The following is a 56124-nucleotide window of genomic DNA, read 5'->3' on the forward strand; positions in this document are numbered from 1 at the left end:
GCCCCGCGGCCCCCCCCCCCCCCCCCGCCCCCCCCCCCCCCCCCCCCCCCCCCCCCCCCCCCCCCCGCCCCCCCCCCCCCCCCCACGACAAGGGGTCCGGCGACAAGGGCCCGGGCGACTGGCGCGGCAAGCGGGGGCACGGCCCCTGGGGCCACAACGACCGCACCCCCTCCCCTCACCCGTCGGGCAGCGGCGCGACGACCTGAGCCCGTCAGGTCCAGTGCCGCTGGGGTCTGGTGCCGCTAGGGTGTGCGGCCGATCACCACATGGGCGTACAACTCGTCGGAGACGGCGAGTTCGGTGCGCAGACCGGCCCGGGTGAAGGCGTCGACGGCCGTCGGCGCCTGACGTGCGCTCGTCTCGGCCAGCAGCACTCCGCTCGGTGCCAGCCACCGCGGCGCCCCGGCGGCGACCCGGCGCAGCACGTCGAGCCCGTCGGCGCCTCCGTCGAGGGCGGTGAGCGGCTCGTGGTCGCGGGCCTCCGAGGGAAGCAGGGAAACCTCGTCGCTCGGGACGTACGGCACGTTGGCGGCCAGGATGTCGATACGTCCCCGCAGCCGGTCGGGAAGCGCCTCGAACAGGTCACCCGTGTACACATGACCACCCTGACCGGCGACGTTGCGCCCCGCGCAGCGTACGGCGGCCGGGTCGATGTCGGCGGCGTGCAGCTCGACCGCGCCGAGGGCGGCGGCGAGGGCCGCGCCGACCGCGCCGGAGCCGCAGCACAGGTCCACGACGACGCGGGCGTGCGGCGCGCGGGCGAGGGCCTGGTCGACGAGGAACTCGGTGCGTCGGCGGGGCACGAAGACACCGGCTTCCACGTGGACACGCAACCCGTGGAACTCGGCCCACCCGAGGACGTGTTCAAGGGGCAGGCCGGCCACCCGGCGCTCCACCATGGCGGCGAGTTCGTCCGGTGTGCGGGCGGTGGTGAGGATCAACTCGGTCTCGTCCTCGGCGAAGACGCAGCCCGCGGCACGCAGCGCGGCCACGACGGAGTCACGGGAGGGGGCGGGAGAAAGTGGAGGCATGGTGAAGCAGAGAGCCTTTCGGGAGCCGAAGGGCGCTCTCGCGGTCGCCTACGGGCGGCGGTCCACGCCACCTCGAGGTGAGAGCACCCGACCTGACACAGCGGTAATGGGTCCCACCTCCTCGACTCCGCACGGCTGGGTACGTCCACAGCCGGGCGCTCACCTTACCGTGGAGCGGGCACCGGGACCGCCCAAGTTGTATTATGCAACCATGAGGGGACGGGAGATCAGGTGACCGCAGCCGAGGCCGTGGAGACCATCCAGCGCGAGATGACGAGCTTCGCCCGCCGCGCCCGGGCCACGGCGGGCCGAATGCACCCCGAGCTGTCCCTCGTCTCGTACACCCTGCTCGCCCACCTCGAGGAGAGCGACGGCTGCCGCGCCACCGACCTGGCCGCGCACTACGGCCTCGACAAGTCCACCGTCAGCCGCCAGGTGACCGCCCTCGAACGCGCCGCCCTCGTCGAACGACGCGTCGCCCCGGACGACCACCGCGTCCAACTCCTGCACCTCACCGCCCCCGGCCGCCACATCCTCGCCCAGGTCACCGAGAGCCGCCGCATCGCTTTCCGCGAGCGACTGGCGGACTGGCCCGAGGAGGACCTGGAGCGGTTCGCGGCGTATCTGGTGCGCTACAACGGCTCAGGGGCCCCCTGACATGCACGTACGGTGGGAGTCATGCACGTCACCCGAGGCTTCACCGGCCGCCCCCGCGTCACCGACGCCGGACTGCCGCCCGGTCAGTACGACTCCGGCGACGACTGGCCCGTCCTGTCCGCGGAGGTCACGCCCGACCTCGCACCCGCGCAGTGGACGTTCCGGGTCGACGGGCTCGTGGAGCGGCCGTGCAGCTGGGACTGGGACGAGGCGCACAGGCTGCCCGCGTCGGAGTACGAGGGCGACATCCACTGTGTGACGGGCTGGTCGAAGTTCGGGGTGCGGTTCGGGGGCGTGTCCCTGGACACCTTCCTGGACGCCGTGCGGCCGCACGCGTCCGCGACGCACGCCGTGGCGTACTCGCACACCGGGTACACCACCAGTCTCCCTCTGGCGGACCTGACCGGTGGGCGGGCCTGGATCGCCTTCGCGTACGAGGGCAAGCCGCTCGACCCCGAGCACGGTGGCCCGGCGAGGCTGCTGGTGCCGCACCTGTACTTCTGGAAGAGCGCCAAGTGGATCGCGGGCATCCGGCTCCTCGACCACGACGAGCCGGGCTTCTGGGAGCAGAACGGCTACCACGCCCGCGGCAATCCCTGGGAGGAGCAGCGGTACTCCGGTGACTGAGACCTTCGCTTCCCCGGCCCACTCCTCCCCGGCCTTCGCCCCTCCCACGCGGTTCGCCGTGCCCGGGCGGATCGCCGTGGGCAACCAGACCGCCGCCGGGTGGCAGACGGCCACGCTCACCGAGGTCCGCCGCGAGACCCCGCGTGCGACCACCTTCCGGTTCGCCGTACCCGCCTGGGCCGGGCACCTGCCCGGGCAGCACCTGATGCTGCGGCTGACCGCCGAGGACGGATACGTGGCCCAGCGGCACTACTCCCTCGCGTCCGCACCCGACGACTCCGGGCACATCGAGCTCACCCTGGACCACGTCGACGGCGGCGAGGTCTCCGGCTGGTTCCACACGGTGGCCCGGCCCGGCGACCGCATCGAGGTGCGCGGCCCGCTGAGCGGCTTCTTCGCCTGGCCGGGCGACCGGCCCGCCCTGCTGATCGGCGCGGGCTCCGGCGTCGTACCGCTGATGTCGATGGTGCGGCACCACCGGGCGCGGGGGCTGTCCGTGCCGTTGCGGCTGCTGGTGTCCGCGCGCGGCCCCGAGGACCTGATCTACGCGGACGAGTACGGCGCCGAGACCACGCCCGTGTTCACGCGGAGCGCGCCGGAGGGGGTGCCGGTCGGGCGGCTCACCGCGGCTCATGTGGCACCGCTCGTGGCCGAGGAGCCGCCCGGCGGGTGGGAGGCCTATGTATGCGGCTCGAACGCCTTCGCCGAGCACGCCTCGCGGTTGCTGGTGGAGGCCGGCCAGCCGGTGGAGCGGATCAGGATCGAGCGGTTCGGCTGAGGCCCGCCCGGGAGGCACGCGGCGAACCACCCGACTCTTCCCGTTTGTGTCCGTTGGGTGAAGGATGTCCTGTAAACGGGGTACGACATCCATGTGGGCACTCGTACGCGTGACGGCGAGGAGGTCGACATGCGAACCCGGGTGCACGGCTCGCGCCGGCGTCCCAATCCCCTGCGACGCCGGTCCGATGTCGTGGAGAGGTGGACGGTGCTGGTCGTGGCCGTCCTGCTGCTGGTGGGTGCGCCGCTGGCGGGGACGGTGGCCGGCTGGTGGGCTCACGACGAGACACGGACGGTCGCCGCGCAGCAGCGCGCGGACCGGCACCGTGTCCGTGCCGAGGTCGTCGGCAGGACGCCGGACACACTTCCGTCGGTCGAGGGCGGCCGGGAGCAGTCGTACCAGGTGACCGTGCGCTGGACGGAGCCCGGCGAACGGCCGCGGACGACCAAGGCGACCGTGCCGGCGGGCACGCGGACCGGTGACACGGTCGACGTGTGGTTCGACGCGCGGGGCCGCAGCGTCGCTCCGCCGCCTGACGAGTCCGCGGTCTGGCAGCACACCCTGGCCATGGGCGCGTGCGCCGCGGGTGGCACGGCCGGCGTGATCCTGCTCGGACACATGGTCGTACGCCGGGTGGCGATGCGGCACCGCATGGACGAGTGGGAACGCGAGTGGGCCCGCACGGAGCCGGAGTGGACGCGCCGCCGGGCGTAAGGCCCCGCGGGCACAGGCGGACGGAAACGGCCCGGGCGCGGGAGCCCGCCACAGAGACCCGACCACCGACGACGCCCCCAGCCGCCGGGGATCTCCCGCTCCCCCGCCCAGGACGACTGGTTCGACGCCCTTGACCAGCAGATCCGCGGCCGACGGCGGGAGTCATCGTGGGCGTGCCGACCTGCGAAGGTCTGGTCAGTCGTCCGACCACCCACGTACGGTGTGATCACCCGCACGCTCTCTTCACAAAGGCGGTTGTTGATGGCCCTGTTCGATCTCCCCCTCGACGAGCTCCGCGAGTACCGCAGCACGTCCGCCGCACCCGCGGATTTCGACGCGTTCTGGTCCAAGACCCTCCAGGAGGCGCGTGAGCACGATCTGGACGCCCGCTTCGAGGCGGTCGACACCGGTCTGAGCACGGTGCAGGTGTACGACGTGACGTTCGCCGGGTTCGGCGGTCACCCGGTGAAGGGCTGGCTCAAGCTGCCCGCGGGGGCCGAGGAGCCGTTGCCGTTGGTCGTGGAGTTCATCGGTTACGGAGGCGGACGCGGCCTGCCGCACGAGAACCTGCTGTGGGCGTCGACGGGCCGGGCCCACTTCGTGATGGACACCCGGGGCCAGGGCAGCGGCTGGGGCGGTGGGGGCGCCACGGCGGATCCGGTGGGCGCCGGGGTCTCGTACCCGGGCTTCATGACCCGTGGCATCGAGGCGCCCGAGCAGTACTACTACCGTCGGGTGTTCACGGACGCGGTGCGTGCGGTCGAGGCGGCCCGCTCGCACCCGCTGACCGACTCGACGCGTACCGCGGTGATCGGCGCCAGTCAGGGCGGCGGCATCACCCTCGCCGTGGGCAGCCTGGTCCCGGACCTGGTCGCAGTCGCGCCGGACGTACCGTTCCTGTGCGACTTCCCGCGCTCGGCGACGATGACGGACCGTCACCCCTACCGGGAGATCGGCCTGTTCCTCAAGACGCACCGCGGCCGCAAGGAGGACGCCCTGCGCACGCTCTCCTACTTCGACGGCGTCCACTTCGCCGCCCGCGGCCGGGCGCCCGCCCTCTTCTCGGCGGCCCTGGAGGACCAGACCTGCCCGCCCTCGACCGTGTTCGCCGCCTTCAACGCCTGGGCGCACGAGGACAAGGCGATCGAGGTGTACGAGTTCAACGACCACGAGGGCGGCGGCCCCTTCCACGAAGAGGCCAAGGTGCGCTGGTTGCGGTCATACGCCTGAGACGCCCCGGCGCAGCGCCGGAAGGCGGTCGGCTCGCTGTTCTCTCCGGCATCCTTCCCTGCTGTCCGACCAGTCGGTATGTTCGAGGTCGCCCGGGTCGCGCTGTCGCGGCCCGGTTCCCGGCGGACGACGGAGGGCGCATGTCCGAACTGCACGAGCCACAGGTCCACGGTCACTGCGACGCCCGCTTCGCCGCGGTGCGCACGGCGTTCGAGGAGAACTTCCGCGACCGGGGCGAGCTGGGCGCCGCCCTGGCCGTCACGGTGGACGGCGTGACCGTGGTCGACCTGTGGGGCGGCTGGGCGGACTCCGCACGCACCCGGTCGTGGGAGCGGGACACGCTGGTCAACGTGTGGTCGACGTCGAAGGGCCCGGTGGCGCTGTGCGCGCATCTCCTCGCCGACCGGGGTCTGCTCGACTTCGACGCGCCGGTGGCCGCGTACTGGCCGGAGTTCGCCGCGGCCGGCAAGGAGAAGGTCCTCGTACGGCATCTCCTGTCGCACCGCTCCGGCCTGTCCGGCATGCGTGAGCAGCACTCGCTCGACGAGCTCTACGACTGGGAGCTGACGACCGCCCGGCTCGCGGCGACGGAGCCCTGGTGGGAGCCGGGGACCCAGTCCGGGTACCACGCGCTGACCTACGGCTTCCTGGTCGGGGAGGTCGTGCGGCGGGTGACCGGACTGTTGCCGGGGGCCTTCCTGGAGCAGGAGGTGACCGGGCCGCTCGGGATCGGCTTCACCGTCGGCCTGCCGGAGAAGGAGGCGGGCAGGGCCGCCGAGATGGTGCATCCGCCGACCGCGTCGAGCAGCGAACAGGCTGCGATCTTCAGCCAGTTGACGCCGGCGGCGATCGCCGCGCTGGCCAATCCGCTGGTCGGCGCGAGCCAGGCCAACACGCCCGAGTGGCGGGCCGCGGAGATCCCCGCGGCGAACGGCCACGGCACCGCGCGGGCCGTCGCGGCGCTGTACGGGATCTTCGCGGGCCGTGGATCGTACGGCGGCCATCGCGTCCTGTCGGCGGAGGCGGCCGAGCGGGTGCGCGAGGGGCAGGGCGGCTGCCGTGACCTGGTGCTGGGCGCCGGGTTCGCGCACGAGACGGAGATCGGACTCGGGCTGTGGCTGAGCGGGCCGAACGGCTCGTACGGGCCCAACCCGCGGGCTTTCGGTCACGACGGCTTCGGCGGTTTGTGCGGCCTGGCCGACCCCGAGGCGGGGGTGTCGCTGGGCTATGTGATGAACCGGATGGGGCCTCATATCGCCGACGACCCGCGGAAGATGGCTCTGGTGGAGGCCCTGTACAGCGAGCTGTGAGGGGGCGTGCTGCCGCTGCCGGGCCGCCTCCCTGCGGGCGGCGGCCTGGCGTTCGTCAGACGCCTCGTCCGATCCCGGTCAGTCCGCCCGCGCCACGACCATCCGGACGCGTGGGCTTCCCTCACTCCTGGTCCCGAACTCGGGCAGGGCCCGCAGGTCCACCCGGAACCCGGCGCGCTCCAACTCCCGCCGCACGTCGCCCAGGCGGAAGGCGCGGTAGTACATGACGAACGGTGGGCGCCACAGCGCGTTGCGCACCCGCATCACCGCGTCGAAGCCGAGCAGCATCCAGAACGCCGGGGACGTGGGGCGGGGCGGGGCGAGCACGGGGAAGGCGAAGGTGCCGCCGGGTCGCAGCACGGAGTGGACCTGGCCGAAGAGGCCCGGAAGTTCGCGCGGCAGGAAGTGTCCGAACGCCCCGAAGCTCACGACCAGGTCGAAGGCGTGCCGGAACGGCAGGGCACGGGCGTCCGCGCGCACCCACGCCGCGCGCGGCCCCGCCGTCTCGGCTCGCCGCCTGGCGACGTCGAGCATCCCGGCACTGAAGTCGACCCCGGTGACGCTGCGCCGGCACAGCCGCCCCAGCACGTCCGTCCCGGCGCCCGTACCGCAGCACAGGTCGAGCCCGTCGTCGTAGGGTCCGGTCCGCTTAAGCGCCGACGCGACGGCGGAGAGCACCGAGTCGGGCGTACGGAAGGGCGTGTGGTCGAACTTCGGGGCGAGCAGGTCGTAGCCGTGCTGCACGGACGACAGTGCCTGGACGGCGAGTTCGCGCAGGGTGGGGCCTTCGGGGCTGAACATCGGCGTCACCCCAGCGCCACGCGCTGCTTCAGCACGGCGAGAACGCGCTCGCACCAGCGCACGTTCTCCTCCTCGAAGGAGATGCCGGCCATGAGCGTCAGGTACGGGCCGATGCGGTCGGCCTCGCTCAGGTACTCCTCCTCGGTGCGGCCGTCGAGGAGGCGTTCGCGCACCCGGCGGTAGCGGTCGAGTTTGCCGCGTGCCCAGGTCATGCGCTCCTCGATCAGCGCGTGGGTCGTCCGTGGGTCGCCGCCGTCCATCGCCTGGATCTTGATGAGGAGTTCGTCGCGGATGGCGGTGGGCCGGCGTGGCGGCCGCTCGGTGAAGGCCCGCAGGTCCTCCTGGCCGACCTCGGTGAGCGTGAACATCCGCTTGTTGGGCCGGCGCTCCTGCTGCACGACCCGGGCCTCGATCAGTCCGTCCTGCGCGAGACGCTCCAGTTCGCGGTAGAGCTGCTGGGGCGTCGCGGGCCAGAAGTTGGCCAGGGACACGTCGAAGAGCTTCGACAGTTCGTATCCCGAGGCCTCACCCTCCAGGAGGGCGGCGAGGACGGCGTACTTGAGGGACATGTGGACACCGTAACAGAAGGTGATTATTCTCTTCGGCACCTACTCAACTAATTGACTATGAGGTGATCCGATGCGCGCGTTCCGTGAGGCGGTCGAGGCGGGAGATCTCGCCGCGCTGGAGGCACTGCTGGCCGAGGACGTCGTCTTCGCCAGCCCGGTCGTCTTCAAGCCGTACCCCGGCAAGGCGATCACCGCGGCGATCCTGCGGGCGGTCTCGGGAGTCTTCGAGGACTTCCGCTACGAGCGGGAGCTCACCGGCGCCGATGGCCGCGACCACGCGCTGGTGTTCACCGCGCGGGTCGGCGACCGCGAGCTGAGCGGCTGCGACTTCATCCACGTCGACGAGGACGGCCTGATCGACGAACTGACGGTCATGGTGCGCCCGTTGTCGGGTGCGCAGGCCCTGGCGGCGGCCATGGGCGCGCAGTTCGACCGTATCGCGAAGGAGGCGGAGGCCCGGTCCGCCGCCGCCTCCTGACGCAGGTATTACGCGTTCAGGGCCGCAGCCGGCGGTGGGCGCCGTGCCCGAGGGACAGGTTCCGTACGGCTTCCGGGCGGGCGGGCCGGGTGACGTCGAAGCGGTCGGCGTCGGGGCCGTGGGCGGCGGGCGAGGTCGCCCAACAGCGACTCCGTCAACTTCTCGATAGGCAACCGCAGTTGCTCGACGCGACGAAACGTGAACGCTTGACTGACGAGGGACCGCAGCCTTCGCTGGTCGTCGCCGTCGGCGGTGGTCATGCCCCTCACCGTCGCAAACGCCGTCAGCGGCCACCCCTTCCCGGTCCGCCCCTCACGCAGCGCCGTGAAGCCATCCCCTCGCCCCCAGCCCGGCAGCACGACTGTCCCCGGCGGGGGCGGGGAATAGGAGGCGGAGGGGCGATGTTGACCGCATCAGAACGGCCCGTGTCATGGAACAGCGGCAGGTGCTATGCTGCTGTCAGCACTCGTGCACGCCCCGTCGTGGGCGCCGGTGCCGGTTTCTTCTCAGTTCGCTGACCCACACGCCGATTCCGGTCTGTGCGACCAGCTCCCCCGCACACCTCGTGAGCAGCGCTTTTCCGCCGTACCCGAGGTGATGCTCTCCGCCGCCCGGAGGCCTGTTGCACGCGCCTTCCCCCTCGCGGCTCCTCCCCCCTTCCCACGCATGCCTCATGCCACCCGTCCTGGAAAGGACCACCACCCTTCATGACCACCACACTCGAACACCCTCCTGTACAGCGGCAGACCCAGTCGCAGCCCCAGTTCCAGCCGGTGACCGGTGTCCTCGACATCGACGGCAACGGGAAGGGGCACCTGCGCGCCGCGGACTGCCTGCCCACGCCTTCAGACCCGCAGGTCTCCTCCGCACTGATCCGCCGGCACGGCCTGCGCAAGGGCGACCTGGTCGACGGCGTACGCGGTGGGCGGAACTCCGTGACCGAGATCGAGCTCGTCGACGGCCGTACGCCCGAAGAGCTGCGCGACCGCCGTCACTTCCGCGACCTCACGCCGCTGCACCCCCGCGAGCGGATCCGCCTAGAACACCCCGCGTCCGGGCTGACCGGACGTGTCGCCGACCTGATCGCACCCGTCGGCAAGGGCCAGCGCGGCCTCGTCGTGGCGCCGCCCAAGACCGGCAAGACCGTGCTGCTCCAGCAGCTCGCCGCGGCCGTCGCCGGCAACCACCCCGAGTGCCATCTGATGGTGGTGCTGCTCGACGAGCGTCCCGAGGAGGTCACCGACATGCGGCGCTCCGTGCGCGGTGAGGTCTACGCCTCGACCTTCGACCGGGCGCCCAAGCAGCACATCGCGCTCGCCGAACTCGTGATCGAGCGGGCCAAGCGGCTCGTCGAGGCCGGCGAGGACGTCGTCATCCTGCTCGACTCCCTCACCCGGCTGTGCCGGGCCCACAACAACGCCGCGACCTCGAGCGGGCGGACCCTCAGCGGTGGTGTCGACGCGGCCGCGCTGCACGGCCCCAAGCGGTTCTTCGGCGCCGCCCGCCTCGCCGAGGAGGGCGGCTCCCTCACCATCCTGGCCACCGCCCTCGTCGAAACCGGCTCCCGCGCCGACGACTTCTACTTCGAGGAGCTCAAAAGCACCGGCAACATGGAGCTCCGGCTGGACCGCGAACTCGCCTCGCGCCGCGTGTTCCCGGCCGTCGACATCACCCCCTCCGGCACGCGCCGCGAGGAACTCCTCCTGTCTCCGGCCGAGTTGACCGCCGTACGCGGACTGCGCCGGGCGCTCCAGACCCGCGACGGGCACGCCAACCTGGAGACGCTCCTGGAGCGGATGCGGGAGACCCCGGACAACGCGACGTTCCTGCGCCGGATCCAGCCCACCCTGCCGGCGGCCTAGGGCCCGTCTTCAAAGGGTGCTGATGAACGGATCAGATGCTGCCACTTGGGGCTCGATCGACGTCCATTGAGTCCGTGGGCTGCCGATGGCAGGGTGTGCCCATGGCGGGCATCCGGCCTCGTCCGAGGAGAGAGGGCCCCTGTATGACGTACGGCTGCATGGCATCTATGAAGACCCGACCTGGTTTCCGCGACGAAGTCGTCTCCATTCTTCTGAGCGCCGTCGACGGGCTTCGGGAGGCAGGATGCGACATCTACGTCGTCGGTCTGTCCGACGAAGATGACACGACGATCTGGGTGACCGAGGTCTGGAAGACCAAGGGACATCACGATGCTTCGCTGGAACTGCCCCAGGCGAAGGCTGCCATCAATAAGGCCATGCCGATGCTGACGGGGGAGTTCACCAAGCAGGAAGTCTCGGTCGCGGGTGGCCTTGGGCTCTGACGACCACCCGTCAAAGAGATCTTGCCCAGAGTAGGAACGAGGCGAGTGCGACCGCTGCTTCGTAGGAGGTGGCGGTCTTGTCGTACCTGGTGGCGATGCCGCGGAAGCCCTTGAGCTTGTTGAAGCATCGTTCGACGGTGTCACGAGAACTGTAGGCCTTGTCCGCGATCACACGGTCGGGCCGGCCACGTGGTCGGCCCGACCGGTGCGAGGAACGCGAATCCGCTCCAGCAGAGTTCGTGCACAGATGCTGTCGTGACGCTGGCCCGGCGTGATGAGGACGGCAAGAGGGCGCCCCTTGCCGTCGCAGGCGACGTGGACTTTGGTTGTCAGCCCACCTCGGGACCGGCCGAGGGCGTGATCGTCCGGTTCGTCCTGCCGGCGCTTCCCCCTTTTCGCCCCGTGGCGGCTGCGTGCTGGTGGGCCCGGACGATGGTGGAGTCGATCTGGACGAGCCAGTCGATGCCAGCGGCGGCGTCCGCCCGGGCCTGGATCTGCTGCAGGGCTCGGGTGAACACGCCGTCGAGGGCATAGCGGCGGAAGCGGGTGTAGACGGTCTGCCATGGCCCGTAGCGTTCCGGCAGGTCACGCCACGAGATACCGGTACGTATCTTGTAGACCATCCCGTTGATGACCCGTCGGTCTTCCACACGAGGCCGTCCCGTGACGGCCCGCGGTATCAGCGGGTCAAGTAACTCCCATTCGTGGTCGGTTAGTTCATGGCGCCGTATCACGCCACCATGATCCATCACTTAACGATCTTTGAAGACGGACCCTGGTACCGGGTCGATAGTCTCGGTGATCGTGAACAGACGACGACAGAAGAAACTGACGAAGCGTCTCGTCTTCGCCGCGATGCTCGGTGAGAGCGCCGAGGTCCGCGCGCTGCTGCGGGCCGGAGCCGATCCGCGCACGCCCGACGCCGAGGGCACCACCCCTCTGTACGCGGCTGCCGTGCACGGTGCCGCCGACATCGTCCGCCGCCTGCTGGCGGCCGGTGCACCGCCCGACGCCGAGAGCGGCCACGGCTCGGAGGGCACTGCGCTGTGCGGGGCCGCCTGCTGGGGCCACGCGGAGGCGGTGCGCGCGCTCCTCGAGCACGGCGCCGACCCGAACCTCCGCGAGGACCACGGCACGGGATTGGGCCCGCTGGACTGGGCGGAGAAGGGGCCGTACCCGGAGACGACGGCCCTGCTGCTGGCTGCGGGTGCCCGGCGGCGCGAACACACCGCGTGACCTCGACGCCGCGCGCCCCCTGCCCAGTGCGGCATCCGGGTGCTCGCGCGCGGCCTTCGGCGCGGTCGGCGCGGTGCCGGGGAGGTCCGTTTCTACGTTGATCATATGACTATCGGATTCTCATCCCGGGTGGCCGCGTCGACCTGCGCGGTCTGCACGGCGGGTGTCCTCGCCCTCACACCCGTCGCGGCGGCCGCGCCGAGCGAGGCCGGCCCCGGTACCCCGGACCGGCCGGAGACGGCGGTCCCGCGCCCCTCCCTGCTCCACCGCCACGGCACGCAGGTCCGCCCGCACACGGGGGCGCCCCGGGCCCCGGAGGTCTCCGCGCTGTCGTGGCTCGTGGCCGACGCCCACAGCGGCACCGTGCTCGCCGCGCACGACGCGCACCGCAGACTGCCGCCCGCCAGCACGCTGAAGACGCTGTTCGCCCTCACCGTGCTGCCGGTGATCCCCGCAGGCGTCCGGCACATGGTCAGCGCGAAGGAGTTGGCGGGCATCGGGCCGGGCAGCAGCCTCGTCGGCGTCGCCGAGGGACGTGCCTACCAGGTCGACGACCTGTGGCACGGGGTGTTCCTGAACTCCGGCAACGACGCCGTGCACGTCCTGGCCGCGCTCAACGGCGGCTGGCGTGCGACGGCCGCCCGGATGCAGTCCAAGGCCCGCTCCCTGGGTGCCCGCGACACCCACGTCCTCTCCCCCGACGGCTATGACACCCCGGGCCAGGTCTCATCGGCGTACGACCTCGCGGTGTTCGGGCGGGCAGGGCTGCGCAACGCGGACTTCGCGCGGTACTGCGGCACGGTCGAGGCCAGGTTCCCGGCGCGTCGCGGCGGGACGTACCCCATCCTCAACACCAACCGGCTGCTGACCGGCGCCGACGGAGTGCAGCGGTACCCGGGGCTGATCGGCATCAAGAACGGCTACACCAGCCACGCGGGCAACACGCTCGTCGCCGCGGCGCGGCGGGGCGCGCGCACCCTCGTGGTGACGGTGATGAACCCTCAGGCAGGCGGCGGGTTCACCGTGTACGAGGAGGCACGCGAACTGCTCGACTGGGGGTTCGCCGCCGCGGGGCGGGTCGAACCGGTGGGGTCGCTGGACGCACTGCGGGCCAGGCCGCGCCAGGGGCCCGTCACACTGCCCGTCGCGGCAGCGGTCGCGCCGGACAGCGGGCCCGGCTGGCCGCAGGCGGCCGCGATCGCGGGCGCCGCCGCCCTGGGCGCGGCCGCAGTGGCACTCGCACTGCGGCTCGCGGGGATCCGCACGGAGGAGAGTTGACCCACCGGCAGCCACAGGAGCAGACCGAGGGTGATCCAGGTGTAGGCGCTGCCGCCGAGGAAGCCGTCGACGCCGGACGCGTCGTCGAACCAGAGCCACACCACGCTGCTGCACAGCACCGCGTACAGCGCGCCCGCGACGCGCGGGTGCCCGGTGCGCAGCAGCACGGCGAAGCTCGGCAGCAGCCACACGAGGTGGTGCACCCAGGTGATCGGGCTGACCAGGCAGGCCGTCAGCCCGGTGAGGGCGAAGGCGGCCTGCCAGTTCCCCGCCACCACCGCCCGGCGCGCCCGCCACACCCACACGCCGAGCACCAACAGGACCGTCACCACCCAGACTTCGCGGCTCTGCTCACCGAGGCGGGCCAGGACGCCCTGCAGCGACTGGTTCGAGACGTAGTCGAGGCGGCCCACCCGGGTCGTGTCCCACAGCGCCTGGGTCCAGTAGAAGCGGGAGGCGTCCGCGGCCACCCACGCCGCGAGCCCGGTCGCCGCGGCGGCGACGACCGTCGCGACGCCCGCGGCGCGCCATCTGCGCGCCAACAGCAGCAGGCCGATGAACACGGCGGGCGTCAGCTTGATCGCGGCCGCCAGGCCGATGCCCACTCCGGCCCAGCGGCCCCGCCCGGTGGCCAACAGCCAACCGTCGACGAGAACGAGGGCCAGCAGCAGGACGTTGACCTGGCCGAAGCTGAAGGTGTCGCGGAGCGGTTCGAACAGAGCCAGGACGCACAGGGCCAGAGCGCAGCCGTACCAGCCGTGCCGCCGCCACGCCCGTCCGGTCAGCAGGCGCACCACCACGGCCAGCGCGGCCAGGTTGAGCAGCAGGGCGACCGCGATCGCCGTACGCAGCCCGACCAGCGCCATCGGCAGCATCGCGACGGCCGCGAACGGCGGGTAGGTGAAGCCGTACGTCGTGCCGGGCACCCGGTAGTCGTAGATCCGGCCGCCGTGGTGGACCCAGGTGTCGACCGTGCCGTAGTAGACGCGCAGGTCGAACCAGTCACGCAGCAGCGGCACGGTCGCGGTGAAGACGGCGACCACCGTGGCCAGGGCCAGGACGAGGAGGAGACGGCCGCGGCCGGTGCGGGGCCCTGTCATGCCGTACGTCCTCCCAGGACCGGGGCCTGCGCCGTCTGGTGGGCCTGCCACAGGACGACCACGGCGAGCACTCCGCCGGAGACGGCCAGCACCAGTTGGCCGGTGTCGGCCGGGCCTCCGCTCGGCAGGACGGCGAGGGCCAGCACACCGGTCAGGGCGGCCGTGCGATGCCGTGTCGAGGTGCTCGGGGCCGCGGCGGCGATGAGGAACAGGCCCCACAGCGCGTACCAGGGGCGGATCGCCGGTCCGAAGGCGGCCACCGCCGCCAGGCTCAGGCCCAGCGCGTACACGGGGCGCCGCCGGCCGCGCCACCATATGGCGAGGACGAGGGCCGCGGTGACCCCGAGCCCGAGGACGTGCCACGCCGGGACGGCGAGCGGTGCCAGGTCGCTGCCGAGCCGCTCCAGGAGAGCGCGGGTGGCACGGCCCAGGAGACTGGTGAGCGCCCAGTTGTGCGGGGAGACCGGGGTGTCCAGGGCGCCTATCCAGCCGTACCCCGTGCCCGCGACAGCCGTGGCGGCCACCGTGGTCGCGGCGGATGCGGCCGCCGTCGACAGGGCGGCCCGCGCCGGCCGGTGGCCCGCGCGCAGCCGCAGCATCACGACGGCGACGAGGCCGAGCGCGGCGGGCGCCTTGACCAGTGCGGCGAGCGTGACGAGGACGGCGCCCAGGATCGGCCACCGTCCGAGCGCGGCGACGAGGCCCGCGCCGAGCAGGCCGAGCATGATGGCGTCGTTGTGGGCGCCCGCCACCAGGTGCAGCAGCACCAGCGGGTTGAGGGCACCCAGCCACAGGGCGGCGGCCGGGTCGGCGCCGCTGTGCCGGGCGAGGCGGGGCAGGGCGGCCGCCATCAGGGCCACGCCGAGCAGGGCCACGAGTCGCATGCCGAGGAGTCCGGCCGGGAGTTCGCCGTGGGTGAGGCCGGTCAGCGCGGAGGCGACGGCGAGGAACACCGGGCCGTAGGGGGCCGCGGTGTGCTGCCACAGCGGGGCGACCTCCTCGGCGAGCGGACCGCCGAGCCGGGCGGGCCCGTGCGCGTAGACGTCGATGTGCGCGTCCACCATGGCGCCCTGGGCCAGGTAGCTGTAGACGTCCCTGCTGAACAGCGGCGGCGCGATCAGCAGCGGGGCCGCCCAGATCGCGAGGACCAGCAGCAGGGTGCGTGGGCTCGGCGGGTCGGCGCTGCGCACGAGACGGCCGAGCAGCAGCCAGGCCGCGATCAGCAGGACGACGCCGAAGTACACGCCGACCAGGCCGAGGGCGGCGTGGGGCGAGGACGGGGCCAGCAGTTCCCGCACGGGCAGGGCACCGGCCGTCTCACCGCCCAGCGCGAGGAAGGCGGTACCGGCCAGGCCCAGCACCTGGCAGCGGCGGAGATCGACGGGAAAAGCCATGGCCAACACTCCGTCAGCCTGTCGACACCGGGTGACCGGAAAGCGACGCTCCCCTCACGGGGGCGCGACGCCTGTGCAACCGGCGAGTGATCCCAGGTTGAGTATCCGTACTCAGGACACCGCTTCCCGTCCGGGGAACGCTGGCCCCATGACGACGTCAGCACATGAACCTCTCGACCGGCGACGAGACCACCTGCATCCCGTGGCGGACGTGGCCCTCGCCCTCGTGCTGCTCGTCGTCGACACCGGGGCGGCGCTCTGGGCGTACCTCGCCGGCATGGACGCGGCCGGCTACTCCTTCTTCGACACAGGCGCCGACAACTCCGACGTCGACATGACCAAGCCGGCTCTGTTCGTCGGTGTGGTGGGTGTCGTCGTGCTGGGGACTGCGCTACTGGCCTGGAAGGGGCGGGCGTACATCACCGCGGTCCTTCAGGGCCTCGCCGCTTGCGTGCTGCTGCTGGTCGCCGCGACCGGCCTGGCCGAACAGGACAAGAACCATCCGCCGGCTCCACAGCCCGGCTACAGCGGACCGCAGACGCAGTGCCTGTCGGGCGGAGACAACAGCGAGTGCCACGGCTCGTGAGCCACGCGCTCGAAACCCCGGCTCAGAACACCGACACTCCGGTCAGCGTCGTGAAGCGGTCCAGCGCCGCCACCCCCGCCACCGAGTTGCCCCGCTCGTCCAGACCGGGGCTCCACACGCACAGGGTGCACCGCCCCGGTACGACGGCGATGACGCCGCCGCCGACGCCGCTCTTGCCGGGCAGCCCGACCCGGTAGGCGAACTCGCCCGCCGCGTCGTACGTCCCGCACGTCAGCATCACCGCGTTGACCTGCTTGGCCTGGCTGCGGCTGAGCAGCCGGGTGCCGTCGGCACGGACGCCGTGCCGGGCCAGGAAGGTGGTGGCCAGGGCGAGGTCGGCGCAGGAGGCGGTGACCGAGCACTGGCGGAAGTACTGGTCGAGCAGTTCGGGCACCGGATTGCCGATGTTGCCGTAGGACGCCATGAAGTACGCCAGCGCCGCGTTTCGGTCGCCGTGGCCGGCCTCGGACGCGGCGACCTCCGCGTCGAAGGACAGCTCCGGGTTGCCGCTCTCGGCCCGCAGGAACCGCAGCAGTTCGCCGGCCGCGTCGCCGGTACGGGTGTGCAGGCGGTCGGTGACGACCAGCGCGCCCGCGTTGATGAACGGGTTGCGCGGGATGCCGTTCTCGTACTCCAGCTGGACCAGGGAGTTGAAGGGGTTGCCGGAGGGCTCGCGGCCCACGTGCTCCCAGAGTTCGTCGCCCTCGCGGGCCAGGTCCAGGGCGAGGGTGAAGACCTTGGTGATCGACTGCGTGGAGAACGGCTCCCGCCAGTCCCCCACGCCGTACACCGTGCCGTCCAGTTCGGCGACGGCCATGCCGAAGCTGCGCGGGTCGCGGGAGGCGAGCGCCGGGATGTAGTCGGCGGGCCGGCCGCGCGCCGGGGTGCCCGCGATCTCCGAGGCGATGCGGTCGAGAACGGGCTGGAACTGCGAGGACATGATCGTCATGATGCCGCACACCTGACTCCGGGGTACCCCCGGGTGCCGGGCGCGCTCCACCCGCGCCATGCCGTCCAATCAGGCATGTCTTGGGCCGAACCGCGCGTGCTGGCCCGTCGGTCGCGGGCCCACACGTCAGGGTGAAGGTCCGCGGTCTCCGTGCACCGGGGCCCGTCCGGTCATCGAGCAGACAGGAGCGATGTTGCGCCAGCGGAACGAACGCACCACAGCCACCGAGTCGGTGCGGCGAGACGACAGGAGCAGGGCCGAGGCGTTCGCAGGTCTGCCGCGGCGAACCGCCGCGGTGGGCATGTGCGTTGCGGCGGTGCTGCTGGCCGGATGCAGCATGCCCACCCCGCACGTCCCCCTGCGGGAGAACGCACAGGGCGGACGGGACTTCTATCTCAGTCCGCAGGGTGACGACAGTGACAACGGCCGGACCCCGCAGACCGCCTGGCGCACGCTGCGGCGTGCCGACGCCCTGCGGTTCAAGCCGGGCGACCGGCTGCGGCTGCGGGGCGGCGCGCAGTTCCGGGGCACGCTGAGCATCGGCCAGGGGGACGCCGGGAACGCCCGAAAGCCCGTCGTCATCGAGTCCTACGGGAAGGGCCGGGCGGTGATCCGCGCGAGCGGCACGCGCGCGATCGAGGTGCACAACACGAGCGGCATCGCCATCCGCGATCTGATCATCGTCGGCGACTCCGCGGCCTACCGGTTGCGGGACGGCATCGCATTCGTCAGCGATCTGCCCGGCAACCGGAAACTGCCGTACGTCCGGGTCTCGGGTGTCGAGGTGAAGGGCTTCCGCAACGGCATCCGGCTGCACGGCGGCGCCGAGGCGTCCGGCTTCCGGGACGTGGTGATCAGCGACAGCGCGCTGCACACCAACCAGGACGCGGGGCTCGTGGCGGACGGCCCCGCCTTCGACGCGGACGCGCCCGCCTACGCGCACGAGAACATGACGGTGTCGAAGGTGACGACGTACGAGAACATCGGTGACCCCCGGGCATCCGACCGCAACACCGGCAGCGGCATCGTCCTGGGCAGCGTCCGGAGCGGCCTGGTGGAGCGGTCCGTGGCCCACGACAACGGGGAGTTCTCCTCGCCGGGTGCCATGGAGGGGCCCGAGGGCATCTGGACGTACGACTCGACCCGGATGACGTTCGAGAAGAACGTCTCGTACGGCAACCACACCGGCTCCCAGGTGGACGGCGGCGGGTTCGGCCTGGACAACAACGTGTCCCACTCGGTGATGCAGTACAACCTGGCCTACGGCAACGACGGGGCGGGCTTCCTCGCCTACTCCGCCGTCGCGAACGCGGCCCACACGGGCAACACGATCCGGTACAACATCAGCCACAACGACAGCCGCAAGCTCCAGGACTACGGCGGCATCGTCGCGTTCGGGGCGCGGGTCACCGACCTCGCGATCTACCACAACACGGTGCTGACCACGGCCAACGGTCCCGTCCGCGCGCCCGCGCTGCGGCTCCAGCAGAGCCTCGGCTCCGTGACCGTACGCAACAACGTGTTCGAGACGGACGGCCCGCCAGTGGTGGCGTCGCAGAACGCGTTCGCCGCGTCGGCCGTGCTGCTGCAGGGCAATGACTACCACAGTGGGCAGGAATGGAGCCTGGAGTGGGGCGACCGCTGGTACACCGACCTGGCCGCCTGGCGCCAGGATACGGGGCAGGAGACGCTGGGCCCGCGGGCCACCGGCACCGATGTCGACCCCTGCCTCGCCCAGGTCCCGCTGCCCGCGGCCGGTCCGAACCTGTACGGCACCGGTCCGACGCGCGGCGCACTGGCCTCCCGGTGCACGCGCACGCTGACCGGTGCCGCGGTGAACCTGCGGACCCTGGGCGTGAATCCGGGGCCGGTGGACTACTTCGGGGCGCCGCTGAGCGGGTCACCCGGTGTGGGGGCCGTGCAGGTGGGTCCGGCGGCCTGAGGAATCGTCACCCGCAAGGCGTCGCCCTGGCCGGGCGGCGGCACGTGCGCGGGACGTCCCAGGGCGCGGACGTGCCAGCCGGCCGCCCGCCAGGCCGCCGGGTCCAGGGCGTTGCGCGCGTCGAGCAGGCGCGGTGCCCGGACCACCTCCGACAGCTTCACCGGGTCGAGGTCGCGGTACTCGCGCCACTCGGTCAGGTGCAGCACCGCGTCGGCGTCCCGGCACGCCTCCATGACGTCCATGCAGTACCTCGGCCCGGACAGCGCGGCCCGCGCGTTGTCGAGGCCCTCGGGGTCGTGGACGAAGACGTCGGCGCCCTCGGCGACGATCTCCGCGGTGACGGCGAGCGCCGGTGAGTCGCGCACGTCGTCGCTGCCGGGCTTGAAGGTGGCGCCGAGCACCGCGACCCGCCGCCCTGCGAACGTGCCGCCCAGCAGGTGACGGGCGAGGTCGACGGTCCGCCGGCGCTGGCGGCAGTTGATCCGGTCGACCTGGCGCAGGAAGGACACCGCCTCCCCGACCTGGAGTTCCTCGGCCCGGGCGAGGAACGCGCGGATGTCCTTGGGCAGACAGCCGCCGCCGAACCCGAGGCCGGCGGAGAGGAACCGGCGCCCGATGCGCACGTCGTGGCCGAGGGCGTCGGCGAGGGTGACCACGTCGGCGCCGGCGGCGTCACAGATCTCCGCCATGGCGTTGATGAAGGAGATCTTGGTGGCCAGGAAGGAGTTGGCGGCGACCTTCACCAGTTCCGCGGTGGCGGGGTCGGTGCTGACGTAGGCGACACCGGCGCTCAGCATCGAATCGTAGACAGCGCGCAGCCGTTGGTCGGCGTGGGGTGAGGTGACGCCCACGACGAGCCGGTCGGGGCGCAGGGTGTCCTGGACGGCGTAGCCCTCGCGCAGGAACTCCGGGTTCCAGGCGACCTCGGCGTCGACGCCGGGGCGCAGTCGCGCCGCGACCCTGCGGCTCAGCGCGCGGGTGGTACCCACCGGCACGGTCGATTTGCCGACGATGAGGCTGTCGCGGGTGAGCAGCGGTGCCAGGCCGTCGACGACCGCCTCGACGTGACGCAGGTCGGCGGCGAGGGAGTCGGGGCGCTGCGGAGTGCCGACGCACACGAAGTGCAGGTCGGCGAAGTCGGCCGCATCCTGGAGTGAGGTGGTGAAACCAAGCCGCCCCTTGCGGGTGTGCCTGGTGAGGAGTTCCGGCAGGCCGGGTTCGAAGAACGGGGCCCGGCCTTCGGCGAGTGCCTCGATCTTCCTGGTGTCGGTGTCGACACCGAGGACGTCGTGTCCGATGTCCGCCATGCACGCGGCGTGTACGGCTCCGAGGTAGCCCGTACCGATGACGGTCAACCGCATCGAGGTTCTCCTGTCTTGGGGCGCCGACGTCGACGGGATCAGCGGGCGTAGCCGTGGGGGTTGAGTTCCTGGAACCGCCAGGCGTCACGGCACATGGCGGCGAGGTCGCGCGTGGTGGTCCAGTCCCAGGCCGCGGCCACGGCGCTCGCGTCGGCGACGAGTTCGGCGACGTCGCCGGGTCTGCGGTCGACGACCTGGTAGGGGATGTCCCGGCCGCTCGCCTCGCCGAAGGCGGCGACCAGTTCGAGCACCGAGGTGCCGGTGCCCGTGCCGAGGTTGAACACCCGCATGCCGGCGCGGTCGTCGAGGTGCTCGACGGCCACCCGGTGTCCCTCGGCGACGTCCATGACGTGGATGTAGTCCCGGACTCCGGTGCCGTCGGGCGTGGGGTAGTCGTCGCCGAAGACGCTGAGCTTCTCGCGTCGGCCGACGGCGACCTGGGCGACGTACGGCATGACGTTTCCGGGGACTTGCTGAGGGTCCTCGCCGAGCAGGCCGCCGGGGTGGGCTCCGACCGGGTTGAAGTAGCGCAGTGCGAGCACCTTCATGTCCGTGAGGTGGGCGCAGACGTCCTGCAGGATCCGCTCGCACATCAGCTTGGTGTGGGCGTAGGGGTTGGTGGGCGCGACGGGGCTCAGCTCGGTCAGGGGAACGGTCCGCGCGTCGCCGTAGACGGAGCAGGACGAGGAGAAGACCAGCCGGTGGACGCCGTGGTCGCGCATCGCGGACAGCACGGCGCAGGTGCCGCCGACGTTGGTGTCGTAGTACTCGGCCGGCAGCGCCACCGACTCGCCGACCGCCTTGTGGGCCGCGAAGTGGATGACCGCGTCCACCTGGTGGGAGGCGAACACCTGGGCGAGGGCCTGGCGGTCTCGCACGTCGACCTCGTAGGCGGCGGTCAGGGGTCGTCCCGCGGTCTTGGCGATGCGGTCCAGGGCGCGCGGGGAGCTGTTGACGTGGTTGTCGACGACGACGACTTCGTGACCGTGGGCGAGCAGTTCGACGCAGGTGTGGCTGCCGATGAAACCGGCGCCGCCGGTCACCAGGACCGTTTTGGGCATCGGGACCTCGTTTTGTCGGAGAAGGGTGGCGGGTACGTGGCGTCAGCCCGTGAGGAACCCGCGCAGGTACGTGGGGAACAGCAGCAGCGCCCAGGCCAGCGGTACGAGGGCGACGAGGCCCGCGGTCAGCGGCAGGGCGGCGGTGCGCAGCGCGCGGTGCACGCCGGCGCCCGCCGACCTCGCGGTCTCCCAGATGTGCAGGACACCGACGGCGAGGGTGACCAGCGCGTAGGCGAGGGAGCCGAGCAGGCACAGGAACACATAGCCGACGGCGGGGCCGGTGAGCTCGCCGACCACGGCCGCGCCGGACAGGACGACGGTGATCAGGAGGTACGGGAGCATCAGGCGCAGCGGCAGCGGCTCCATGCCGTTTCGGACCTTGGGCGTCACCTTGAAGACGACCTTCCTCGGCCGCACGCGTTGCACCAGCGCGGCCCAGGCTCCCCAGGCCACGTAGGGCCAGCGGGTCAGCCCGAACAGCCAGCCCTCCCAGCTCAGCAGCGGGGCGTCGACGGGCCGCAGCAGTCCGCGTCGGCGCAGCAGCAGGGTGAGCAGGACCAGGAAGAACGACATGGCCCAGAAGTGCAGCAGGAAGGCGCCGTAGTTGACGTTGATCCACGGGTGTCCGGTGACCGCGGCGATCGGTGGCAGCAGCAGGCCGGCGGTGGTGGTCAGCGCGAGCAGCGGGTAGTACGCGAGGGCGAACGCGAAGCGGACCCGCAGCCGGCCGGGCATGCGGCGCAGATGCTTGGGGAGCATGCCAAGGAGCATGAACACCAGGCTCCGCGACCACTGGAACTCCTGCGTCACCATGGCGGCGAAGGTGAGGGGGCCGTCGCCGTGCGCCTCCGCGTCGATGGCGAACGCCCCGTGCCAGCCCGCCGAGTTCAGCAGGAACGTCGTCGAGAAGTCCTCGGCGAGTTCGGGGCCGAGCCCGCCGATGTCCTGGAGGGCGCGGGTCCGTACGGCGTAGTGGGAGCCGATGCACAGCGGTGCCAGACCGTCGGAGTGGCCCAGCTGCATCGGTCCGTGGAAGGTGGCCTCGCGGTGCAGCCGTCCGCGGGCCGACCACGACGTGCGGGCGTTGGCGTCGCACACGCTGGGGGCGGCGACATAGCCGACGGCCGGATCGGCGAACGGCCGGACCACTTCCGTCAGGTAGCGGGGGTGGGGGACGTGGTCGACGTCGAGCTGGGCGACGACGTCGTAGTCGCTGTAGCCCCAGTGGTCGTAGAAGTGCGCGAGGTTGCCCTCCTTGCACCGGGTTCGACGGGGCCAGGCGTCACGGTGGTACGAGGGGATGCCGCGTCGGCAGGAGACTCTGACGGCGTTGGTCTCGCACCAGTCCAGGATCTCCGGGGTGGGGTCCTCGTCGCACAGCCACACGTCGTAGGGGTGCGGGAAGTCCTGGCGCAGCATCGCGACGAGGGTCGTGCGGGCGACGGCCCAGGGCTCGGACGGGGCCCGGGTCACCACCAAAGCGGTGCGCAGTCCGGGCACCTCGACGGCGGGGTCGAAGGTGCGCAGCCGCACCATCACGACGACGAAGTACAGCGGCAGCACGGACAGGTACAGCAGGAGCGCGCTGTTCACCGCGAAGCCCGCCCAGCCGATCCGGTGCTCCGGGCGCAGCCACCACTCCCAGAAGACGACGAGGGCGGCCCACCAGCACACCGCGAGCAGGGACACCATCGTCCGGTCAAGGCGTCCGAGGCGGGGAATCCAGGACGCGGGGCGGAGCGTGAGAGCTCTGCGCGGCTTGCCGAAGACCGGTCCGTCGGCCGGCATGTCGACGACGTTGCCCGCCGAGAGGGCCCACAGGTGGGTCCTCAGCATCGCGTCGTCGGTGGCCGGCAGCCGCCGGCGGCCGTAGAGGGCGGTGCCGCGCGCGCGGCCGTGGTACGTCTGGGTCACGACGCGGCCGGGGTCGCGCCGACCGGGCAGGGCTCGGCGGTGACGACGCCGTCCTGTTGTCCGCCCCGGATCGCCGAGAGCGCGGCGGCGATGTCGAGGGGACGGGCGGCGAACCACTCCACGGTGCGGCGCAGACCGTCCTCGATGTCGACCTCGGGGCTCCATCCCAGACGTTCCGAGGCCCGGGTGATCACCGGTCGGCGGCGGGTGGGATCGTCGACGGGCAGCGAGTGGAACTGGACCTCGGCCTGCGATCCCGTCAGGTTCAGGACATATTCGGCGAGTTGCAGAACGGTCAGTTCGACGGGATTTCCGAGATTCACCGGTCCGGGTTCGTCGTGGTCGAGCATGGCGACGACTCCGCGCACCAGGTCGTCGACGTAGCAGAAACTGCGGGTCTGCTTTCCGTCGCCGTAGACGGTCAGTGGTTCTCCGGCGAGTGCCTGGACGACGAAGCTGGAGACGACCCGGCCGTCGTGCGGACGCATACGCGGACCATACGTGTTGAAGATCCGCATGATTCCGGTGTTCGTTCCGCGGTTCGTCCGGTAGGCCTGGGTCAGCGCCTCGGAGAACCTTTTCGCCTCGTCGTAGACGGAGCGCGGGCCGACGGGATTCACATGGCCCCAGTACGTCTCGTCCTGAGGGTGCACTTCGGGGTCTCCGTACACCTCGCTCGTGGAGGCGAGGACGAAGCGGGCGTCGTGGCGCGTGGCGAGGCGCAGCGCGTTCTCCGTGCCGCGACTGCCCACGGCGAGCGTCTCCAGCGGACGGGCGAGGTAGTCGGGGGGCGAGGCGGGGCTGGCCAGGTGGGCCACCGCGTCGACGGTGCCCCTTACCTCGACCGACCGGCTGACGTCACCGCGGACAAGTTCGAAGGCCGGATCTCCGAGAAAGGGGGCGATGTTGGCGGGATCGCCGGTCGAGAAGTCGTCGAGGCACACGACTTCGTCGCCGCGCCGCAGAAGTGCTTCGCACAGATGCGAGCCGAGAAAGCCGCCGCCACCTGTCACGGCCACACGCATGAATTCTCCTGGATTCACCGAAGGATTCCATCGCTCCGCCCGGCGCAGGGTGTAGAGGAGTCGTTCACCAGGACAGGAGACGGCCTTTTTTCGAAGACCGTGAATTCAGCATATGAGCGTTGATAGCACTTTCTGGAGAATGGCGAGACGGGCTGCGCCGATCAGCCGGTACCACCCGGGGAATGCCGCGTACCACCATCCCGCCGTTGCTCGGCTGCGACGGCCTCGTCGCTTCCATGACGCTTCATCCCTGGGGGTGACGGCACCCCGCGTGTCGGCCCGGCGCCGCGCCGGATCACCGCGTCACGCGGGGTGCCGTTCCCTCAGATCGCCCGCACGGGACCGCTGCCCGCGAGCACCTCCGGGCGCAGCAGGTCCGCGAGGCGCTCGGCCGGCAGCAGGCCCTTCTCCAGGACGAGTTCCGCGACGCCCCGGCCGGTGGCGAGGGCCTCCTTGGCGATGTCGGTGGCGGCCGTGTACCCGATGTGCGGGTTGAGGGCGGTCACCAGGCCGATGGAGTTCTCCACGCTCGCGCGCAGCGCCTCGGTGTTGGCGGTGATCCCGTCCACGCAGCGCTCGGCGAGGGTCAGGCACGCGGCGCGCAGATGGGTGACCGACTCCGACAGGGAGTGCAGGATGATCGGCTCGAAGGCGTTGAGCTGGAGCTGTCCCGCCTCGGCGGCCATGGTGATGGTGACGTCGTTGCCGATGACCTCGAAGGCGACCTGGTTGACGACCTCGGGGATCACCGGGTTGACCTTGCCGGGCATGATGGACGAACCGGCCTGCACGGGCGGCAGGTTGATCTCACCGAGTCCCGCGCGCGGCCCGGAGGACAGCAGACGCAGGTCGTTGCAGCTCTTGGAGAGCTTGACGGCGATCCGCTTGAGGACGCCCGACATCTGCACGAACGCGCCGCAGTCCTGCGTGGCCTCGACCAGGTTCGCGGCGGTCACGAGAGGCAGCCCGGTGATCGCAGCGAGGTGACGGCGGGCCGACTCCGCGTATCCGGCCGGAGCGTTGAGGCCCGTGCCGATCGCCGTGGCACCCAGGTTGATCTCATGGATCAACTCGACGGCCTCGTCAAGACGGCTGCGGTCCTCGTCGATCATGACGGCATACGCGGAGAACTCCTGACCGAGCGTCATCGGCACCGCGTCCTGCAACTGTGTGCGGCCCATCTTGAGCACATCGCGGAACTCGACGGCCTTGCGGGCGAAGGCGTCCTGCAGGACCGACATCGCCTTGAGCAGTCCGTGCACCGCGAACACCGTCGCGATCTTGACCGCGGTCGGGTAGACGTCGTTGGTGGACTGGCCGAGGTTGACGTCCTCGTTGGGGTGCAGGAACTGGTACTGGCCCTTGTCGTGGCCCAGCAGTTCCAGCGCCCGGTTGGCGACGACCTCGTTGGCGTTCATGTTGGTCGAGGTGCCGGCGCCGCCCTGGACGACGTCGACGACGAACTGGTCGTGCAACTTGCCGTCGCGTATCTCACGGCAGGCCTCGACGATCGCGGCGGCCTTGCGGGGCTCCAGCAGACCGAGCTCCTCGTTGGCGAGGGCGGCGGCCTCCTTGACGGCGGCGAGGGCGTCGATCAGGTGCGGGTACGCGGAGATCGGGGTGCCCGTGATGGGGAAGTTCTCCGTGGCGCGCAGGGTGTGGACGCCCCAGTAGGCCTCGGCGGGGACGTCGCGGTCCCCGAGCAGGTCGTGTTCGCTTCGGGTGGCGGCGGCGGTCATGGGTGAGCGAGTCCTCTTCTTTGAGGTTCTACGAGACGTTCTTTGTGGGTCTACGAGACGTTCTTTGTGGGTTTACGAGATGGTGGGTCAGGCGTAGGTGACGGCGCTGACCGGGTCGAGCGCGCGTACCGGCCGGACGCTGCCGACCGGTTCGCCGCCGCCGAGCAGCGGCTCCCCCGCGAACTCGCCGAGCAGGTTCGGGTCGACCCCGGCCCGGGCGAGGGCGGCGGCGGTGACGGGTATGCGGGCCCGGTTCGCCCCGTCGGCGATCTTCACGGCGACGGCCCGGCCGTCGGGCAGCGCGGCGACCTCCACACCCTCGAAGCCGTCCTTGGCGAGGAGCCCGGGCACTGCCCGCATCAGCGCGGCGACGTCGCGGCCGGAGCCGGACGCCATCTCGGCGTGCTCGCGCATCGCGTCCGCGACCCGCGCCTCGGGGGTGCCGGGCGGGGCGGTGGTGATGCGGGCGGCGGCCCGGGCGAGGCCGTGCAGGGAGACGGAGAACAAGGGCGCGCCGCAGCCGTCGACGGTCACGCGGGCGATGTGCTGTCCGGTGAGATCCTCGACGATCTCCGCGATGGCCCGCTGGAGCGGGTGGGCGGGGTCGAGATAGTCCTCCAGGGACCAGCCGTTGAGCTTGCAGGTGTACAGCATCGCCGCGTGCTTGCCGGAGCAGTTCTGGGCGAGCCGCGAGGGCAGGCGGCCCTCGCGGACCCAGGCGTCCCTGACGACCGGGTCGTACGGCAGGTCGGGGACGTTGCGCAGGTCGTCCTCGGTGACGTCGGCGAGTTCGAGGATGCGTCGGGTGCCGGCGAGGTGGCGTTCCTCACCGGAGTGGCTGGCGGCAGCGAGTGACAGCAGTTCCCCGTCGAGCGGCAGCCCCGCCCGCACCATGGCGACGGCCTGGACAGGCTTGAGCGCCGAGCGCGGGTAGGAGGCGACCTCGACATCGCCCAGTTGGAACCGGATCTCGCCGTCGGCGCCGAGGACGACGACGGAACCGTAGTGGATGCCCTCGATCACCCCACCGCGTACGAGGTGGGCGACGGGAGCGTGGAGGGGTTCACGGACGGCGGGTGCGTCGGCGAGGGAACTGCTGTACATCACTGCCTGTTCACTGGTGGTGGGCGTCGGCCGGCGCCGGGGTCAGGCGCCGGCCTTGGTCGAGGTGCGCGCCACGCGGGCACGGACGGCGTACCAGCCCGCGACCAGCGCTGCGACGATCAGCGGCAGGCACAGCACGGTGGTGCGTCCGGCGCCGCCGTCGGCGTACATGAGGACCAGGACGGTGGCGAGGAACGCCAGCGTCACGAGTTCGGTCCAGGGGGATCCCGGCAGTCGGTAGCCGGGGCGGGTCAGCTCGCCCTTCTGGGTCTTCTGCCAGAAGAGCAGGTGACAGATCATGATCATGCCCCAGGTGGCAAGGATACCGATCGCCGCGAAGTTGAGCACGATCTCGAAGGCGTCGGCGGGCACGACGAAGTTGAGGCCGACACCGAGAACGCAGATGCCGCTGGTCAGCAGGATGCCGCCGTACGGGACCTGACTGCGGCTCATGACCGAGGTGAACTTCGGGGCGGAGCCGGACATCGCCATGGAGCGCAGGATGCGGCCGGTGGAGTACAGGCCGGAGTTGAGCGAGGACATGGCCGCGGTGAGCACGACGAGGTTCATCACGCCGCCCGCGGCGGGGATGCCGACGTTGGACAGGACGGTGACGAAGGGGCTCTCGCCGGACGTGTACTTGTTCCAGGGCAGCAGCATCGACAGCAGGACGACCGAACCGACGTAGAACAGTCCCACGCGCCACATGATCGAGTTGATCGCCTTCGGCATGATCTTCTCGGGGTTCTCGGTCTCGCCGGCGGCGACGCCGACGAGTTCGACGGAGGCGTAGGCGAAGACGACGCCCTGGATGATCAGCAGCATGGGCAGCAGGCCGTTGGGAAAGACGCCGCCGTTGTCGGTGATCAGGGAGGGGCCGGGGGTGGCGCCGTCGACGGGGTGCTGGGTGACCAGCAGGTAGATGCCGATACACATGAACACGACCAGCGCACTGACCTTGACGATGGCGAACCAGAACTCCAGTTCGCCGAAGATCTTCACCGAGATCAGGTTCACGGTGAGGACGACGGCCAGGGCGATCAGCGCGATCACCCACTGCGGGATGTCGGAGAACATGCCCCAGTAGTGGGTGTAAGTGGCGACCGCGGTGATGTCGGCGATGCCGGTGGTGGCCCAGTTGAGGAAGTACATCCAGCCGGCCGTGTAGGCGCCCTTCTCGCCGAGGAACTCACGAGCGTACGACACGAAGGCGCCGGAGGAGGGCCGGTACAGGACGAGTTCGCCCAGGGCGCGCACGACCAGGAAGGCGAAGACGCCGCAGACCGCGTAGGCGATGAACAGGGAGGGCCCGGCGTCGGCGAGCCGGCCGCCCGCGCCGAGGAAGAGGCCGGTGCCGATGGCTCCGCCGATGGCGATCATGTTGACGTGCCGGGACTTCAGGGACTTGCTGTAGCCCGCGTCGCCGGCGTCGACGTGAGGGGAGGATGGGCGCGTCTCGTCTTTGAGGAACTGCTCGCTCACGCCTCGGTTCCGCCTTCCGTGGGGGTGTCCGTGCGCGGGGAGCGCACGATGTCGGTGAGGGTTGTCTCGACGCGGTCGAGGTGGTGGGACATGGCCTCCACCGCGTCGTGTTCGGAACCGTCCATCAGGGCCTCGACGATGGCCCGGTGCTCGCGGTTGGACTGCTCGCGCCGTCCGCCCAGCTCGTTGAGGAAGGCCGACTGACGCGCCAGTGCGTCGCGGATCTCCTCGATGACCCGGCGGAAGACCGGGTTCTGGGCGGCCTCGGCCACGGCGAGGTGGAAGAGGGTGTCCATCGCGACCCACGCGGTGGTGTCCGTCTCCCGCTCCATGCGGTCGAGGAGATGAGCCAGGTGATCCAGGTTCTCCGGGGTGCGACGCCGCGCCGCGTACCCGGCGACCGGGATCTCGACGTGGCGGCGCACCTCCAGCAGGTCGCTGGCCGCGTAGTCGCCGAAGGTGGGATCCTCGACGGCACTCGCGACGACGAAGGTGCCCTTGCCGGTCCTGGAGACCGTCAGACCCATGGTCTGCAGGGCGCGCAGGGCCTCCCGCAGTACGGGCCGGGACACCTCGAGGGTGCGGCAGAGCTCCGCCTCGGAGGGGAGCTTGTCGCCGATCGTGTAGTCGCCGCGCTCGATGGCGCCGCGAAGATGGGTGAGCACCGCTTCCATGGCGCTGATGCGCCGCGGGACCCGACCGGCTGTCTGGCTGTCTGACAGGTTCACGGGAGAGATACTCCGGGTGACCCGAGGGTGGTGTCAAGGGCGACGAATGGAGAGATTCAGCGGGCGCGAAGCCTGAAACCAGACTTCACGCCCGCCGCCGGCCGGCTGCGCTCAGCTGCTCAGGGCGCCCGTGGCCAGCAGTCCGAAGAGCAGGACGCCCACCACGATCCGGTAGACCACGAAGGCGTTGAAGGAGTGCTTGGCGACGAACTTCAGCAGCCAGGCGATGGAGGCGTAGGCCACGACGAAGGACACCACCGTGCCCACGACCAGCGGCGCCGCGCCCGCACCCGTGCCCAGGGCGTCCTTGAGTTCGTAGAGGCCGGCGCCGGTGAGGGCGGGAATGCCGAGGAAGAAGGAGAGGCGGGTGGCGGCGACCCGGTCGAGGTCGAGGATGAGGGCCGTGGACATGGTCGCGCCGGAGCGGGAGAAGCCGGGGAAGAGCAGGGCGAGGATCTGGGAGCTGCCGACCAGCATCGCGTCCTTGAGCGAGGTGTCGTCCTCGCCGCGCTTGTGGCGGCCCATCTGGTCGGCCGCCCACATCACGCCGCTGCCGACGAGCAGCGAGGCGGCGACCACCCAGAGGGAGGCGAGGGGGCCCTCGATGAGCGGCTTGGCAGCCAGGCCGACGGCGACGATCGGGATCGTCGCGTAGATCACCCACCAGGCGAACTTGTAGTCGTGGTGGTACCGCTCGTCTCGGTTCGCCAGGCCGCGACCCCACGCGGAGACGATCCGCACGATGTCCTTGAAGAAGTACACGAGCACCGCGGCGATCGCGCCCACCTGGATGACGGCCGAGAACCCGACGACGGCGTCGTCGTCGACCGGGATGCCCATCAGCCCCTCGACGATCTTCAGATGTCCCGTGGAGGAGACCGGAAGGAACTCGGTCACCCCCTCGACGGCTCCGAGGACGACGGCCTGACCGACGGAGATGGCGCTCATGGAATCCAGTTCTGGAGGGTGGGTCGACAGTGCTGGGGGCAGTCCTATCAGGCGGGGGTGTACCGCGGCGCCTACGACCACAGAGCCTGCGCGACCCAGACCCCGGCGAACGCCGCCGCGAGACCCGCCGCGACGCTCGCGACGACGTTGGCGGCGGCGTAGAGACCCGCGCCGGTCTCGGTCAGCCGCAGCGTCTCGTACGAGAACGTGGAGTACGTCGTCAGGGCCCCGCACAGGCCGGTGCCGAGGAAAAGCTGCAGGTGGGAACCGGCGACCCCGACCGAGACGGCACCGGTCAGCAGGCCGAGGACCAGGCAGCCGACGACGTTGACCACGAAGGTGCCCCAGGGAAAGACCGAATCGTGCCGGGACTGCACCGTGCGGTCGGTGAGATAGCGGAGGGGGGCGCCTATCACCCCACCGGCGACGACCAGCAGCCAGTTCACAACGACTTCTTACCCTTCCTGCCCGGTTCGCCGCCTTTGCCCTCTCGGCTCTCCCGGCCCACGTACCGGATGACCTCGCAGTCGTCGAGGATCACCAGCCCTTCGGTGACCAGTTCGTCGAGCTGCGGCAGGAAGGCGCGCACGCGCTCCTCCGAGTCGACGATCACGATCGCCACCGGCAGGTCCTCGCTCAGGGACAGCAGCCGGGAGGTGTGGATGAGGGAGGACGCGCCGTAGCCCTCGATGCCCCGGAAGACACTGGCCCCGGCGAGTCCGGCCGCGTGGGCCCGGTGCACGATCTCGCTGTAGAGGGGCTTGTGGTGCCAGATGTCGTTCTCGCCGACGAACACGGTCACGCGCAGGGCGCTGCCGGTCAGCCTCGTCATCGCTGCCTCCTCAGGACGCGACGCGTCGCCGTAGCCGCCAGCCACACCGCCACGAGCGCCGCGAGGAGGGTCGCGGCGAGATAGGCGAGGGCCGTGCCGGGACGGCCCTTGTCCAGCAGCCTCTGGATGTCGACGGCGTATGTCGAGAAGGTGGTGAAGCCGCCCAGCACACCCGTCCCGAAGAAAGGCCGCAACAGCCGGTGGGGCGCGGTCATCGCCTCGGTGACGACCACCAGGAACACGCCGATCACGGCACAGCCGACGACGTTGACCCACAAGGTCGTCCAGGGGAAGCCGCCGGTCCGCGTGGGCCACCAGAGTGAGGCCGCGTACCGGGCCGACGCGCCGATCGCGCCGCCGACCGCGACCACCCCGACGACGGGCAGCTGCCCGCGCCGGGCGGGCCGCCGCGGGGCGGGGGCGCGGACGCTCTCGGCTTCCGGGACTGTCATGTCGTACGTCTCCTGCCTCGGCCCCCACCACCGCTCCCGGGGTGATCACGGCCGGTCAACAGGGTAACGCCGGACTCACCCCTCGGCGGGGGCCTCGCACACCGCGACCCCCCGCTCCCACAGGCTCCCGAGGACCAGGTGGCCGCCGGTCTCGCAGACGCTGGTGACCATGCGGAAGCCGGAGCGACGGCGGGCCAGCCGGTGGATGATGCGGGCGTCGTCGTCGAGCGCCACCACCCCGATGGTGCCGGTGGGACGGAAGGGGGCGCGGACGGCCGCGCGGGCGGCGGTCCGGCGTACGGCGGGCGGGGTGCGGTGGAGCAGGTCGAGCGGCGGGACGCGCGGTCCGGCCAGTGCCACCCAGATCGGCCCGTTTCGTCCGTCGCGCCACACGTTGTCGGGCATGCCCGGCAGGTTCTCCACGAAGGGCTCGCTCCGGCCGGCCTTCGGGCCGGTGAGCCAGTAGCGGGTGAGCCGGTACGCGGACGTCTCGGCGACGACCACGAAGGAGCCGTCGGAGCTCGCGGCCAGTCCGTTGGCGAAGTGGAGGCCCTCCAGGAGGACCTCGGGTGTGGTGCTGCCGGGGGCCAGGCGCAGCAGCCGGCCCGTGCCGGTGTGTTCGACCAGGTCGCCGATCCACTGGTCGAAGGGGTAGCGGCGGCTGGAGACGGTGAAGCAGACGCTGTCGTCGGGCAGGGCGATCACGTTGCTGCAGAACCGCAGCCGCTCCCCCGCCGCCGTGTCCGCGAGGACGTGGACGGTGCCGTCGTCGAGGCCGATCCGCAGCAGTCCGCGCTCGGCGTCGCAGACCAGCAGGGTCTCGTCGTCGAGGACTTCGAGGCCGAGCGGCCGGCCGCCGGTCTCGGCGAGCACCTCGACACGGGCCCCGGCGGGGTCCGTGAGTCCGTCGAGGCGCAGGATCCGCCCGTCCTCCACGCCCGTCAGCACACGGCCGTGGCCGTCGGCGACCACGTCCTCCGGGCCGCGGGCGCCGATGTCGACGTACCGGCGGGGTACCAGGGTCGCGGGACGGTTCACGTTCTTCATCAGCGCTTCTCTACCAGCCTTTCTCGAACATCCGGGCGACCTCGGCGATACGCATCTCGTCCCGACGGTAGTAGGAGCGGCGCCGGATCCGGCGGACGCGGAGCAGGCCGAGGTCGGCGAGCAGGGTGAGGTGGGTCTCGGCGACCTGGCGGCGTACGCCGAGCTTGGCCGCGACGGCGTCCGCGCCGACCCCGTCCTCGACGAGGTCGGCGTGTCGCTGCGGTGGGAAGTGCGCGGCCGGGTCCTTCAGCCATTCCAGGATGTCCAGGCGTCGCTCACCGACAGGAGTCCTCAGCATGTCGTTCCCCTCTGTCCGAGCCTCCTCTTACCGAGTCTTCCCACTGTTCCGCAGCGGACGCGGCCGTGTCCGCCACTCCGCCACCCTTGTCCGGGATCGAACGCCTTTACGACACAAGGCCGTTCGGCTCCTTTCCCCGGAAACACGGGCGGGGGCCCGGCCGCTGACGCGCGGCCGGGCCCCCTGATCGAGCGGGTCGAGGGTTCAGCGGTGGCTGAACCACGACATCGACGAGAGCGCCTTGTCGTCGTAACCGAACAGGGCCTGGTTCTCCCAGCCGTTGCCGGAGGAGGCGTCGGCCGGGTCCCAGCCGTTGCCGGTGACCGCGGTCCAGGTCGCCTCCCAGTAGAAGACGCCGAGGCCACGGCCGTTCGGCACGGCCTCCACGATGTTCGCCACCGTGTTCATCCACGCCGTCTGCCCGGCCACGGTCGCGGGGTAACCGGAGACGAGCTCACCGGTGGTGTCGATCTGGTTGATGAGCGAGTCGTCGCTGTCCAGACGGAACGGGTAGGACGTCTCGGCGACGAAGACCGGCTTGCCGTAGCGGGAGGCCGCGTCGTCGAGCGTGGTCTGGAAGTCGGAGAGCGGACCGTGCCAGTAGCCGTAGTACGACAGGCCGATCGCGTCGAACTTCACACCGCTCGAGACCGCGCTGTCGAACCACCACCGGGTGCCGTCCAGGTCGCCGCCCTCGGCCAGGTGCAGGGCGACGGTGGTGGACGAGTTGACCGTTTTGACCGCGTCGTAGCCGGAGTTGAGCAGACCGGCGAGCTGCGACCAGTTGGAGGTGGATCCCTCGTTCCACAGCATGCCGCCGTTGATCTCATTGCCCACCTGGACCATGTCGGCGGTGGTGCCCTGAGCCTTCAGCGCGTTCAACACGTCGTACGTGTGGTTGTACACGTCCGTCTTGAGTTGGCTGTACGAGTGGCCCGCCCAGGCCGCCGGCTTGTTCTGCTTGCCCGGGTCGGCCCAGCTGTCCGAGTAGTGGAAGTCGACCAGCAGCTTCATGCCGGCCGCCTTGACGCGCTTGGCCAGCGCCAGCACGCGCGTCTTGTTGTTGTAGCCGTCGGCCGGGTTCACCCAGACCTTCAGGCGCGCGTAGTTCATCCCGGCGTTCTTGAGGATGGTGACCGCGTCGCCGGTGCTGCCGGAACTGGTCCTGTAGACGCCGCCCTTGGCCTCGCTCTTGGGAAGGGACGAGATGTCGGAACCCTTGACCGTCAGGCCGGTCGTGCCGGACGTGAAGGTCAGGTCGTCGACATTGATCCAGTTGCCCGCGTTCGCGTCACTGTTGATGCTGATGGTGCACTGGTTGTTGGTCACCTTGACCGGCACGACGATACGGATCCATCCGCTCGCCGACACCGGCAGGTCGGTGCGCTGCTCCGTGCCGCCGCAGTTCTTCAGGGCTATGTAGGCGGACTTCTGGCCGCCGCCGGAGCGGACCCAGGCGGTGAGCTTGTAGCTGCCGTTGGTCAGCCCCGACAGGTACTGGTACGTCTCCACCTTGTACGCGGTGGACGCCCAGTGGGACAGGCGGTAGCTCCCGGCGTGGCCGCCGGACTCCGAGAACGAGGCGCCCGTGTCGCCGTACTCGGACCAGCCGCCGGGCGTGGCCGAGCCGGCGCCGTCGGATTCGAAGCCGCCGTTCGTGAGCGTGCTCGCTGCCTGCGCGGTCTGCGCCGGCAGCGCGGTCAGGGCCAGCCCGGCTGCGAGCGGGAGCAGCAGGGCCCGGAGGGTGCGTCTGGGATGGAACATCGTCGTCCGTCGTCCCTTCGACGTGATCAGGATGAAGGTTCCCTCGGAGGGTGAGGGGCCCCTCCGCCCGCGGCTCGCGGCTCGCACGGGCGGAGAGGAGTCGGCTCAGCCGTCGAGTCGGACGACCCGGACGGCTCCCGCCGGGACCGCGAGGCGGCCGGCGGCGCGTTCGCCGGTGAGCAGCTCGGTGCCGGGGGCGTCGAGCGGCACCTTGGCGTCGGTGGCGGTGTGGTTGATCGCGAACAGGTAGCTGCCCGACTCGCCGGTGCGGCGGACCAGTTCGACGTCGCGGGGCAGGTCGGCGCGCGGGGCGAGGCTCGCGTCGTCGGCGGCCCAGCCGAGGAGCGCGTCGAGGCCCTCGGCGCCCAGGCGGGTGGAGACGTACCAGGCCGTGCCCTCGCCGAGGCGGTGCCGGGTGACGGCCGGGTGCCCTGCGGTGAGGCCGTCGGCGTACGTCCAGACGGTCTCGGCGCCGCGCGGCACCACGAACTCCGTCCACACGTCGCCGGCGAGTTCGGAGCCGTCGGGCCCGGTGATGCGCGCACGCTCGCCTGGGAGGAGGGGCGAGAACTCCTCCACGGTGAGGCCGAGGACATCGCGCAGGGCGCCGGGGTAGGCGCCCTCGTGGACGGCGTCGTGCTCGTCGACGATGCCGGAGAAGTACGACACGACGAGGGTGCCGCCGTTCTCGACGTACGCCCGGAGGTTGCGTCCGGCCGCCTCCGTCATCAGGTAGAGGGCCGGAACAACGACAAGGGGATACCTCGACAAGTCGGCTTCCGGGTGGGCGAAGTCGACGGTGAGGTGGCGGTCGTAGAGGGCCTCGTAGAAGGCGTCGGCGCGCTCGCGCGGGTCGTGGTCCTCGCTGGGGCGCCACTGGAGGTTCTGCGCCCACCAGGAGTGCCAGTCCCACAGGAGGGCCACGTCGGCCTGGGTGCGGGTGGAGCGGATCTGGCTCAGCGAGTCGAGGGATGCGCCGAGTTCGACGACCTCGCGCCACACGCGCGTGTCGGTGCCGCCGTGCGGCAGCATCGCGGAGTGGAACTTCTCGGCGCCGCGCCGGGACTGCCGCCACTGGAAGAACAGGGCGCCGTCGGAGCCGCGGGCCACGTGGCCGAGGGAGTTGCGGGCCATCTGGCCGGGTGCCTTGGCCGGGTTGCGGGGCTGCCAGTTGACGCCGGAGGTGGAGTGTTCCAGGAGCAGCCAGGGGGCGCCGCCGGCGACGGAGCGGGTGATGTCGGCGGCCATCGCGAGGTTGACGTGGGTGCGGCGGCCGTCGGTGATCAGGTAGTGGTCGTTGGTGACGATGTCGACCTCGCGGCCCCAGGCCCAGTAGTCGACGGAGTCGCACTGGCTGAGGGCCGTCATGAAGTTGGTGGTGACCGGGACGCCAGGTGAGAGGCGGTGCAGGATGTCCCGCTCCGCCACGAAGTTCTCGCGCATGGTGGCGTCGGCGAAGCGCTTGTAGTCCAGCGCCTGGCCGGGGTTGCCGACGGTGGGGGTACGGCGCGGCGGGTTGATCTCGTCGAAGTCCGCATAGCGCTGGCCCCAGAAGGCGGTGCCCCAGGCCTCGTTGACGGCTTCGACCGTGCCGTACGCGCCGCGTAGCCAGCGGCGGAAGTGGGCTGCGCAGGACTGGCAGTAGCAGGCGGAGACGGGGACGCCGTACTCGTTGTGCACGTGCCACATCGCGAGGGCCGGGTGGTCGCCGTAGCGCTCGGCGAGCTTCGCGGTGATGGTCGCGGCGGCGGCGCGGTAGTCGGCGTTGCTGTGACAGATGGCGGCGCGGGAGCCGAACTCGTAGCGCGTGCCGTCCTCGGCCACGGGCAGTGCCTCGGGGTGCGCGCGGTAGAACCAGACGGGCGGGGTGACGGTGGGGGTGCCCAGGTCGACGCGGATGCCGTTCTCGTGGAGCAGGTCGATGATCCTGTCGAGCCAGCCGAAGTCGTACACACCGGGTGAGGGTTCCAGCAGGGCCCAGGAGAAGATGCCGGCACTCACCAGGGTGACGCCGGCCTCCCGCATCAGCCGGACGTCCTCGTGCCAGACGCTTTCCGGCCACTGCTCGGGGTTGTAGTCCCCACCGAAGGCGAGCCTGGTGAGGCCCCGGGGGGTGGTCTCCGGCATGGATGTCTCCCGTTTTGGTCGATCATTTGGGAACGTGCACACACCTCTGCGGCGGTGCGAGCCCAACATAACCGCACAGCAACAACCATTGACAAGTGTCCGGGATGTTTCTCTACTGTGAACGCTCACAGAAGCATGGCAGGTTCTCGCAGCAGGCGAGAGCCCAGGTCAGGGGAGAAAAATCCATGCCGAACACGCAGCGCCGGCGACTCTTCAGAGGCGCGGCCGCCGCAGTCGCCGTCACGCTCGGCGCCACCGCCCTCGCCGCTTGCGGGTCGACCGACAAGGACAGCGAGGCCGAGTCCGGACCCGTCTCACTCACGTACTGGACGTGGACGCCCGGCATGGACAAGGTCGTAGACCTGTGGAACAAGGGGCCGGGGAAGAAGGACCAGATCACGGTCACGGTGAAGAAGCAGGCGTCCGGCGACACGCTGATCACCAAGATCCTCACCGCGCACAAGGCCGGCAAGGCGCCGGACCTGGTGCAGGCCGAGTACCAGGCGCTGCCGACGCTGGTCAGCAATGACGCGTTGGCGGACATAGCGAAGAACGTCGGGGAGGCGAAGGACAAGTTCGCCGAGGGCGTCTGGCAGCAGACGACGCTGGGCACGGACGCGGTCTACGCGGTGCCGCAGGACATCGGCCCGATGATGTTCTACTACCGCGAGGACCTGTTCAAGAAGTACGGCCTGACGGTCCCGACGACGTGGGAGCAGTTCGCCGAGACCGCCCGCGCGTTGAAGAAGAAGTCCCCGGACACGGACCTCACCACGTTCTCCGCCAACGACTCCGGTCTCTTCGCGGGCCTCGCCCAGCAGGCCGGCGCCAAGTGGTGGACGACCTCCGGCGACAAGTGGCAGGTCGGCATCGACGACGCCGCGACCGAGAAGGTCGCGAAGTTCTGGGGCGACCTCGTCAAGGAGGGCGCCGTCGACAACCAGCCGATGTACACCCCGGCCTGGAACAAGGCGCTCAACACGGGCAAGCAGATCGCCTGGGTCAGCGCGGTGTGGGCGCCGGGCACGCTGACCACGGCGGCCCCCGACACCAAGGGCAAGTGGGCGATGGCCCCGCTCCCCCAGTGGTCGGACACCAGGAACGTCACCGGCAGCTGGGGCGGCTCCTCCACGGGCGTCACCACGGACTCCAAGCACAAGGAGGCCGCCGCGAAGTTCGCCGCCTGGCTGAACACCGACGGCGACGCCCTCAGCGCGCTCGCGAAGGAGGGCGGTATCTACCCGGCCTCCTCGTCCGCCCAGCTCAGCGGCGCCTTCACCACTCCGCCGGACTACTTCTCCAACCAGCCGGACTTCTACAGCGAGGCCGCGAAGATCGCCAAGACCACGGCGCCGTCCGCGTGGGGCCCGAACGTGAACGTCGCCTACACGACCTTCAAGGACGCCTTCGGCGCGGCCGCCAAGAACAAGTCGGACTTCTCCGCCGCTCTGAAGAAGATGCAGGCCGACACGGTGGCCGACATGAAGAAGCAGGGCTTCGAGGTCTCCGAGTGACCAGCGCACGCCGGAAGTCGTACGGGGTCAAGGGGGCCCCGTACGCCTTCCTCCTCCCCGCAACGATCCTCTTTTCCCTGTTCTTCGCACTGCCCATCGGGTACGCGATCTGGCTCAGCTTCCACAAGGTGAAGGTCTCCGGGCTCGGCCTGGGCTCTGGCGCCCGCAGGGAGGTCTGGGCCGGTGTGGAGAACTACACCGACGCCCTCACCGACAGCGAGCTGGTGGACGGCGCGCTGCGCGTGCTCGGCTACGGCTGCATCGTCGTCCCGGTGATGCTGGGCCTGGCGCTGCTGTTCGCGCTGATGCTCGACTCCGACAAGGTGCGGCTCGCCCCGTTCACCCGGCTCGCGATCTTCCTGCCGTACGCCATCCCCGGTGTCGTGGCGGCGCTGCTGTGGGGCTTCCTGTACCTGCCGGACGTCAGCCCCTTCTACTTCGTGCTCGACAAGCTGGGGATGCCGCAGCCGGACCTGCTGGACGGCGGTCCGCTGTACCTCGCCCTGTCGAACATCGCGGTCTGGGGCGGTACCGGCTTCAACATGATCGTCATCTACACCTCGCTGCAGGCCATCCCGGTCGAGGTGTACGAGGCGGCGAAGCTCGACGGAGCGACCCCGCTGCAGATCGCGCTCAGGATCAAGATCCCGATGGTGGCGCCCTCGCTGGTGCTGACCTTCTTCTTCTCGATCATCGCGACGCTCCAGGTGTTCAACGAGCCGACGACCCTCAAGCCGCTCACCAACTCCGTGTCCACGACGTGGAGTCCCCTGATGAAGGTGTACCGGGACGCGTTCGGCACGGGTGACATCTACCAGGCGGCCGCCGAGGCCGTGATCATCGCCCTCGCCACGCTGGTGCTGTCGTTCGGCTTCCTGCGGGCCGCGAACCGCCGTAACAAGCAGGAGGCAGCAGGATGAGTTCTCTTGCCGTCCGCAAGACCGCCCCGGTGGCCGGCACCACGCCCGGCACCGCCCAGGGTCCGCCGCTGCGGCGCCGTATCGCCCTGGTCCCGACCATCACCCTTCTCCTCGGCGCGATCTACTGTCTGCTGCCGGTGGCCTGGGTCGTGATCGCGTCCACCAAGTCGGGCAGTGAGCTGTTCTCCACGTTCACGTTCCTGCCCGGCAGCGGCTTCACCGACAACCTCAAGGACCTCAACGCCTACCGCGACGGCATCTACTGGCAGTGGATGGGCAACTCCGCCCTCTACGCCGGGCTCGGCGCCCTGCTGTCGACGTGTGTGTCGGCGTTCAGCGGCTACGCGCTGGCGATCTACCGCTTCCGCGGCCGGGAGACGATCTTCAACGTGCTGCTGGCCGGCGTGCTGATGCCGCCGGTGATTCTCGCCATCCCGCAGTACCTGCTGCTGGCGAAGGCCGACCTCACGGACTCGTACCTGTCCGTGCTGCTGCCGCAGATCCTCTCGCCGTACGGCGTCTACCTCGCCCGTATCTACGCGGCCGCGGCCGTTCCCGCCGACGTGGTGGAGGCCGGGCGGATGGACGGGGCGAGCGAGTGGCGGATCTTCACCCGGATCGCGCTGCCGATGATGGTGCCCGGACTGGTGACGGTGTTCCTGTTCCAGTTCGTGGCGGTGTGGAACAACTTCCTGCTGCCGTACATCATGCTCAGCGACGACGAGAGGTTCCCGATCACGCTCGGTCTGTTCACGCTCCTCGAGCAGGGTGCCAACACCCCGGCGCTGTACACGCTGGTGATCACGGGAGCGTTCCTCGCGGTGATCCCGCTGGTCGCCCTCTTCCTGGTCATCCAGCGGTTCTGGAGCCTGGATCTGCTGTCCGGGGCCGTAAAGTCATGACCATGAGCAATGCGGGGGCCCGGCGCAAACCGCCGACGATCCACGACGTGGCGCGCGAGGCAGGGGTCTCACGGGGCACCGTCTCGCGCGTGCTCAACGGCGGTCACTACGTCAGCCCGACCGCGCAGGAAGCGGTGAACGCCGCGATCAAGAAGACGGGTTACGTCGTCAACCGGCACGCCCGCTCACTGATCACGGGGCGCTCGGACTCCATCGGTTTCCTGCTGACGGAACCGCAGGAGCGGTTCTTCGAGGACCCCAACTTCAACGTCCTGTTGCGCGGCTGCACGCAGGCGCTGGCCGCGCACGACATCCCGCTGCTGCTGATGCTGGCGGGAACCGAGGACGAACGGCGGCGCATCACGCGGTACATCACCGCCGGGCACGTCGACGGGGTGCTGCTGGTCTCCAGCCACTCCGGGGACCCCGTCGCCGAGGAACTGCGTGAGTCGGGCGTGCCGTTGGTCGCGTGCGGCAAGCCGATCGGGCTGGGCTCCAAGGTGAGTTACGTGGCAGCCGACGACCGGGACGGCGCGCGGGACATGGTCCGTCATCTGCTGTCACGCGGGCGGCGACGGGTGGGCGTGGTCACCGGCCCGCTGGACACCCCGGGCGGTGTCGAACGCCTCGCCGGCTACAAGGAGGTCCTCTCCGCGGAGGGCGTCGAGATCGACGAGCGTCTGATCGTCTCCGGCGACTACAGCCGGGCCAGCGGCGAGGCGGGCGCCGAGCGGCTGCTCGCGCAGGCCCCCGACATGGACGCGGTGTTCGTCGCGTCCGACCTGATGGCGCAGGGCGTGCTCACGGCACTGCGGCGGGCCGGCCGCAGCGTCCCCGAGGACGTCGCGGTCGGCGGCTTCGACGACTCCCCCGCGGCCACCGCCGCCAACCCGGCCCTCACCACCATCCGCCAGCCCTGGGACCGCATCAGCAGCGAGATGGTCCGCGTCCTCCTCGCCCAGATTGGGGGCGAGGATCCGGCGGCGGTGATCCTTCCTACGGAGTTGGTGCGGCGCGAGTCGACGTGACGACGGAGGCCGGCGCCGGGGGCGGCACCGTCGCACTACGGCCCCGCCGTCGCGGCGCGGTTCGCGGCGACCGGTCAGGATCGGAGAAGCCGTGGGGCGGGTCACCGTCCTAGCGTGGGAACAGCGACGGCATCCGTCGCTGCCATGTCGACCCAAGGAGTGCCTCATGACCGCCGCGCTGAAGACGATCATCTACCCCGTGAAGGACCTCGACCGGGCGAAGGCCCTGTTCAGCGCGCTGCTGGAGGTCGAGCCGTATGCGGACGAGCCGTACTACGTCGGCTTCAAGTCCGCGGGGCAGGACGTGGGCCTGGACCCGAACGGGCATGCCCGGGGGATGACCGGGCCGGTGCCGTACTGGCACGTCGACGACATCCGGGCTCGGCTGGCGGCCCTGCAGGCGGCGGGTGCCGAGGTACTGCAGGACGTCCAGGACGTGGGCGGCGGCAAGCTGATCGCCTTCGTGAAGGACGCGGACGGGAACCTGGTGGGGCTGACCCAGGATCCGGCTGCTTGAGGCTTCCCCGCGCGGCATTAGTTGCATCGTCAACTATGCCCGGATCGGTGTTACCGTGCGGGTATGGCAGCGAAGACGGTCAGCGCAGGGCTCGAGGAGCGGTGGCGGGACATCCTGTCGGTGCACGCGCGCACGATGTGCGAGATCGACCGCGTGCTGCACCCGCACGGACTGGGCGCGAGCGACTTCGAGGTGCTCGACATCCTCGCCGCCGAGGCACCGGCGGAGGGTGACCTGTGCCGGGTGCAGAACCTCGTCGGACGGGTGCATCTCAGCCAGAGCGCGCTGTCCCGCCTCATCGGCCGCCTGGACAAGGAGGGCCTGGTGGAACGCTCCGTGTGCGCGGAGGACCGGCGGGGGGTCTGGGTCGCCCTGACCTCCAAAGGCCGCGAGCTGCACGCGGAGGTACTGCCGCTGCAGCGGAGCGCGCTTGAGCGGATGCTCAACGGAGCCCGACCGTAGGGCCGGGACGGGCGGGACCGAGGCCTGTGAGGCCCCCGGGGCCCGCCACACAGAATCAGCGTGATCCGCGATCCGCGGGACAGGCCCCGGCCCTCACCACTCCTAGCGGGCCAGCAGGGTGCGTACGCCCTCGGAGGTGAGGGTCAGGCTGTGGTTGTTGGCCGCGTCGATGGTGAGCGAGAGTTCGCCGGAGGGCCACTGCGAGGCGAGCGCCCCGAGGGGCACCAGGCGGTAGCGGGAGACGAACGGCAGCAGCTCGGCCATCTCGACCTCCGAGGTGAACACGGGCACGATCACGTCCCCGCCCGGCTGTTCCAGCACGGGCAGCGCGACCGCGCCGGGGTCGGTGGCATCCTCCTCGCGGGCGTCGTCGGGCACCGGCACGAGCACCTCGCTGTGCGCGAGCGTGTCCAGAGCCGTCGTGTCCTCGGTATTGCGGACCAGTGCGTCCAGCGCCTGCTGGGCTGGGGTGGCGGTGTGGTCGTTGGCGGGTGTCTCCATGGCAGGTCCCCTGGTAGCGAGCGGTGCGGTCCCGCCGGCACGTGATCCGTCCGGACGGGGTCTGGCCTCGCGTACCCGACCAGGGCGGAAGCCAATCCTCCTGACGGCGGCGAATCGTGATCAGAGCGGCGGACCGCCAGGGCCGCGGCGCGCTCTCGGCGTGCCCGGGCTGTGCCGTCCCGCCCGGCAGGTGACCACGAGCCGCAACCGAGCCGGAACCACGCGCTACCGGTTCGTCGGCCGCGCCGGGACGGGTGACCGGCCGGGGCGTTTGACCGCGTGGCCGATGATGACCGTCTCCACGCCGTCCACTCCCAGGCCGCCGAGGTCTCGGGTGATGAACCGGTAGAGGTGATCGAGGTCCCGCACCCAGACGGCGGCCTGGAGGTTGGCCGCGCCGGTGGTCGCGAACGCGCCGTGGACGGCCGGATGGGAGCCCAGGGTCCGGCCGACGGCATCCAGACGGTCGGGCGCGACCCGCATCAGCACGTTCGCGTCGATGGACAGCCCGAGCCGCTTCGGATCCACCACGACCTGCGTGCGCAGACGCCCCGTGTCCACGAGCCGGGCGATGCGGCGCCGCACGGTGGAGTCCGGGTGGCCGGTGCGCGCGGCGACGGCGGCCGCCGGGGCTCTTGCGTCGTCCTCCAGGGCGGCGAGGATGTCGCGGTCCACCTGGTCCGACGTGCCCTGTACGTCTGCCCGTTCAGGCGTGAGTGCGGTGCGTTCGGCGTCGCTCAGGGCGCCGTGGCGCCAGTCCGACGCCTCGGCGAACACGTGCAGGATGGTGTCCGCCGTCACCGAGGTGACGGCACGCGTGGCGGGCAGTTCCCGGAAGACCAGGTGGTCACGGGTGCCGGGCCGGGTCAACGAGACGGCGAGGATCTCGTCGCCGGACGCAGACACATCGATGAACGGGATGTCCGGACGTGCCGCCAGCGCGGCCGTGAGGGCGTCCAGCCTGTTCCCGAGCACCCGGATCCGCAGGAGCAGCGCACCGATCGGGTCGGGCCGTGCCGGCAGGGCGATCACCCGGCACACCCCTTCCGCCGCCAGGGCCTGCCAGCGCCGGTGCACCGTGCGCGCGCTCATGCCGAGGACCTCGCCGGCCCGCTCGGCGGTCAGCCTCCCGTCGCACTGCAGCGCTGCGATCAGCCGTTGATCGCGGTCATCCAGTACGGGATTCGCCATCTGGTCCACCATGAACGGCAGTATCGCTCACTTCGGCTGCTCACAGCGCCGATGGACGGGCATCCCCGTCGAGGATCGGGACGTACAGCGGCGCACCCGACGGGAGACCGACATGACCTACCAGGACCTGCTCACCACCCTGACCGACACCGCGCACGAGGTCGGTGAGCTGCTGCTGGCCGCACCGCGGTCGGCCCCCGCGGTCACCTTCGACGAACTCGCCGCTTCGTTCGCCGAGTCGGAGGCCCCGGGCGAAGCCGTGGTCCGACGGCGGCTGGGGGCGCTGCGGCCCGGTGCGGCGTGGGCAGAGGAGCTGGACAGCCTGGCCGCGCTGCCGTCGGACGGCGAGGTGTGGATCGTCGACGTCGTGGACGGGGCGGTGCAGTTCCTCCAGGGGCTGCCGCAGTTCTGCGTCAGCCTGGCCCTGGTGTGCGAGGGCGAACCGGTGGCGGCCGTGCTGCACGCCCCGCTGCTGAACGAGACGTACACGGCCGCCCGGGGGCACGGGGCCGCGCGCGACGGCCGGCCGATCGTCCCCTCGGTGAAGGCGGACCTGGCCGCGGCCGTCCTGTCCACCAGCCAGCCGCCGTTCGTCGCACGGCAGCCGGAGGCCGCCGAGCAGGCCGGCCGGTCGCTGTCCGCCGTCCTGCCGCACGTGGCCGCCGTACGCAATCTCGGGCCCACGTCCTGGCAGATCGCCGACACCGCCGCCGGACGCCTCGACGGCTTCTGGGAGTTCGGCCGGGACGACACCAACCTGCTGCCCGGCGTCCTGGTCGCCCGCGAGGCGGGTGCCGTGGTCACCGACGCGGACGGAGGACCCTGGAGGGCCGGCTGTGACAGTTTCCTCGTCGCGGGGGAAGCGCTGCACAAGAGCCTGCTGGGCGTGCTCGCGGGGCGCGACTGAGAACGCGTCGCGCACGGCCGGCCCCTCCCGCGCGGACGCGTGGCTGAGCTCGCGTCGCCGCACGGCCGGATCCCTCCCCCTACGGGCACGCGGCTGAGAGCGCGCGCCGCACGGCCGGCCCCTCCCCCACTGAGACCGCGCCGCCGCGGCCGCGCCCTTCCCCCGCGGGCCTCCGGCTGCCTAGCGTGCGTCCATGGATCAGCGACAGCGACCGTCCGTACGGCACTTCGACCACTGCCCCTGGCTGTTCGCCGCGGAGGCGACCGAGGAACAGCGAGCCGCGCAGCGGGAGTCGCAGCGGGCGATCGGCGGTGACAGTGAGGTGGGTGAGCGGTGTTACGTCGCGGAGTCCGCGGCGGTGTTCCCGGACCGGCTGCGGCTCGGGAACGACTCGTACATCGCCGCCCACGCCTACGTCACCGGGGAGTTGACCACCGGCACGGACTGCACACTCAACCCGTTCACCACGGTGCGCGGCACCGTCGCGCTGGGCGACGGCGTACGGATCGGCGCGTACAGCTCGCTGCTGGGCTTCAACCACTCGATGTCCCCCGACCGGCCGGTCTTCCACCAGCCGCTCACCAGCCGGGGCATCAAGGTCGGCGACGACGTGTGGATCGGCTCGCACGTGATCGTCGTGGACGGCGTGACCATCGGCGACCACTGCGTCATCGGCGCGGGAGCGGTCGTCACGAAGGACCTGCCGCCGTGGACGGTGGCGGCCGGGAATCCGGCACGGCGGCTTCGGGACCGTCGGGAGACGGAAGGGGGGCGCGTCGACCGGGGCGCAGGCGGCCTGCTCGGCCGGGGTGGCGACCTCCGCGCGCAACGGGGCGCGGACCTGTCCCTGAGCCGCTTCGCGGATCGCGCCCGCGCCCAGGCCGTCGACCTCCTCGCCCGCTGCTGGGACGGCGAGCTCTACGTCGACCGCCCCGGTGCCGCGCCCACCGTGCGGGCGCACTGCGACGCCGTGGAGATCGCCGACCTGCTGCTGGGCCGCGCGCCGGAGCCGTTGACCGCCGACGAGCACGTCAAGCGGCTGAGGGCGGCCCAGGACCCGGCCACCGGCCTCGTACCCGAACTCGGGGAACGGCCGCCCATGATGGAAGACGACGGCTTCCTCCGCGAGGGCGCCGCACTCTACCACGTTCTCTCCGTCGGCTACGCCCTCGACCTGCTGGGCGCCTCCTTCCCACACCCGGTGTGCGGTGTACGGGACATGACGGCACGTCAGTTGGTCGAGCGGCTGGACGGACTGCCGTGGCGCGACGGTGCGTGGGGGGCGGGCGCCTGGATCGACGCCTGGGCCACGGCCGCCCGCTGGAACCTGCGGCGCGCCGAGGCGGACGGAGTGCGACCGGGCACTGTGGAGGCGTTGTTCGGCTGGCTGCTGACCCGGGCCGATCCCGCGACCGGGATGTGGGGCACCCCTGGCACTCCCTCGCCCGGGGCCGGCCGACTCCAGGTCGTCAACGGCTACTACCGGCTCACCCGTGGCTCGTTCGCCCAGTTCGGTCTGCCGGTGCCGCACCCGGAGCGGGTCGTGGACGCCGTCCTGGCCCACGCCCGCGACAGTCGTCACTTCGGCGCGGGGCGGGAGAACGCGTGCAACGTGCTGGACGTGGCCCACCCGCTGTGGCTGTGCACCCGGCAGCTCGGGGCGGGCGTGGGCGGCGACGGCTACCGTACGGCAGAGATCCACGCGTGGGCCGAACGGCAGCTGTCCACGCTCCTGCCCCGCTGGCAGGACGGCCGGGGCTTCGGCTTCGGCCCCGGCGGCTCGGGGCCCGGCCCGGAAGCGGGGCTTCAGGGCACGGAGATGTGGCTGGCCATCGTCTGGTACCTGGCGGACCTGCTGGGCCGCTCCGACGAGCTCGGCTACCGGCCGCGCGGTGTGCACCGGCCGGAGCCCGCGGCCGGATCCGCGCTCGCGCGTGCGTGAGGGGTGTGGTCGGGAGCGGTCGGTTCGCTCAGTGTGCGCAACAGCAACCAGCTCAGGACGGGCATCAGGATCAGCGGAGTCAGCGCGGTGCCGACGGACGTCGCGTCGGCGAGGCCGCCGATGAGGGGGCTGGTCAGGCCGCCGACGCTGACGGTGAGGCCGAGGGTGATGCCGGCGGCGGTTCCGACCCGGGAGGGCAGGTAGTCCTGGCCGAGGGTGACCTGGAGGGAGAAGGGCACGTAGAGGCCGGCGGAGGCCAGGGCGAGAAAGAGGTAGAGCGCCGGACCGGGGACGGTCACGATCCCGGCGACCGCGACGGCCGTCGCCGGGTACGACCAGCGGCAGACGGTCACCCGGTCCCAGCGGTCGGCCAGCCTGCCGCCGAGCACGGAACCCACGGCGCCGCCGAGATAGAGCACCAGGAGCGCCGCGGTGCCCGCCGCCCTGCTGCCGCCCATGCGCTGCTCGGCGAGGAGGGAGACGAACGTACTCAGCCCGACGAAGACGACGGACCGGCAGACCACCACCAGCGCGAGCCGCACGAACGACGCCCGGTCGTCGCCCGCGGCCGACGCCGCCACGTCGGCACGGGCGCCTTCGAGGCCCTTCCGCGCCCGCATCAGGGGCAGGCAGAGCACGCTGCCGACGAGGGCCGGTACCACCAGCAGCGGGGACAGCCGCAGGCCTCCGGCGGCGACGACCGCGAAGACCAGCACCGGCGCCAGGGCGAACCCGATGTTGCCGCCCAGGGAGAACCAGCTCATCGCGCTGTGACTGCCGCGGGCGGCGAGCCGTGCTACGCGGGCGGACTCGGGGTGATAGGCGGCCACGCCCAGCCCCGACACCGCCACGCACACCAGCGTGAGTCCGTAGGACCCGCTCACCCCGCTCAGAGCGATGCCCACGCCGCCGAGCAGGGTGCTCACCGGCAACAGCCAGGGCATCGCCCACCGGTCGGTCAGCACACCGAACACGGGCTGAGCGACCGACGACAGCAAGGACGCCGCGAGCACGACACCGGACGCGGCGGCGTAGCCGTATCCGCGCTCGGCGACGAGGAACGGCACGAGCGCGGCCACCGCGCCCTGGTAGACGTCGACGCAGGCATGGCCGACAGAAAGGAGAATGATCGACTTGTTTCTCGACACGTCACCATCGTCGACAGCACGCGATTGTCCTACTTCCAATAAACTGCCAACCAATGACGCAGATCCGCCATCAGCCGGTCGCGCCGACCCGGACCCAGAGAATGGCAACCGGTGCGGAGATCGACGCCCACCGGCACGACGACCACCAGATCGTGTACGCCGGGCGCGGAGTGCTGACCGTGACGACCAGCAGAGGCACCTGGGTGGCACCGGCGACACGCGCCATCTGGGTCCCGGCCGGCACCGTCCATGCCCATCAGGCCCACGGCGAGCTGGAATTGCACCTGGTCGGTCTGCCCGCGGACGACAACCCGCTCGGGCTCGGGGAGCCGACCGTCCTGGCCGTCGGCCCCCTCCTGCGGGAGCTTCTCCTGGCCTACACGCGTGCCCCGCTCGACGAGAGTCCGGAGCGCGCACGGCTGCGCGCGGTGCTGCTCGACCAGTTGCGCGCCTCACCGCAGCAACCGCTGTACCTCCCCACGCCCACCGCCCCACTCCTGAGGGACCTCTGCGACCGCCTGCACGCCGACCCCGCCGACCACCGCACGCTCGCCGCCCTGGCCCGCCAGGTCGGCGCCAGTGAACGCACCCTGTCCCGCCTCTTCCGGGCCGACCTCGGCATGACCTTCCCGCAGTGGCGCACCCAACTGCGGCTGCACCACGCCCTGGTCCTCCTCGCCGAGGACACCCCGGTCACCACCGTGGCCCACCGCTGCGGCTGGTCCTCGGCCAGCGCGTTCATCGACGTCTTTCGGCGCACGTTCGGGGATACGCCGGGGGTGTACCGGGGCCGTCGGTCCTGAGCCGGTGGAACTCCGGACCGCCGCCCCGGCGTTGCACCCGTGCACGGACGCCGGAGCCGTGCGGACACGAGGGGAGCTCGAAGCGTGGCGCGCATACTCGTCATCGGAGGCGGCGCAGCCGGTACGGCGGCCGGACTGGCCCTGCACAAGGCCGGGTTCGAGGTCGCCGTGTACGAGGCGCATCCCACCTCCGCCGAGGACATCGGCGCGTTCCTCACGCTGGCGAGCAACGGAATGCGGGCCCTGGCGCAGATCGACGCCTCCGACGCGGTCACCGCGATCGGGTTCCCGTTGGCCACGATGCGTCTGCTCGACGGCAGCGGCGCCGAGTTGGCGAACCGGCCGCTCGCCGGGTCCGGCGATCCGCTTTTCCGGTACCGGTGTCTGCGCCGGGGCGAGCTCAACGCCGCCCTGCAGGCGGAGGCCGTACGCAAGGGCGTCGACGTTCGGCACGGCGTCCGGCTCGCCTCCGTCGAGGACGGCCCGGATGCGGTCACCGCCCACTTCACCGACGGCAGCACCGCGACCGGCGACCTCCTTGTCGGCGCCGACGGACTGAACTCCACCGTGCGTCGGTCGTTCGGGCCCGCCACACGGCCCGCGTACGCCGGTGAGCAGGTCTTCTACGGTTACACCACCGAGGCGCCGGTGACGGAGGAGACCACGCGCATCACGCTGATCCGCGGCAGTTCGGCAGCCTTCGGGTACGCGGTGAGCCCCGCCGGGGAGACGTACTGGTTCGCCCGCGTCACGGGCGAGCCGCTGCCGCCCGAGGACGTGGCGAACGGCACGCCGGCCCGGTGGCGTGATCTGCTCGTCCCGCTGCTGCGTGAGGGCGCCACCCCGGCCGCCGGCATCGTCGCCGCCACCGCCGACAGCATCTTGGTCACCCACGCCACCGAGATGCCCCTCGGCGCTCCCTGGCGCGCCGGACGGACCCTGATCATCGGTGATGCGGCGCACGCGGCCTCACCCGCGACCGGACAGGGCGCGTCGATGGCCCTGGAGGACGCCGTCGTCCTCGCGAAGGCCCTCCGGGACGCCCCGGACACCGAGCGGGCCCTGACGGCCTACGAGTCGCTCCGCCGCCCGCGCGTCGAGCACAACATCGCCGCGAGCGGACAGATCTCGCGGCGCGCCGACTCCCCCGTCGGCGCGGCCCCGTTCACGGACGACGAACTGCTGCGGCACCTGGACTGGGGCACGGACGCCTGGGCGCCGGCCCGGGACGCGTGACGCCGCGTCAGCCCAGCGGGTCGTCCAGCGGCACGTTCCGCACCCCCGGCAGGTTGCCGTCGAGTTCGCCCGGTTCGAAGCGGCACATGCCGACCGCGTGCCAGAACTCGCCGGTGACGTCGCCCTCGTACTTGTAGCCGCCGGACGGTGACAGCGCGGCCCAGCCGCCCGGCATGCCGACGAGCGTGGCGCGCAGTGTGGCCGGGGCGTCGGCCGGGACGTTCCACAGCCGTACGGTGCCGTCCTCGCCGCCGCTGGCGAGGAGGGAACCGCCGGGGCTGAACGCGACCGCGAGCACGCGGCCGGTGTGGCCGGTGAGGGCGGCGGTCTCACGGCCGGTGCGGGCGTCCCACAGGCGGACCGTCCGGTCGTCGCCGGCTGTGGCGAGGAGGGGCCGCAGGGGGTGCACCGCGGCCGTCCACAGCTTGCCGGTGTGGCCGGTCAGCCGGTGCAGGACCGTGCCGTCCTTCCAGATCACCGCCCGCCCGTCCCATGAGGCGCTGGCCAGCCAGGAACCGTCGGGCGCGAAGGTCACGGCGTACACGCGGTCGGTGTGCCCGTCGAGTACGGCGGTGATCCGGTGCTCGTGTATGTCCCAGATCCGCACCTTCCGGTCGTCGCAGCCGGTGGCCAGGACCGCGCCGTCGGAGCGGAAGGCGATCGAGCGGACCCGGCCGTAGTGCTCGTCGACGGTGGCGACGTGCGCGCCGGTGGCCCGGTACCACAGCCGTACGGTGTCGTCGTCGTTGGCGGTGGCGAGCAGTTCGCCGTCGGCGCTGAACGCCTCGGCCCAGACGTGTTCCGTCTCGACGTCCATCTCCCGCTGGTACTCGCCGGTGGCCGCGTTCCACAGGTACAGGTCGCCGTCGCTGCTCGCGGTGGCCAGCTGGGTGCCGCCGGCGGGGCTGAACACGGCCGAGACCAGGCGGTCGCTCTGGCCGGTCAGTTCGCGCAGCCTGCGCCCGGAGACGGAGTGCCAGAGGCGGACGACGCCGTCGTTGCCGCCGGCCGCGAGCAGGGAGCCGTCGGCGTTGAAGGAGAGGGTGCCGATGCGTCGGCCGTGGCCGCGCAGGATGCGTCTGCCCTGGCCGGTGGCCGGGTCCCAGAGCCGTACGACGCCGTCGTTGCCGCCGGTCACCAGCAGCGAGCCGGTCTCCGGGGCGGGCGTGTCGCCGTGCGGGCGGAACTTGCAGACCCAGACCGAGCCGCGGTGCTCCGAGGGCTGCCGGCTGAGCGGCACGGCCGCGGGCGGGCCGCCGGGGACCGGATCGGCCGCCGGGTCCATCCGCCACAGCCGGACGACGCCGGCGCTGTCCCCGGCGGCGAGCAGTGTCCCTTCGGGGTCGAACAGCACCTGGTACACGGCGCCGCGGCAGCCGCCGAGCAGCCCTGCCGAGCCGCCGGCCGCGAGGTCCCACAGCCGCACCTCCCCCTCGGTGTCGCCGCTCACCAGGAAGCGGCCGCCGGGGTGGAAGTCCAGGGTGTAGACGCGGCCCGCGTGCCCGGTGAACTCGTGCAGCACCCGCCGCTCGGCGACGTCCCACACCCGGACCGTGCCGGACCGCCCGTCGCCCATGTCCCCGGTGGCCAGCAGGGTGCCGTCCGGGCTGAACCGGGCCCGGAACACCGCGCCTCGGTGCCCCGGCAGTTCGCCGAGCAGCCGCCCGCCGGCGATGTCCCACAGCCGTACGGCGGCGGAGGCGTCCCCCGTGACCAGCGTGGTGTTGTCCGGCCCGAAGGCCACCGTGTAGACGGGGGCGGAGTGGCCGTGCAGCCGGTGCAGCGGGGTGCCGGTGGCCGCGTCCCAGAGGGTGACCACGCCGTCGGCGTCGCCGGTGGCCAGCAAGGAGCCGTCTGCGTCGAGGACGACCGGCCAGACGCCGGCCGGGTGGATCGGCAGGCGGTGCCGGCACTGTCCGGAGACCGGGTCCCACAGTCGTACGGTCCCGTCGGCGCTGCCGGTGGCGAGCACCCGGTCGCGGAACTTGACCGCGTAGACCCGGCCGGTGTGGCCCTCCAGGGTGCGCAGGGGGACGCCGGTGACGGCGTCGCAGACCAGCACGCCGCCGTCCTCGCTGCCCACGGCGAGGAGTTCGCCGTCCGGGCTGTAGGAGATCGGCTCGGGCAGGCGGCTGGTGCGCATGTCGAAGCCGTAGGGCACCCCGACCGCGGAGGGACGGAAGCCTGAGTCGACGGCCATCCCGGGGGCGATCGCGGCCGCGGCGAGTTCCGGGGTGCCCGGCAGAGCGGACCCGGTGGTCGCCGAGACGAGCGCGGCCCGCCTCCAGCGGCCGCCCTCGACGCGGACGCCGGTCAGGTCGGTGCGGATCAATCGGGCCCGTCGCAGGTCCGCGCCCCGCAGGTCGGCCCCCGTGAGGTCGGCACCGTCGAGCCGCGCGCCGGTCAGCCGGGCCTGGCGCAGTACGGCGCCGGAGAGGTTGGCGCCGACCAGCCGGGCGTCGGTGAGGTCGGCGCGGGTGAGGTCGACACCGGAGAAGTCCCGGTACGACAGGTCCTCCCCGGCCAGGGCCGCGCCGCGCAGGTCGGTGTGGGCGGGCACGCGCAGCCGGGAGAGGATCTTCACGGCGTTGGTGCGGGCGACCTCCGCAGCACCGGAGTCCTCCGTGCTCAGCACCTGTTCGGCCCACTGCTGGCAGGCGCGGTGGTCGGCGAGGTCGCAGAGGAACTCCACCGCCAGTTGGCTCAGTTGACGCCTGCCCAGCAGTGCGGTGTCCCCGGCGGTCAGCCGCACCGCGCACTCGCGGGCGATCAGCCACTCCACCACCGAGCCGTGGATGAACCGGAACAGTCCGTCCTCCGTGCGGACCAGCAGTGTGCCGGAGCCGACGGCGTGCGCGGTCTGCGGCACCGAGAGGCGGCTGTCCGCGAGTCCGGTCATTGTCTCGGCGACGTCGGTGAGTTCGTCGAGGCGCAGCGAGTCCTGGCCGCTCTCCCACAGGCGCAGGGCGAGCGCCGTGACCGCGTTCCACAGCTGGTCCAGGTCCAGCCCGGGCGCCCGTCCCGCGGAGCCGCGCTCCTCCTCGAAGCGCAGCCAGGCGGTCAGCACCTCCTGGTAGAGCCCGGCGGGGCTGAGCGCACGGCCGGCCCCGGCGACCGCGCGCAGCTGCTCGTCGTCGAGGTCGGCGACGAATCCGAGCAGCCGGGGGTTGCGGCACAGGGCGTGCAGGTCGGGGATGGCGTCGAGGAGGCGCACCCGGCGTTCGGCAGCGCGTTCGTCGCCGTCGTAGCGGTTGACCAGGTAGGCGTGGACCTGCTGGGGCGTGAATTCCTGGACCGCCAGCACCCGGCGCCGCGGGAGCAGGCCGACGCGTTCGCCGAGCGCGGTCAGTACCTGGCCCTGGGAGCGGAAGTGCTGGGTGCGGCAGCTGACGACGATCTTGGCGCTGTCCACGGCGGAGTCCAGCAGCACCTGGAGGCGTTCGGCGGCGCGGTCGTAGGTGACCTGGTTGACGAGTTCGTCGAAGCCGTCGAAGAGCAGCACGATCCGGCCCTGCTGGAGCATGTAGCGGAAGGCGCGCAGGTCGATGTTGTCGACGCCGTGGGCGGCGAGGTGGGCGGCGACCAGGCCCTCGAAGGAGTAGGCCCGGTCCAGGGCGTGCAGTTCCACCAACAGCGGTACGACGTGCGGTAGTTCAGCGGGAATACGGCGGGCGAGCTCGCGCAGGGCGAAGGTCTTGCCGTGTCCGAAGTCGCCGAGCAGCAGCAGGAACCGGCCCTGGTCGGAGTCGAGCAGCCGGAGCATGCCGTCGACCAGTCCGTCGCGGTCCTCGGCACCGATGCGCTCCACTTCGCGGTACCGCTGGGGCAGGTACATTCCGGGTGGGTAGCGGAGGTCGGTGCGCAGCCGCTCGCTCTGCGCGGCGACGTATCCCCGCAGGTCGAGCAGGCCCTGGAACTCGGTGAAGCTGCGCACCCGGATGCCCGTGCGGCGGGCCAGGTCGCGCAGGTCGCGGGCGGGCGGCGGGCCGTCGTGGACGAGTTCGGCCTCGGTCTCGGAGTCCGCGGCGTGCACGAGGGCCGCGAAGCGTTCGATGTCCTGTCTGGTCGGGGTGCCGGTGAGCACGGCCACCCGCTGCTGGCGGACGAAGTCCGACTCGGTCCAGGTGACCAGCAGTTGGGGCATCGGTCCGGCCACCGGGCGGATCTGGGCGCCCTCGTGGCGGGTCCGGCAGACCTCCGCGACCCGGGCTAGCAGTATCTCCACCGGGGACTGCACGGCGCGCGGCTCGGGCTCCGCCGTGGGCCTGATGTCCGGGTCGGCCGGATGTGCAGGGTCGGTGGCGGCCGGATCCTCCGGGCCGAAGGCGCGGTCGGCGCGCCGCCACTCCACCTGGCGCCGCCGGGGCTCGCAGGGGCCGTCCCAGTCCGCCAGGCCGTCGCGGCTGATGCGCAGCAGTTGGTGCCGGCCGGGCCCGGCGGTGCCGAGCACCTGTACCTCGCCGGACGAGGTGGCCAGGACGGAGGGCGTGCCCGGGCCGGCCGGGCCGTGCAGCAGCAGGTGCAGCCGGGGTGCGGTGAGCCGGGTCAGTACGTCGGTGTCGCGCAGCGGTTGGGCGGCGTCCGGGACTCCACCGCGCACCGGGCCGGTCGAGCGCGCGGCGCCCGGTGGATGCCGCTGGACGCCGACGCGCAGCCAGCCCTCCTCCTCGTACGGGCGCAGCGCCTGGGCGAACCAGGCGGCCTGTTCGGGGCCGACCATGCCGTACTGGTCGTCGAGGCGGTGGCTGTAGGCCATGGAGGAGTTCAACCCGGCGACGACGGTGTGGAGTTCGGGTACGGGGAAGAGGGTCCACGGCTGGTCGCTGTCGAAGACGACGTCGAGGCCCTGGTAGAGCTCCTGGAAGAGCCGGGCGAAGTGCCGCCACTTGGGCCAGTACGGCGGACGGGGCGGCAGCTCGTCGGCCTCGCAGGTGCTGAAGTAGGCCCGGCAGGCGGCCTGGTTGACGTCACGGCCGCCGGGGACGAGGGCGACCCGGTGTGGTTCGAGGCCGAGCAGGGCCCGCAGTCCGGTGAGGAAGGTCAGCGCCTGTTCGAACTCCCGGGGGCTGCCGGAGGCGGTCAGGTCGCCGGTGATCACCAGCAGGTCGGGAGCGGGTGCCCCGGCGTCGGTGAGTTCGACCAGGTCGCCCCAGATCGCCGCCTGCAACTCGGCGGGGTCCTGGCCGCGCCCGAAGGAGGGCCCGGCGAGGTGGAGGACGGTGACCGCGTCGCGGGCGCCGGCGTCCGGAGCGACTCTCGGGTACGTCGGCGGTGCGGCGGGCCTGCGCCGTCCGGCCCAGCCGGGGCGGCCGAGGGGTCTGCCGAGCGGCGGTGCGACGGGTACCGCCGGGGCGGGGGGCGGCGCCGGGTGGCCGTTGTCGCCCGGGTAGCCGGGGCGCAGGCTGGGTCGGGCGCGGCCGTCGAGGGCCTGGCGGACCCGGGTGAGGAGCAGGTCGCGGGCGGTCGACGGGTCGGTGACCGGGACCAGATCGACGTACGTGATGGTGGCGAGCAGGCCCTCCACCGGGATGTCCTCGACGCGCACGGTGAGCAGTCGACGCTCGGGCGCGTCGGGGTCGGCCCGTAACGCGGCCTGCCACTCCATGCGGCCGTAGCGGGAGCGCTCGTAGTTGCGGGAGAGTACGGCGATCACGGCGGCCGATTCGCTGACCCCGCGGTCCATGAAGTCCACGAAGTTGGTGCCGGCCACGAAGTCCCACGCCTGCAGGACCGTGCGGTAGCCCGCCTCTTCCAGGGTCCAGGCGATCCAGGACGCCCAGCGTTCGTCGGCGGGTGAGTAGCTGACGAAGAAGTCCAATGGCCCGGTGTCCCCCGGGTCGATCTGACGAGCCACCATCTGTCCATGATGCATGGAGAAAGCGTCGATACAGATGATTTCTCCAGCCACTGTCGACAGGCCCCGGTCACAGCGGGGCACGAGTGTGCGACGCTTCCACCCGTGCGTGTCCTACTGCGTCTGCATGTGCTGGACCGGGTGGCGATCGGGCTGCTGGCGGCCGGACTCCTGTGCCTGGCCACGGGGTTGCTGCCGACCGGGTCGGCGGCCGATGCCATGACCCGGATCGCCCCGCTGCTGGCGTTTCTGGGCACGGTGATCGTGCTGGCCGAACTCACCAGCAGGGCCGAGGTGTTCGACGTGGTGGCGGCCCGCGTCGCACGGGCGGG

The 56124-nt window shown here is 71.6% G+C and carries 49 protein-coding genes and 3 pseudogenes (1 of these 52 only partly in view); 24 read left to right on the forward strand and 28 right to left on the reverse strand.

What is annotated here, in order from left to right; all coding sequences use genetic code 11:
- Nucleotides 1–242: 242 nt before the first annotated feature.
- Nucleotides 243–1031, reverse strand: a complete 789-nt coding sequence (locus ACFYWX_RS37440; protein WP_389429339.1) for a putative protein N(5)-glutamine methyltransferase — start codon at nucleotides 1029–1031, stop codon at nucleotides 243–245.
- A gap of 231 nt (nucleotides 1032–1262) precedes the next feature.
- On the opposite strand from ACFYWX_RS37440, the gene ACFYWX_RS37445 reads away from it, so the two are divergent.
- The 6 genes from ACFYWX_RS37445 to ACFYWX_RS37470 all read left to right on the forward strand — a co-directional run bounded on the left by ACFYWX_RS37445 (nucleotide 1263) and on the right by ACFYWX_RS37470 (nucleotide 6347).
- Complete coding sequence (locus tag ACFYWX_RS37445) at nucleotides 1263–1688, forward strand: MarR family winged helix-turn-helix transcriptional regulator (protein ID WP_389429340.1); 426 nt, start codon at nucleotides 1263–1265, stop codon at nucleotides 1686–1688.
- Nucleotides 1689–1709: 21 nt separating this feature from the next.
- The gene (locus tag ACFYWX_RS37450) at nucleotides 1710–2315 is read left to right on the forward strand and encodes a sulfite oxidase-like oxidoreductase (protein ID WP_389429341.1); all 606 of its coding nucleotides are present in this window, start codon (nucleotides 1710–1712) and stop codon (nucleotides 2313–2315) included.
- Nucleotides 2308–3093, forward strand: a complete 786-nt coding sequence (locus ACFYWX_RS37455; RefSeq protein WP_389429343.1) for a ferredoxin reductase — start codon at nucleotides 2308–2310, stop codon at nucleotides 3091–3093. Before ACFYWX_RS37450 ends, ACFYWX_RS37455 begins: the two co-directional genes overlap by 8 nt.
- Nucleotides 3094–3222: 129 nt before the next feature.
- Nucleotides 3223–3807 (forward strand): hypothetical protein, encoded by a 585-nt coding sequence (locus ACFYWX_RS37460; protein WP_389429344.1) that lies wholly within the window; start codon nucleotides 3223–3225, stop codon nucleotides 3805–3807.
- Between the two features lie 261 nt (nucleotides 3808–4068).
- Nucleotides 4069–5037, forward strand: a complete 969-nt coding sequence (locus ACFYWX_RS37465; protein ID WP_389429346.1) for an acetylxylan esterase — start codon at nucleotides 4069–4071, stop codon at nucleotides 5035–5037.
- Nucleotides 5038–5177: 140 nt separating this feature from the next.
- Nucleotides 5178–6347: a serine hydrolase domain-containing protein gene (locus ACFYWX_RS37470; protein ID WP_389429347.1), complete on the forward strand. Its 1170-nt coding sequence runs from the start codon at nucleotides 5178–5180 to the stop codon at nucleotides 6345–6347.
- A gap of 78 nt (nucleotides 6348–6425) precedes the next feature.
- On the opposite strand, the gene ACFYWX_RS37475 is transcribed toward ACFYWX_RS37470, so the two are convergent.
- Entirely contained in the window at nucleotides 6426–7148 is a 723-nt protein-coding gene (locus ACFYWX_RS37475) for a class I SAM-dependent methyltransferase (protein WP_389429349.1), read from the reverse strand.
- A 5-nt stretch (nucleotides 7149–7153) separates the two neighbouring features.
- Entirely contained in the window at nucleotides 7154–7717 is a 564-nt protein-coding gene (locus ACFYWX_RS37480) for a PadR family transcriptional regulator (protein ID WP_389429351.1), read from the reverse strand.
- Nucleotides 7718–7787: 70 nt separating this feature from the next.
- Here ACFYWX_RS37480 and ACFYWX_RS37485 point away from each other — a divergent pair, with 70 nt between their 5' ends.
- Nucleotides 7788–8195 (forward strand): nuclear transport factor 2 family protein, encoded by a 408-nt coding sequence (locus ACFYWX_RS37485; protein ID WP_389429353.1) that lies wholly within the window; start codon nucleotides 7788–7790, stop codon nucleotides 8193–8195.
- Nucleotides 8196–8272: 77 nt separating this feature from the next.
- On the opposite strand, the pseudogene ACFYWX_RS37490 reads toward ACFYWX_RS37485, so the two are convergent.
- Nucleotides 8273–8524, reverse strand: a pseudogene (locus tag ACFYWX_RS37490) (cytochrome P450); the annotation flags it as partial.
- A gap of 378 nt (nucleotides 8525–8902) precedes the next feature.
- Between ACFYWX_RS37490 and rho the strand changes: the two are divergent.
- Both rho and ACFYWX_RS37500 read left to right on the forward strand, forming a co-directional pair.
- A complete protein-coding gene (gene rho, locus ACFYWX_RS37495) occupies nucleotides 8903–10057 on the forward strand; it encodes a transcription termination factor Rho (RefSeq protein WP_389429355.1) in 1155 nt (384 codons plus the stop codon).
- Between the two features lie 143 nt (nucleotides 10058–10200).
- Nucleotides 10201–10500: a putative quinol monooxygenase gene (locus ACFYWX_RS37500; protein WP_389429356.1), complete on the forward strand. Its 300-nt coding sequence runs from the start codon at nucleotides 10201–10203 to the stop codon at nucleotides 10498–10500.
- 10 nt (nucleotides 10501–10510) lie between these two features.
- On the opposite strand, the pseudogene ACFYWX_RS37505 reads toward ACFYWX_RS37500, so the two are convergent.
- Nucleotides 10511–11249, reverse strand: a pseudogene (locus ACFYWX_RS37505) (IS5 family transposase).
- Nucleotides 11250–11304: 55 nt separating this feature from the next.
- Here ACFYWX_RS37505 and ACFYWX_RS37510 point away from each other — a divergent pair.
- Nucleotides 11305–11736 (forward strand): ankyrin repeat domain-containing protein, encoded by a 432-nt coding sequence (locus tag ACFYWX_RS37510; protein ID WP_389429358.1) that lies wholly within the window; start codon nucleotides 11305–11307, stop codon nucleotides 11734–11736.
- Between the two features lie 105 nt (nucleotides 11737–11841).
- A pseudogene (locus ACFYWX_RS37515) lies at nucleotides 11842–12726 on the forward strand (D-alanyl-D-alanine carboxypeptidase family protein); the annotation flags it as partial.
- A gap of 11 nt (nucleotides 12727–12737) precedes the next feature.
- Here the strand turns inward: ACFYWX_RS37515 and ACFYWX_RS37520 are convergent.
- Both ACFYWX_RS37520 and mptB read right to left on the reverse strand, forming a co-directional pair.
- On the reverse strand, nucleotides 12738–14114 hold the full coding sequence (locus ACFYWX_RS37520) for a glycosyltransferase 87 family protein (RefSeq protein WP_389429360.1): 1377 nt from the start codon (nucleotides 14112–14114) through the stop codon (nucleotides 12738–12740).
- A complete protein-coding gene (mptB, locus tag ACFYWX_RS37525) occupies nucleotides 14111–15508 on the reverse strand; it encodes a polyprenol phosphomannose-dependent alpha 1,6 mannosyltransferase MptB (RefSeq protein WP_389429361.1) in 1398 nt (465 codons plus the stop codon). The genes ACFYWX_RS37520 and mptB overlap by 4 nt, the downstream gene beginning before the upstream one ends.
- A gap of 148 nt (nucleotides 15509–15656) precedes the next feature.
- On the opposite strand from mptB, the gene ACFYWX_RS37530 reads away from it, so the two are divergent.
- Nucleotides 15657–16094 carry a DUF6234 family protein gene (locus ACFYWX_RS37530; protein WP_389429362.1) on the forward strand — a complete coding sequence of 146 codons (438 nt, stop codon included), beginning with the start codon at nucleotides 15657–15659 and terminating at the stop codon, nucleotides 16092–16094.
- Between the two features lie 22 nt (nucleotides 16095–16116).
- On the opposite strand, the gene ACFYWX_RS37535 is transcribed toward ACFYWX_RS37530, so the two are convergent.
- Nucleotides 16117–17043 (reverse strand): glutaminase, encoded by a 927-nt coding sequence (locus ACFYWX_RS37535; protein WP_389429363.1) that lies wholly within the window; start codon nucleotides 17041–17043, stop codon nucleotides 16117–16119.
- A gap of 190 nt (nucleotides 17044–17233) precedes the next feature.
- On the opposite strand from ACFYWX_RS37535, the gene ACFYWX_RS37540 reads away from it, so the two are divergent.
- A complete protein-coding gene (locus ACFYWX_RS37540; RefSeq protein ID WP_389429365.1) occupies nucleotides 17234–18985 on the forward strand; it encodes a right-handed parallel beta-helix repeat-containing protein in 1752 nt (583 codons plus the stop codon).
- On the opposite strand, the gene ACFYWX_RS37545 is transcribed toward ACFYWX_RS37540, so the two are convergent.
- The 16 genes from ACFYWX_RS37545 to ACFYWX_RS37620 all read right to left on the reverse strand — a co-directional run bounded on the left by ACFYWX_RS37545 (nucleotide 18919) and on the right by ACFYWX_RS37620 (nucleotide 36867).
- Nucleotides 18919–20346 (reverse strand): UDP-glucose dehydrogenase family protein, encoded by a 1428-nt coding sequence (locus tag ACFYWX_RS37545; protein ID WP_389429367.1) that lies wholly within the window; start codon nucleotides 20344–20346, stop codon nucleotides 18919–18921. The two genes, ACFYWX_RS37540 and ACFYWX_RS37545, sit on opposite strands and share 67 nt — an antisense overlap.
- A 38-nt stretch (nucleotides 20347–20384) precedes the next feature.
- Nucleotides 20385–21407 (reverse strand): UDP-glucose 4-epimerase GalE, encoded by a 1023-nt coding sequence (gene galE, locus ACFYWX_RS37550; RefSeq protein WP_389429369.1) that lies wholly within the window; start codon nucleotides 21405–21407, stop codon nucleotides 20385–20387.
- Nucleotides 21408–21449: 42 nt separating this feature from the next.
- Nucleotides 21450–23321, reverse strand: coding sequence for a glycosyltransferase (locus ACFYWX_RS37555; protein ID WP_389429371.1), 1872 nt, complete (start codon nucleotides 23319–23321; stop codon nucleotides 21450–21452).
- Nucleotides 23318–24346: a UDP-glucuronic acid decarboxylase family protein gene (locus ACFYWX_RS37560; protein ID WP_389429373.1), complete on the reverse strand. Its 1029-nt coding sequence runs from the start codon at nucleotides 24344–24346 to the stop codon at nucleotides 23318–23320. The genes ACFYWX_RS37555 and ACFYWX_RS37560 overlap by 4 nt, the downstream gene beginning before the upstream one ends.
- A 323-nt stretch (nucleotides 24347–24669) precedes the next feature.
- Complete coding sequence (aspA, locus tag ACFYWX_RS37565) at nucleotides 24670–26085, reverse strand: aspartate ammonia-lyase (protein ID WP_389429375.1); 1416 nt, start codon at nucleotides 26083–26085, stop codon at nucleotides 24670–24672.
- An 87-nt stretch (nucleotides 26086–26172) separates the two neighbouring features.
- On the reverse strand, nucleotides 26173–27189 hold the full coding sequence (locus ACFYWX_RS37570; RefSeq protein WP_389429377.1) for an asparaginase: 1017 nt from the start codon (nucleotides 27187–27189) through the stop codon (nucleotides 26173–26175).
- 42 nt (nucleotides 27190–27231) lie between these two features.
- Nucleotides 27232–28671 (reverse strand): amino acid permease, encoded by a 1440-nt coding sequence (locus ACFYWX_RS37575; RefSeq protein ID WP_389429378.1) that lies wholly within the window; start codon nucleotides 28669–28671, stop codon nucleotides 27232–27234.
- The gene (locus tag ACFYWX_RS37580) at nucleotides 28668–29345 is read right to left on the reverse strand and encodes a FadR/GntR family transcriptional regulator (protein ID WP_389429513.1); all 678 of its coding nucleotides are present in this window, start codon (nucleotides 29343–29345) and stop codon (nucleotides 28668–28670) included. The genes ACFYWX_RS37575 and ACFYWX_RS37580 overlap by 4 nt, the downstream gene beginning before the upstream one ends.
- A gap of 165 nt (nucleotides 29346–29510) precedes the next feature.
- Entirely contained in the window at nucleotides 29511–30347 is an 837-nt protein-coding gene (locus ACFYWX_RS37585) for an undecaprenyl-diphosphate phosphatase (RefSeq protein ID WP_389429379.1), read from the reverse strand.
- A 71-nt stretch (nucleotides 30348–30418) separates the two neighbouring features.
- A complete protein-coding gene (gene crcB / locus ACFYWX_RS37590) occupies nucleotides 30419–30793 on the reverse strand; it encodes a fluoride efflux transporter CrcB (protein WP_389429380.1) in 375 nt (124 codons plus the stop codon).
- The gene (locus ACFYWX_RS37595; protein WP_389429381.1) at nucleotides 30790–31179 is read right to left on the reverse strand and encodes a DUF190 domain-containing protein; all 390 of its coding nucleotides are present in this window, start codon (nucleotides 31177–31179) and stop codon (nucleotides 30790–30792) included. The genes crcB (ACFYWX_RS37590) and ACFYWX_RS37595 overlap by 4 nt, the downstream gene beginning before the upstream one ends.
- Entirely contained in the window at nucleotides 31176–31631 is a 456-nt protein-coding gene (gene crcB, locus ACFYWX_RS37600; RefSeq protein WP_389429383.1) for a fluoride efflux transporter CrcB, read from the reverse strand. The genes ACFYWX_RS37595 and crcB (ACFYWX_RS37600) overlap by 4 nt, the downstream gene beginning before the upstream one ends.
- A 75-nt stretch (nucleotides 31632–31706) precedes the next feature.
- The gene (locus tag ACFYWX_RS37605; RefSeq protein WP_389429514.1) at nucleotides 31707–32669 is read right to left on the reverse strand and encodes an SMP-30/gluconolactonase/LRE family protein; all 963 of its coding nucleotides are present in this window, start codon (nucleotides 32667–32669) and stop codon (nucleotides 31707–31709) included.
- 19 nt (nucleotides 32670–32688) lie between these two features.
- A complete protein-coding gene (locus tag ACFYWX_RS37610) occupies nucleotides 32689–32976 on the reverse strand; it encodes an ArsR family transcriptional regulator (protein WP_389429384.1) in 288 nt (95 codons plus the stop codon).
- A gap of 204 nt (nucleotides 32977–33180) precedes the next feature.
- Nucleotides 33181–34740: an arabinogalactan endo-beta-1,4-galactanase gene (locus ACFYWX_RS37615; protein WP_389429385.1), complete on the reverse strand. Its 1560-nt coding sequence runs from the start codon at nucleotides 34738–34740 to the stop codon at nucleotides 33181–33183.
- Nucleotides 34741–34845: 105 nt separating this feature from the next.
- The gene (locus ACFYWX_RS37620; protein ID WP_389429386.1) at nucleotides 34846–36867 is read right to left on the reverse strand and encodes a beta-galactosidase; all 2022 of its coding nucleotides are present in this window, start codon (nucleotides 36865–36867) and stop codon (nucleotides 34846–34848) included.
- 185 nt (nucleotides 36868–37052) lie between these two features.
- Here ACFYWX_RS37620 and ACFYWX_RS37625 point away from each other — a divergent pair, with 185 nt between their 5' ends.
- The 6 genes from ACFYWX_RS37625 (at nucleotide 37053) to ACFYWX_RS37650 (ending at nucleotide 42210) form a co-directional block, all read left to right on the forward strand.
- On the forward strand, nucleotides 37053–38381 hold the full coding sequence (locus tag ACFYWX_RS37625; protein WP_389429387.1) for an ABC transporter substrate-binding protein: 1329 nt from the start codon (nucleotides 37053–37055) through the stop codon (nucleotides 38379–38381).
- Nucleotides 38378–39301, forward strand: a complete 924-nt coding sequence (locus ACFYWX_RS37630) for a carbohydrate ABC transporter permease (RefSeq protein WP_389429388.1) — start codon at nucleotides 38378–38380, stop codon at nucleotides 39299–39301. The genes ACFYWX_RS37625 and ACFYWX_RS37630 overlap by 4 nt, the downstream gene beginning before the upstream one ends.
- A complete protein-coding gene (locus ACFYWX_RS37635) occupies nucleotides 39298–40203 on the forward strand; it encodes a carbohydrate ABC transporter permease (protein WP_389429390.1) in 906 nt (301 codons plus the stop codon). The genes ACFYWX_RS37630 and ACFYWX_RS37635 overlap by 4 nt, the downstream gene beginning before the upstream one ends.
- Nucleotides 40200–41231 (forward strand): LacI family DNA-binding transcriptional regulator, encoded by a 1032-nt coding sequence (locus ACFYWX_RS37640; protein WP_389429391.1) that lies wholly within the window; start codon nucleotides 40200–40202, stop codon nucleotides 41229–41231. The genes ACFYWX_RS37635 and ACFYWX_RS37640 overlap by 4 nt, the downstream gene beginning before the upstream one ends.
- 166 nt (nucleotides 41232–41397) lie before the next feature.
- Complete coding sequence (locus ACFYWX_RS37645; protein WP_389429392.1) at nucleotides 41398–41748, forward strand: VOC family protein; 351 nt, start codon at nucleotides 41398–41400, stop codon at nucleotides 41746–41748.
- A gap of 63 nt (nucleotides 41749–41811) precedes the next feature.
- Nucleotides 41812–42210, forward strand: coding sequence for a MarR family winged helix-turn-helix transcriptional regulator (locus ACFYWX_RS37650; protein ID WP_389429393.1), 399 nt, complete (start codon nucleotides 41812–41814; stop codon nucleotides 42208–42210).
- 102 nt (nucleotides 42211–42312) lie between these two features.
- On the opposite strand, the gene ACFYWX_RS37655 is transcribed toward ACFYWX_RS37650, so the two are convergent.
- On the reverse strand, nucleotides 42313–42711 hold the full coding sequence (locus tag ACFYWX_RS37655; protein WP_389429394.1) for an SseB family protein: 399 nt from the start codon (nucleotides 42709–42711) through the stop codon (nucleotides 42313–42315).
- Nucleotides 42712–42936: 225 nt separating this feature from the next.
- A complete protein-coding gene (locus tag ACFYWX_RS37660; protein WP_389429395.1) occupies nucleotides 42937–43902 on the reverse strand; it encodes an AsnC family transcriptional regulator in 966 nt (321 codons plus the stop codon).
- A 10-nt stretch (nucleotides 43903–43912) separates the two neighbouring features.
- Here ACFYWX_RS37660 and ACFYWX_RS37665 point away from each other — a divergent pair, with 10 nt between their 5' ends.
- Nucleotides 43913–44809, forward strand: coding sequence for an inositol monophosphatase family protein (locus ACFYWX_RS37665; RefSeq protein ID WP_389429396.1), 897 nt, complete (start codon nucleotides 43913–43915; stop codon nucleotides 44807–44809).
- A 193-nt stretch (nucleotides 44810–45002) separates the two neighbouring features.
- On the forward strand, nucleotides 45003–46751 hold the full coding sequence (locus tag ACFYWX_RS37670) for a DapH/DapD/GlmU-related protein (protein ID WP_389429398.1): 1749 nt from the start codon (nucleotides 45003–45005) through the stop codon (nucleotides 46749–46751).
- Here ACFYWX_RS37670 and ACFYWX_RS37675 read toward each other — a convergent pair.
- Nucleotides 46688–47899 (reverse strand): MFS transporter, encoded by a 1212-nt coding sequence (locus ACFYWX_RS37675; protein WP_389429399.1) that lies wholly within the window; start codon nucleotides 47897–47899, stop codon nucleotides 46688–46690. The genes ACFYWX_RS37670 and ACFYWX_RS37675 overlap by 64 nt on opposite strands.
- 53 nt (nucleotides 47900–47952) lie before the next feature.
- Between ACFYWX_RS37675 and ACFYWX_RS37680 the strand changes: the two genes are divergently transcribed.
- Nucleotides 47953–48702, forward strand: coding sequence for an AraC family transcriptional regulator (locus tag ACFYWX_RS37680; protein WP_389429400.1), 750 nt, complete (start codon nucleotides 47953–47955; stop codon nucleotides 48700–48702).
- Nucleotides 48703–48786: 84 nt separating this feature from the next.
- Complete coding sequence (locus tag ACFYWX_RS37685; protein WP_389429401.1) at nucleotides 48787–49938, forward strand: FAD-dependent monooxygenase; 1152 nt, start codon at nucleotides 48787–48789, stop codon at nucleotides 49936–49938.
- Between the two features lie 7 nt (nucleotides 49939–49945).
- Here the strand turns inward: ACFYWX_RS37685 and ACFYWX_RS37690 are convergent, their stop codons facing one another.
- On the reverse strand, nucleotides 49946–55810 hold the full coding sequence (locus tag ACFYWX_RS37690; protein WP_389429403.1) for a TIR domain-containing protein: 5865 nt from the start codon (nucleotides 55808–55810) through the stop codon (nucleotides 49946–49948).
- Nucleotides 55811–55897: 87 nt separating this feature from the next.
- Here ACFYWX_RS37690 and ACFYWX_RS37695 point away from each other — a divergent pair, with 87 nt between their 5' ends.
- Nucleotides 55898–56124: the start of an SLC13 family permease gene (locus ACFYWX_RS37695; protein ID WP_389429404.1), read on the forward strand. Its footprint extends 1090 nt past the window's final position; 227 of the gene's 1317 nt are visible here — the first part of the coding sequence; it begins with the start codon at nucleotides 55898–55900; its stop codon lies beyond the right edge, outside the window.

The organism is Streptomyces sp. NPDC002888 (genome assembly GCF_042888465.1).
GTDB lineage: Bacteria > Actinomycetota > Actinomycetes > Streptomycetales > Streptomycetaceae > Streptomyces.

Excerpts from the sequence above, each read along its gene's own strand:
- mptB (WP_389429361.1), bottom strand. The coding sequence starts at position 15,508 with ATGGCTTTTCCCGTCGATCTCCGCCGCTGCCAGGTGCTGGGCCTGGCC.
- ACFYWX_RS37680 (WP_389429400.1), top strand. The coding sequence starts at position 47,953 with ATGACGCAGATCCGCCATCAGCCGGTCGCGCCGACCCGGACCCAGAGA.
- ACFYWX_RS37570 (WP_389429377.1), bottom strand. The coding sequence starts at position 27,189 with ATGTACAGCAGTTCCCTCGCCGACGCACCCGCCGTCCGTGAACCCCTC.
- ACFYWX_RS37640 (WP_389429391.1), top strand. The coding sequence starts at position 40,200 with ATGACCATGAGCAATGCGGGGGCCCGGCGCAAACCGCCGACGATCCAC.
- ACFYWX_RS37670 (WP_389429398.1), top strand. The coding sequence starts at position 45,003 with ATGGATCAGCGACAGCGACCGTCCGTACGGCACTTCGACCACTGCCCC.
- ACFYWX_RS37480 (WP_389429351.1), bottom strand. The coding sequence starts at position 7,717 with ATGTCCCTCAAGTACGCCGTCCTCGCCGCCCTCCTGGAGGGTGAGGCC.
- rho (WP_389429355.1), top strand. The coding sequence starts at position 8,903 with ATGACCACCACACTCGAACACCCTCCTGTACAGCGGCAGACCCAGTCG.
- ACFYWX_RS37690 (WP_389429403.1), bottom strand. The coding sequence starts at position 55,810 with ATGCATCATGGACAGATGGTGGCTCGTCAGATCGACCCGGGGGACACC.
- ACFYWX_RS37655 (WP_389429394.1), bottom strand. The coding sequence starts at position 42,711 with ATGGAGACACCCGCCAACGACCACACCGCCACCCCAGCCCAGCAGGCG.
- ACFYWX_RS37595 (WP_389429381.1), bottom strand. The coding sequence starts at position 31,179 with ATGACGAGGCTGACCGGCAGCGCCCTGCGCGTGACCGTGTTCGTCGGC.
- crcB (WP_389429383.1), bottom strand. The coding sequence starts at position 31,631 with ATGACAGTCCCGGAAGCCGAGAGCGTCCGCGCCCCCGCCCCGCGGCGG.
- ACFYWX_RS37620 (WP_389429386.1), bottom strand. The coding sequence starts at position 36,867 with ATGCCGGAGACCACCCCCCGGGGCCTCACCAGGCTCGCCTTCGGTGGG.
- ACFYWX_RS37645 (WP_389429392.1), top strand. The coding sequence starts at position 41,398 with ATGACCGCCGCGCTGAAGACGATCATCTACCCCGTGAAGGACCTCGAC.
- ACFYWX_RS37625 (WP_389429387.1), top strand. The coding sequence starts at position 37,053 with ATGCCGAACACGCAGCGCCGGCGACTCTTCAGAGGCGCGGCCGCCGCA.
- ACFYWX_RS37585 (WP_389429379.1), bottom strand. The coding sequence starts at position 30,347 with ATGAGCGCCATCTCCGTCGGTCAGGCCGTCGTCCTCGGAGCCGTCGAG.
- galE (WP_389429369.1), bottom strand. The coding sequence starts at position 21,407 with ATGCCCAAAACGGTCCTGGTGACCGGCGGCGCCGGTTTCATCGGCAGC.
- ACFYWX_RS37520 (WP_389429360.1), bottom strand. The coding sequence starts at position 14,114 with ATGACAGGGCCCCGCACCGGCCGCGGCCGTCTCCTCCTCGTCCTGGCC.
- ACFYWX_RS37475 (WP_389429349.1), bottom strand. The coding sequence starts at position 7,148 with ATGTTCAGCCCCGAAGGCCCCACCCTGCGCGAACTCGCCGTCCAGGCA.
- ACFYWX_RS37580 (WP_389429513.1), bottom strand. The coding sequence starts at position 29,345 with ATGGAAGCGGTGCTCACCCATCTTCGCGGCGCCATCGAGCGCGGCGAC.
- ACFYWX_RS37560 (WP_389429373.1), bottom strand. The coding sequence starts at position 24,346 with ATGCGTGTGGCCGTGACAGGTGGCGGCGGCTTTCTCGGCTCGCATCTG.
- ACFYWX_RS37440 (WP_389429339.1), bottom strand. The coding sequence starts at position 1,031 with ATGCCTCCACTTTCTCCCGCCCCCTCCCGTGACTCCGTCGTGGCCGCG.
- aspA (WP_389429375.1), bottom strand. The coding sequence starts at position 26,085 with ATGACCGCCGCCGCCACCCGAAGCGAACACGACCTGCTCGGGGACCGC.
- ACFYWX_RS37485 (WP_389429353.1), top strand. The coding sequence starts at position 7,788 with ATGCGCGCGTTCCGTGAGGCGGTCGAGGCGGGAGATCTCGCCGCGCTG.
- ACFYWX_RS37545 (WP_389429367.1), bottom strand. The coding sequence starts at position 20,346 with ATGCGGTTGACCGTCATCGGTACGGGCTACCTCGGAGCCGTACACGCC.
- ACFYWX_RS37500 (WP_389429356.1), top strand. The coding sequence starts at position 10,201 with ATGACGTACGGCTGCATGGCATCTATGAAGACCCGACCTGGTTTCCGC.
- ACFYWX_RS37660 (WP_389429395.1), bottom strand. The coding sequence starts at position 43,902 with ATGGCGAATCCCGTACTGGATGACCGCGATCAACGGCTGATCGCAGCG.
- ACFYWX_RS37535 (WP_389429363.1), bottom strand. The coding sequence starts at position 17,043 with ATGACGATCATGTCCTCGCAGTTCCAGCCCGTTCTCGACCGCATCGCC.
- ACFYWX_RS37530 (WP_389429362.1), top strand. The coding sequence starts at position 15,657 with ATGACGACGTCAGCACATGAACCTCTCGACCGGCGACGAGACCACCTG.
- ACFYWX_RS37450 (WP_389429341.1), top strand. The coding sequence starts at position 1,710 with ATGCACGTCACCCGAGGCTTCACCGGCCGCCCCCGCGTCACCGACGCC.
- ACFYWX_RS37470 (WP_389429347.1), top strand. The coding sequence starts at position 5,178 with ATGTCCGAACTGCACGAGCCACAGGTCCACGGTCACTGCGACGCCCGC.
- ACFYWX_RS37650 (WP_389429393.1), top strand. The coding sequence starts at position 41,812 with ATGGCAGCGAAGACGGTCAGCGCAGGGCTCGAGGAGCGGTGGCGGGAC.
- ACFYWX_RS37615 (WP_389429385.1), bottom strand. The coding sequence starts at position 34,740 with ATGTTCCATCCCAGACGCACCCTCCGGGCCCTGCTGCTCCCGCTCGCA.
- ACFYWX_RS37465 (WP_389429346.1), top strand. The coding sequence starts at position 4,069 with ATGGCCCTGTTCGATCTCCCCCTCGACGAGCTCCGCGAGTACCGCAGC.
- ACFYWX_RS37610 (WP_389429384.1), bottom strand. The coding sequence starts at position 32,976 with ATGCTGAGGACTCCTGTCGGTGAGCGACGCCTGGACATCCTGGAATGG.
- ACFYWX_RS37460 (WP_389429344.1), top strand. The coding sequence starts at position 3,223 with ATGCGAACCCGGGTGCACGGCTCGCGCCGGCGTCCCAATCCCCTGCGA.
- ACFYWX_RS37665 (WP_389429396.1), top strand. The coding sequence starts at position 43,913 with ATGAACGGCAGTATCGCTCACTTCGGCTGCTCACAGCGCCGATGGACG.
- ACFYWX_RS37540 (WP_389429365.1), top strand. The coding sequence starts at position 17,234 with ATGTTGCGCCAGCGGAACGAACGCACCACAGCCACCGAGTCGGTGCGG.
- ACFYWX_RS37635 (WP_389429390.1), top strand. The coding sequence starts at position 39,298 with ATGAGTTCTCTTGCCGTCCGCAAGACCGCCCCGGTGGCCGGCACCACG.